The organism is Allobosea sp. P2_A10 (assembly GCF_056405115.1).
The window spans coordinates 110,353-164,983 of the sequence record NZ_JBFUCS010000009.1; the positions used below are offsets into that span (position 1 = coordinate 110,353).

Annotated in this window: 56 protein-coding genes and 1 other RNA gene (1 of these 57 cut by a window edge); 16 read left to right on the plus strand and 41 right to left on the minus strand. The window is 66.7% G+C overall.

Features of this window, described 5'->3' with window-relative positions:
- The 5 genes from AC1DZY_RS14740 to AC1DZY_RS14760 all read right to left on the minus strand — a co-directional run.
- On the minus strand, positions 1–197 hold the 5' portion of the coding sequence (locus AC1DZY_RS14740) for a peptidoglycan D,D-transpeptidase FtsI family protein (RefSeq protein ID WP_476820871.1). It extends 1,570 nt beyond the left edge of the window; only the first 197 of its 1,767 coding nucleotides appear in the window; it begins with the start codon at positions 195–197; its stop codon lies off the left edge, out of view.
- Positions 194–580 carry a cell division protein FtsL gene (ftsL, locus tag AC1DZY_RS14745; RefSeq protein ID WP_476820872.1) on the minus strand — a complete coding sequence of 129 codons (387 nt, stop codon included), beginning with the start codon at positions 578–580 and terminating at the stop codon, positions 194–196. Before ftsL ends, AC1DZY_RS14740 begins: the two co-directional genes overlap by 4 nt.
- 2 nt (positions 581–582) lie before the next feature.
- Positions 583–1,620: a 16S rRNA (cytosine(1402)-N(4))-methyltransferase RsmH gene (rsmH, locus tag AC1DZY_RS14750; protein WP_476820873.1), complete on the minus strand. Its 1,038-nt coding sequence runs from the start codon at positions 1,618–1,620 to the stop codon at positions 583–585.
- Positions 1,617–2,099 (minus strand): division/cell wall cluster transcriptional repressor MraZ, encoded by a 483-nt coding sequence (mraZ, locus tag AC1DZY_RS14755; RefSeq protein WP_476820874.1) that lies wholly within the window; start codon positions 2,097–2,099, stop codon positions 1,617–1,619. Before mraZ ends, rsmH begins: the two co-directional genes overlap by 4 nt.
- 349 nt (positions 2,100–2,448) lie before the next feature.
- A complete protein-coding gene (locus tag AC1DZY_RS14760; RefSeq protein ID WP_476820875.1) occupies positions 2,449–2,922 on the minus strand; it encodes a MarR family winged helix-turn-helix transcriptional regulator in 474 nt (157 codons plus the stop codon).
- 183 nt (positions 2,923–3,105) lie between these two features.
- Here AC1DZY_RS14760 and AC1DZY_RS14765 point away from each other — a divergent pair, with 183 nt between their 5' ends.
- Positions 3,106–3,528, plus strand: a complete 423-nt coding sequence (locus tag AC1DZY_RS14765) for an organic hydroperoxide resistance protein (RefSeq protein ID WP_476820876.1) — start codon at positions 3,106–3,108, stop codon at positions 3,526–3,528.
- Positions 3,529–3,683: 155 nt separating this feature from the next.
- Here the strand turns inward: AC1DZY_RS14765 and rnpB are convergent.
- Together rnpB and AC1DZY_RS14775 are read right to left on the minus strand one after the other, a co-directional pair.
- Positions 3,684–4,148: RNase P RNA component class A (rnpB, locus tag AC1DZY_RS14770), an RNA gene on the minus strand.
- 45 nt (positions 4,149–4,193) lie between these two features.
- Positions 4,194–4,832, minus strand: a complete 639-nt coding sequence (locus AC1DZY_RS14775; RefSeq protein WP_476820877.1) for a transglycosylase SLT domain-containing protein — start codon at positions 4,830–4,832, stop codon at positions 4,194–4,196.
- Between the two features lie 369 nt (positions 4,833–5,201).
- Between AC1DZY_RS14775 and AC1DZY_RS14780 the strand changes: the two genes are divergently transcribed.
- From AC1DZY_RS14780 to AC1DZY_RS14790, 3 genes are all read left to right on the plus strand, one after another.
- The gene (locus tag AC1DZY_RS14780) at positions 5,202–5,951 is read left to right on the plus strand and encodes a TerB family tellurite resistance protein (protein WP_476820878.1); all 750 of its coding nucleotides are present in this window, start codon (positions 5,202–5,204) and stop codon (positions 5,949–5,951) included.
- Positions 5,948–6,796: a peptidoglycan recognition protein family protein gene (locus AC1DZY_RS14785; RefSeq protein WP_476820879.1), complete on the plus strand. Its 849-nt coding sequence runs from the start codon at positions 5,948–5,950 to the stop codon at positions 6,794–6,796. Before AC1DZY_RS14780 ends, AC1DZY_RS14785 begins: the two co-directional genes overlap by 4 nt.
- An 80-nt stretch (positions 6,797–6,876) precedes the next feature.
- A complete protein-coding gene (locus tag AC1DZY_RS14790) occupies positions 6,877–8,718 on the plus strand; it encodes a patatin-like phospholipase family protein (protein WP_476820880.1) in 1,842 nt (613 codons plus the stop codon).
- Between the two features lie 145 nt (positions 8,719–8,863).
- On the opposite strand, the gene AC1DZY_RS14795 is transcribed toward AC1DZY_RS14790, so the two are convergent.
- Complete coding sequence (locus tag AC1DZY_RS14795; RefSeq protein WP_476820881.1) at positions 8,864–9,229, minus strand: winged helix-turn-helix transcriptional regulator; 366 nt, start codon at positions 9,227–9,229, stop codon at positions 8,864–8,866.
- 122 nt (positions 9,230–9,351) lie between these two features.
- Here AC1DZY_RS14795 and gstA point away from each other — a divergent pair, with 122 nt between their 5' ends.
- Together gstA and AC1DZY_RS14805 are read left to right on the plus strand one after the other, a co-directional pair.
- Positions 9,352–9,963, plus strand: coding sequence for a glutathione transferase GstA (gstA, locus tag AC1DZY_RS14800; protein ID WP_476820882.1), 612 nt, complete (start codon positions 9,352–9,354; stop codon positions 9,961–9,963).
- Between the two features lies 1 nt (position 9,964).
- The gene (locus AC1DZY_RS14805; RefSeq protein ID WP_476820883.1) at positions 9,965–10,348 is read left to right on the plus strand and encodes a nuclear transport factor 2 family protein; all 384 of its coding nucleotides are present in this window, start codon (positions 9,965–9,967) and stop codon (positions 10,346–10,348) included.
- Between the two features lie 191 nt (positions 10,349–10,539).
- Here AC1DZY_RS14805 and AC1DZY_RS14810 read toward each other — a convergent pair whose 3' ends face one another.
- From AC1DZY_RS14810 to AC1DZY_RS14840, 7 genes are all read right to left on the minus strand, one after another.
- Positions 10,540–11,325, minus strand: coding sequence for a fumarylacetoacetate hydrolase family protein (locus AC1DZY_RS14810; protein WP_476820884.1), 786 nt, complete (start codon positions 11,323–11,325; stop codon positions 10,540–10,542).
- Between the two features lie 173 nt (positions 11,326–11,498).
- Positions 11,499–12,068, minus strand: coding sequence for a flavodoxin family protein (locus AC1DZY_RS14815; protein WP_476820885.1), 570 nt, complete (start codon positions 12,066–12,068; stop codon positions 11,499–11,501).
- 139 nt (positions 12,069–12,207) lie between these two features.
- Positions 12,208–12,627 carry an N-acetyltransferase family protein gene (locus AC1DZY_RS14820; RefSeq protein WP_476820886.1) on the minus strand — a complete coding sequence of 140 codons (420 nt, stop codon included), beginning with the start codon at positions 12,625–12,627 and terminating at the stop codon, positions 12,208–12,210.
- Complete coding sequence (gene metH, locus AC1DZY_RS14825) at positions 12,624–16,379, minus strand: methionine synthase (RefSeq protein WP_476820887.1); 3,756 nt, start codon at positions 16,377–16,379, stop codon at positions 12,624–12,626. Before metH ends, AC1DZY_RS14820 begins: the two co-directional genes overlap by 4 nt.
- A gap of 3 nt (positions 16,380–16,382) precedes the next feature.
- The gene (gene metF / locus AC1DZY_RS14830; RefSeq protein WP_476820888.1) at positions 16,383–17,294 is read right to left on the minus strand and encodes a methylenetetrahydrofolate reductase [NAD(P)H]; all 912 of its coding nucleotides are present in this window, start codon (positions 17,292–17,294) and stop codon (positions 16,383–16,385) included.
- Positions 17,294–18,292 (minus strand): ArsR/SmtB family transcription factor, encoded by a 999-nt coding sequence (locus tag AC1DZY_RS14835; protein ID WP_476820958.1) that lies wholly within the window; start codon positions 18,290–18,292, stop codon positions 17,294–17,296. The genes metF and AC1DZY_RS14835 overlap by 1 nt, the downstream gene beginning before the upstream one ends.
- 291 nt (positions 18,293–18,583) lie before the next feature.
- Positions 18,584–20,002: an aminotransferase-like domain-containing protein gene (locus AC1DZY_RS14840; protein WP_476820889.1), complete on the minus strand. Its 1,419-nt coding sequence runs from the start codon at positions 20,000–20,002 to the stop codon at positions 18,584–18,586.
- A gap of 83 nt (positions 20,003–20,085) precedes the next feature.
- Here AC1DZY_RS14840 and AC1DZY_RS14845 point away from each other — a divergent pair, with 83 nt between their 5' ends.
- Positions 20,086–20,949, plus strand: coding sequence for a DMT family transporter (locus AC1DZY_RS14845; RefSeq protein WP_476820890.1), 864 nt, complete (start codon positions 20,086–20,088; stop codon positions 20,947–20,949).
- Positions 20,950–20,959: 10 nt separating this feature from the next.
- Here the strand turns inward: AC1DZY_RS14845 and AC1DZY_RS14850 are convergent, their stop codons facing one another.
- From AC1DZY_RS14850 to AC1DZY_RS14860, 3 genes are all read right to left on the minus strand, one after another.
- Positions 20,960–21,571 carry an MOSC domain-containing protein gene (locus AC1DZY_RS14850; RefSeq protein WP_476820891.1) on the minus strand — a complete coding sequence of 204 codons (612 nt, stop codon included), beginning with the start codon at positions 21,569–21,571 and terminating at the stop codon, positions 20,960–20,962.
- A 48-nt stretch (positions 21,572–21,619) separates the two neighbouring features.
- Positions 21,620–21,823 carry a cold-shock protein gene (locus AC1DZY_RS14855; protein WP_476820959.1) on the minus strand — a complete coding sequence of 68 codons (204 nt, stop codon included), beginning with the start codon at positions 21,821–21,823 and terminating at the stop codon, positions 21,620–21,622.
- A gap of 132 nt (positions 21,824–21,955) precedes the next feature.
- Positions 21,956–24,154 (minus strand): glycoside hydrolase family 3 N-terminal domain-containing protein, encoded by a 2,199-nt coding sequence (locus AC1DZY_RS14860; RefSeq protein WP_476820960.1) that lies wholly within the window; start codon positions 24,152–24,154, stop codon positions 21,956–21,958.
- 120 nt (positions 24,155–24,274) lie between these two features.
- Between AC1DZY_RS14860 and AC1DZY_RS14865 the strand changes: the two genes are divergently transcribed.
- Together AC1DZY_RS14865 and AC1DZY_RS14870 are read left to right on the plus strand one after the other, a co-directional pair.
- Positions 24,275–24,901 carry a DUF6198 family protein gene (locus AC1DZY_RS14865; protein ID WP_476820892.1) on the plus strand — a complete coding sequence of 209 codons (627 nt, stop codon included), beginning with the start codon at positions 24,275–24,277 and terminating at the stop codon, positions 24,899–24,901.
- A 69-nt stretch (positions 24,902–24,970) separates the two neighbouring features.
- Positions 24,971–26,134 carry an alpha-hydroxy acid oxidase gene (locus AC1DZY_RS14870; protein ID WP_476820893.1) on the plus strand — a complete coding sequence of 388 codons (1,164 nt, stop codon included), beginning with the start codon at positions 24,971–24,973 and terminating at the stop codon, positions 26,132–26,134.
- Between the two features lie 3 nt (positions 26,135–26,137).
- On the opposite strand, the gene AC1DZY_RS14875 is transcribed toward AC1DZY_RS14870, so the two are convergent.
- From AC1DZY_RS14875 to ettA, 3 genes are all read right to left on the minus strand, one after another.
- Positions 26,138–26,515 (minus strand): type II toxin-antitoxin system VapC family toxin, encoded by a 378-nt coding sequence (locus AC1DZY_RS14875; protein ID WP_476820894.1) that lies wholly within the window; start codon positions 26,513–26,515, stop codon positions 26,138–26,140.
- Positions 26,512–26,787 carry a type II toxin-antitoxin system Phd/YefM family antitoxin gene (locus tag AC1DZY_RS14880; RefSeq protein ID WP_476820895.1) on the minus strand — a complete coding sequence of 92 codons (276 nt, stop codon included), beginning with the start codon at positions 26,785–26,787 and terminating at the stop codon, positions 26,512–26,514. Before AC1DZY_RS14880 ends, AC1DZY_RS14875 begins: the two co-directional genes overlap by 4 nt.
- A gap of 62 nt (positions 26,788–26,849) precedes the next feature.
- Positions 26,850–28,502 carry an energy-dependent translational throttle protein EttA gene (gene ettA / locus AC1DZY_RS14885; protein ID WP_476820896.1) on the minus strand — a complete coding sequence of 551 codons (1,653 nt, stop codon included), beginning with the start codon at positions 28,500–28,502 and terminating at the stop codon, positions 26,850–26,852.
- A gap of 219 nt (positions 28,503–28,721) precedes the next feature.
- Between ettA and AC1DZY_RS14890 the strand changes: the two genes are divergently transcribed.
- The gene (locus AC1DZY_RS14890) at positions 28,722–29,531 is read left to right on the plus strand and encodes an MBL fold metallo-hydrolase (protein ID WP_476820897.1); all 810 of its coding nucleotides are present in this window, start codon (positions 28,722–28,724) and stop codon (positions 29,529–29,531) included.
- On the opposite strand, the gene AC1DZY_RS14895 is transcribed toward AC1DZY_RS14890, so the two are convergent.
- Positions 29,532–30,542 (minus strand): aldo/keto reductase, encoded by a 1,011-nt coding sequence (locus AC1DZY_RS14895; RefSeq protein WP_476820898.1) that lies wholly within the window; start codon positions 30,540–30,542, stop codon positions 29,532–29,534.
- A 140-nt stretch (positions 30,543–30,682) separates the two neighbouring features.
- Between AC1DZY_RS14895 and fliK the strand changes: the two genes are divergently transcribed.
- The 4 genes from fliK to mog all read left to right on the plus strand — a co-directional run bounded on the left by fliK (position 30,683) and on the right by mog (position 34,256).
- Positions 30,683–32,206 (plus strand): flagellar hook-length control protein FliK, encoded by a 1,524-nt coding sequence (gene fliK, locus AC1DZY_RS14900; protein WP_476820899.1) that lies wholly within the window; start codon positions 30,683–30,685, stop codon positions 32,204–32,206.
- Positions 32,203–32,511 carry an EscU/YscU/HrcU family type III secretion system export apparatus switch protein gene (locus AC1DZY_RS14905; protein ID WP_476820900.1) on the plus strand — a complete coding sequence of 103 codons (309 nt, stop codon included), beginning with the start codon at positions 32,203–32,205 and terminating at the stop codon, positions 32,509–32,511. Before fliK ends, AC1DZY_RS14905 begins: the two co-directional genes overlap by 4 nt.
- Positions 32,508–33,638 (plus strand): GNAT family N-acetyltransferase, encoded by a 1,131-nt coding sequence (locus AC1DZY_RS14910; RefSeq protein WP_476820901.1) that lies wholly within the window; start codon positions 32,508–32,510, stop codon positions 33,636–33,638. Before AC1DZY_RS14905 ends, AC1DZY_RS14910 begins: the two co-directional genes overlap by 4 nt.
- A gap of 72 nt (positions 33,639–33,710) precedes the next feature.
- Positions 33,711–34,256, plus strand: a complete 546-nt coding sequence (gene mog / locus AC1DZY_RS14915) for a molybdopterin adenylyltransferase (protein ID WP_476820902.1) — start codon at positions 33,711–33,713, stop codon at positions 34,254–34,256.
- 3 nt (positions 34,257–34,259) lie between these two features.
- Here the strand turns inward: mog and AC1DZY_RS14920 are convergent, their stop codons facing one another.
- The 15 genes from AC1DZY_RS14920 to AC1DZY_RS14990 all read right to left on the minus strand — a co-directional run bounded on the left by AC1DZY_RS14920 (position 34,260) and on the right by AC1DZY_RS14990 (position 48,405).
- Positions 34,260–34,898: a flavin reductase family protein gene (locus tag AC1DZY_RS14920; RefSeq protein ID WP_476820903.1), complete on the minus strand. Its 639-nt coding sequence runs from the start codon at positions 34,896–34,898 to the stop codon at positions 34,260–34,262.
- Positions 34,899–34,901: 3 nt separating this feature from the next.
- Positions 34,902–35,831 (minus strand): N-carbamoyl-D-amino-acid hydrolase, encoded by a 930-nt coding sequence (locus AC1DZY_RS14925; protein ID WP_476820904.1) that lies wholly within the window; start codon positions 35,829–35,831, stop codon positions 34,902–34,904.
- A gap of 194 nt (positions 35,832–36,025) precedes the next feature.
- On the minus strand, positions 36,026–36,595 hold the full coding sequence (locus AC1DZY_RS14930; protein ID WP_476820905.1) for a glutathione peroxidase: 570 nt from the start codon (positions 36,593–36,595) through the stop codon (positions 36,026–36,028).
- Positions 36,596–36,734: 139 nt separating this feature from the next.
- Positions 36,735–37,118, minus strand: coding sequence for a response regulator (locus tag AC1DZY_RS14935; protein ID WP_068180541.1), 384 nt, complete (start codon positions 37,116–37,118; stop codon positions 36,735–36,737).
- Between the two features lie 10 nt (positions 37,119–37,128).
- A complete protein-coding gene (cheB, locus tag AC1DZY_RS14940) occupies positions 37,129–38,211 on the minus strand; it encodes a chemotaxis-specific protein-glutamate methyltransferase CheB (protein ID WP_476820906.1) in 1,083 nt (360 codons plus the stop codon).
- Positions 38,212–38,216: 5 nt separating this feature from the next.
- Positions 38,217–38,810, minus strand: coding sequence for a chemoreceptor glutamine deamidase CheD (locus tag AC1DZY_RS14945; protein WP_476820907.1), 594 nt, complete (start codon positions 38,808–38,810; stop codon positions 38,217–38,219).
- Positions 38,807–39,652 carry a CheR family methyltransferase gene (locus AC1DZY_RS14950; RefSeq protein ID WP_476820908.1) on the minus strand — a complete coding sequence of 282 codons (846 nt, stop codon included), beginning with the start codon at positions 39,650–39,652 and terminating at the stop codon, positions 38,807–38,809. Before AC1DZY_RS14950 ends, AC1DZY_RS14945 begins: the two co-directional genes overlap by 4 nt.
- Before the next feature lie 24 nt (positions 39,653–39,676).
- Entirely contained in the window at positions 39,677–41,596 is a 1,920-nt protein-coding gene (locus AC1DZY_RS14955) for a methyl-accepting chemotaxis protein (protein ID WP_476820909.1), read from the minus strand.
- A gap of 126 nt (positions 41,597–41,722) precedes the next feature.
- Entirely contained in the window at positions 41,723–42,232 is a 510-nt protein-coding gene (locus tag AC1DZY_RS14960) for a chemotaxis protein CheW (protein WP_476820910.1), read from the minus strand.
- Between the two features lie 4 nt (positions 42,233–42,236).
- Positions 42,237–44,558 carry a chemotaxis protein CheA gene (locus AC1DZY_RS14965; RefSeq protein ID WP_476820911.1) on the minus strand — a complete coding sequence of 774 codons (2,322 nt, stop codon included), beginning with the start codon at positions 44,556–44,558 and terminating at the stop codon, positions 42,237–42,239.
- A 9-nt stretch (positions 44,559–44,567) separates the two neighbouring features.
- Positions 44,568–44,927 (minus strand): response regulator, encoded by a 360-nt coding sequence (locus AC1DZY_RS14970; protein WP_476820912.1) that lies wholly within the window; start codon positions 44,925–44,927, stop codon positions 44,568–44,570.
- Positions 44,928–44,932: 5 nt separating this feature from the next.
- Positions 44,933–45,229 carry an STAS domain-containing protein gene (locus AC1DZY_RS14975; protein WP_476820913.1) on the minus strand — a complete coding sequence of 99 codons (297 nt, stop codon included), beginning with the start codon at positions 45,227–45,229 and terminating at the stop codon, positions 44,933–44,935.
- A gap of 188 nt (positions 45,230–45,417) precedes the next feature.
- A complete protein-coding gene (locus AC1DZY_RS14980; protein WP_476820914.1) occupies positions 45,418–45,885 on the minus strand; it encodes a response regulator in 468 nt (155 codons plus the stop codon).
- Positions 45,886–45,953: 68 nt separating this feature from the next.
- On the minus strand, positions 45,954–47,450 hold the full coding sequence (locus AC1DZY_RS14985) for a methyl-accepting chemotaxis protein (protein WP_476820915.1): 1,497 nt from the start codon (positions 47,448–47,450) through the stop codon (positions 45,954–45,956).
- 49 nt (positions 47,451–47,499) lie between these two features.
- A complete protein-coding gene (locus tag AC1DZY_RS14990) occupies positions 47,500–48,405 on the minus strand; it encodes a DMT family transporter (protein WP_476820916.1) in 906 nt (301 codons plus the stop codon).
- Between the two features lie 269 nt (positions 48,406–48,674).
- On the opposite strand from AC1DZY_RS14990, the gene AC1DZY_RS14995 reads away from it, so the two are divergent.
- Together AC1DZY_RS14995 and mbfA are read left to right on the plus strand one after the other, a co-directional pair.
- Positions 48,675–49,421: a superoxide dismutase gene (locus AC1DZY_RS14995; protein ID WP_476820917.1), complete on the plus strand. Its 747-nt coding sequence runs from the start codon at positions 48,675–48,677 to the stop codon at positions 49,419–49,421.
- A gap of 148 nt (positions 49,422–49,569) precedes the next feature.
- A complete protein-coding gene (mbfA, locus tag AC1DZY_RS15000) occupies positions 49,570–50,562 on the plus strand; it encodes an iron exporter MbfA (protein ID WP_476820918.1) in 993 nt (330 codons plus the stop codon).
- A gap of 9 nt (positions 50,563–50,571) precedes the next feature.
- On the opposite strand, the gene AC1DZY_RS15005 is transcribed toward mbfA, so the two are convergent.
- The 4 genes from AC1DZY_RS15005 to AC1DZY_RS15020 all read right to left on the minus strand — a co-directional run bounded on the left by AC1DZY_RS15005 (position 50,572) and on the right by AC1DZY_RS15020 (position 54,564).
- A complete protein-coding gene (locus AC1DZY_RS15005; RefSeq protein WP_476820919.1) occupies positions 50,572–51,969 on the minus strand; it encodes an AtzE family amidohydrolase in 1,398 nt (465 codons plus the stop codon).
- A 1-nt stretch (position 51,970) separates the two neighbouring features.
- A complete protein-coding gene (locus AC1DZY_RS15010; RefSeq protein ID WP_476820920.1) occupies positions 51,971–52,192 on the minus strand; it encodes a DUF4089 domain-containing protein in 222 nt (73 codons plus the stop codon).
- Positions 52,189–53,799 (minus strand): regulator, encoded by a 1,611-nt coding sequence (locus AC1DZY_RS15015; protein WP_476820921.1) that lies wholly within the window; start codon positions 53,797–53,799, stop codon positions 52,189–52,191. The genes AC1DZY_RS15010 and AC1DZY_RS15015 overlap by 4 nt, the downstream gene beginning before the upstream one ends.
- Positions 53,800–53,877: 78 nt before the next feature.
- Positions 53,878–54,564, minus strand: coding sequence for a cysteine hydrolase family protein (locus AC1DZY_RS15020; protein WP_476820922.1), 687 nt, complete (start codon positions 54,562–54,564; stop codon positions 53,878–53,880).
- Positions 54,565–54,631: the final 67 nt, after the last annotated feature.

The window sequence follows — 54,631 nt, forward strand, 5'->3', positions numbered from 1 at the left end:
GGCAGCGTCCCGAGCATGACGAGCCGGCCGGTGATGGCGATGAACAGACCGGAGAAGGCGAGGATGACGAGGCCGACGCGCGGCTGGCTCTTCTCGCCGCTCATCCGGAAGATGTCGCGCAGCAGCGCGAAGCGCCGGCGCGGCGCGGCGGCCTCCGCGACAGGCGTGCTGTCGGCGGCAGCGTGGGTCTCGCTCATGGCCGGCCTCCGGGCGTGGTGCCGCTCGCCTTGCGGTCTTTCGGGGTTTCCGTCGGCAGGCCGAGACCGAGATCCTCGAGCTTGCGGCCGATGGCGTCGACCTTGGGACCGCGATTGGGGATGTCGGAGGCGCGCACCACCTGCGTCACCGCGAAGGGCTGCAGGTCGAGATGGCGGTCGGCCAGCGTCTGCAGCCGGTCGGGCCGGTTGAGGAACTGCCATTCGGCCTTGAGCACGGCGATGGCGTCGCGCTCGCGCTGCGCCTTGGCCTTGAGCTTCTGAAGCTGCTCGGCCTCCAGCGTGGTCTCGTATTTGATCGTGTAGGCGTAGACCGCCGAGGAGACGAGCGCGCCGATCGCCAGCACATGAAGCAGCTTGATCATGCTCAGGGCCTCCGTCTGGCTTGCGGCTCGGGCACGGTCGCGAGCGCGGTCAGATCCGGTTCGGCGGGACGCGCCGCGGTTTCGGTGCGTTCGGCTGCGCGCAGTTTTGCCGAGCGCGCGCGGGGATTGGCCCGCATTTCGGCCTCCGACGGCGCGATCGGCCCGCGGCTCACGAGTGTGAAGGTCGGCTCGGCAACACTGACGGCCGGCGCGTGGCGCGAGCCGGCGGGCGTGCGCCCCGAGCGCGCCGCCATGAACTGCTTGACGATGCGGTCTTCGAGCGAATGGAAGGTCACGACGACCAGTCGGCCGCCGGGCTTCAGCGCCACTTCGGCCGCATGCAGCGCCCGCACCAGCTCGCCGAGCTCGTCATTGACCGCGATGCGCAGCGCCTGGAACGTCCGCGTCGCCGGATGCGCCCCGCCCGGCTCGCCGCGCACGATGCCGGCGACGAGATCGGCCAGCTGCTTGGTCGTCTCCAGCGGAGCCTTGCGGCGGGCTTCGATGATGGCGCGGGCGACCGCACGGGACCGGCGCTCCTCGCCGTAATGGTAGATGATGTTGGCGAGCAGGCCTTCCTCGGCCTCGTTGACGAGGCTGGCGGCGCTTGGACCATCGGCCCCCATGCGCATGTCGAGCGGCCCGTCGAAGCGAAACGAGAAGCCGCGCTGCGCTTGGTCGATCTGCATCGACGAGACGCCGATATCGAGCACGACGCCGTCGAGCGGCGTCATCTGGAAGCGCTCGGCCTCTTCGGCGAGCTCGCCGAAGCACGCCTGCGCCAGCGTCAGCCGGCCAGCCATCGCCGAGACCAGATCGGCCCCGCCTGCAATCGCGCTCGGGTCACGGTCGAGCGCGAGCAGGGTCGCGTCGGGCGCGGCATCGAGTATGGCGCGAGCATAGCCGCCCGCCCCGAAGGTGCCGTCGAGGTAGCGCCCGCCCGGCTGCGGCGCGAGCGCCTGCAGGACTTCGTCCAGCAGGACCGGAACATGCCGGGCGTCTCCGTCGACCATTGCGTCAGGCCTCGGCCCTCGCTTCATTGCGTCGCGCCCCCCGACGCCGCCGGAGCCAGAGACTGAGAGCCGAGCGCGCGCTTGACGTCGCGCAGGCGCGTCCGCGCCGTCTCCAGATGCGCCTCGAAACGCGCCGGCTCCCAGATCTGGAACTTGTGGCCATGACCCACGAAGGTCACGCTGTCGCCGATGCCGGCATGCGCCTTCAGGGCGTCGCTGAGCATGATGCGCCCCTCCGGATCGACCTTCAGCACCTCTGACGCGCCGTTCAGCGCCGTCGAGAGCAGCTCCCATTCGTCCGAAAAGGGCGAGAACCGCGCCAGGATATCGTCGATCGTCGCGCGCAGCGCGTGTCCGCCGGCATCCAGCGCCGGCAGATCCAGCGTGCGGTGAACGTAGAGCCCCTCGTAGCCGTCCCTGGCGAGGACCGAGCGGAAGCTTGCGGGAATGGAGACGCGACCCTTGGCGTCGAGCCGGTTGGTGAAGTTCGAGACGAAGCGGTCCATCAACGCCGCCTCCCGGCCTGCTCTCCACACACCAATCCGGCCTCGACATGGCCGAAAACGAGACCTCCCGTCGAAGCAGGCAAAGCGCCGTCATCGACCGAAATCCGTGCGGCACACGGACCCTGATCTGACTATCGCCTGCCGGTTTCGACGGGATGATTTGGGATAGCATGGGTTCCCATGGGCGTCAATGGAATCGCGCGCGTCAACACCCTGACGCAAGCTCTCGCCTGCATCACACGCTGTTAAGGTTAAGTATCCGTAAGCATGCGCGGATTCGCGCTGCGAAGGCGTCTGCGCCGTCGCATGGGCCTCGCCGGATCGCTATCCGTGCGAGAAAATAATTCTGCTAGCGCTCGGCTGCCGGCCCGGCCGCCGTCAGCAGCGCCTCGCGCAACACCTGCAGTTGGTCCTTGAGTGGCCCGCCTGCCTCGAGCGCAGTCCCGATCGCGCCGCCCATCTGCTCGGGCACGCAACGCCCCTTATCGCGCAGGCCGTCACCCTGCGGCGTGAGATGGATCTGCACCTGGCGCTCGTCTTCGCGGCTGCGCTGGCGGCGGATCAGGCCGGCCGCCTCCAGCCGCTTGAGCAGCGGCGTCAGCGTGCCGGAATCAAGCATCAGTCGCTCGCCAAGCGCCTTGACGGTCAGCCCGTCACATTCCCACAGCACCAGCATGACCAGATATTGCGGATAGGTCAGGCCGAGTTCGGCCAGTACCACCCGGTACATCCGATTGAAGGCATGCCCCGCGAGATAGACGGCAAAGCAGAGCTGGTCGTCGAGCCGGGGCACGGGCCGCTCCGCATCCATCATGTCGATCATGGCCGCTCCAGACCCCGCCCGCCGCGCATCCCGTCACCTCAACCGGAATAGACCGGGAGGCGCAATCAACTCCGCGTGAGCCATTAATTCATCGTTGACAATTCAATTGTGCACTATCTAAATTGAGGACGCAAGGATGAAGGATCGGTCGCAATGGCCGGCCGGTTTCAAAGGAGACATCCCATGAAAATTCTCTACACCGCCCATGGTTCCGCCACCGGCGGCCGCGAAGGCAAGGCCGCCACCGATACGGGCAATGTCGATCTCGTTCTCAACACCCCGAAGGAACTCGGCGGCGGCGGCGGCGAGGGCACCAATCCCGAGCAGCTTTTCTCGATCGGCTATTCCGCCTGCTTCCTCGGCGCGCTGAAATTCGTCGCCGGCAAGGAGAAGGTGACGATCCCGGCGGACGCCAAGGTCTCCGCCGATGTCGGCATCGGCCCGCGCGATGATGGCGAGGGCTTCGGCATCGCCGTGAAGCTCACCATTTCCGTGCCGGGCGTCGACAAGGCCGTGGTCGAGGACCTCGTCCAGAAGGCCCACATCGTGTGCCCCTATTCGCATGCGACCAAGGGCAATATCGACGTCGACCTTAAGGTCGCGTGATCGAGCAGCTCGGCTGAATTCTGGCGTCGGCCGCATTGGCCGCAATTTGCTCCGGTGAGTCGGCTGGAGCGATGCGTGAGAACCGGAGCGGAGCGGACTGATGTCCGTGAGCACCGGAAGCGCAGCGCATCGCTTCAGGCGGCCGCCGGGGTAGAATTGCCAGCCGGCCTGTAAGCCGGGTTCTGGATGGCCGGAGGATCGCTCCCCCGACGTGACGGCCATTCCTCTGGGACGCGCATCGCTGCGCGCCTCGAGCAACCAACCCGGACGACCAGGCCCGGAAAAGGCCCCTTCCCGCTTGCGCGAAAAGCATCGTCCCTATTCGGTTTTGCTCCCGGTGGGGCTTGCCATGCCGTCCCCGTTGCCGGGTCCGCGGTGCGCTCTTACCGCACCTTTTCACCCTTACCTGCCTCTGCAGCTTGCGCTGCTACGGCACGGCAAGCCCGAGGGCCTGTCGCGCCGAAGCCCCGAAGGGCGAAGGCGGGCGGTTCGATCTCTGTGGCGCTTTCCCTGGGGTTGCCCCCGCCGGACGTTATCCGGCACCGTTTTTCCGTGGAGCCCGGACTTTCCTCCCCCAGAAGAACCTGAATCCTTGCGGGAGCGGCCGTCCGGCCGACTGGCGCGTGGGCTAGTGCGCGCTCGCACGGCCTGCGTCAAGCCACCTCTCAGCTGCGGGCGTTGATCGTCCGGACCTTGGCGCAGTAGGTCCGGTTGGCGCCGCTCATGCGATCGGTCATATGGCCGCTCTGATACTTCATCACGGTGCGGCAGGTATCGCCGCCGGCGAGCCTGTAGGCCTGCGCCAGATATTTCATGCCGAAGCGGGCATTGGTCTCGGCATCGAGCAGGCCGCCGGCGCCGCCGGAATAGCCCATGCCGCGCGCAGTCTGGTGGCGGATCTGCATGAGCCCGAGATTGCCGGCATGGGCAGCGCGGGGATTGTAGCGGCTCTCGATCCGCACGACCGCATCGGCCAGAGCGAAGGGCACGCCATTGGCGGCGGCGTGGCGGGCGACGATCGCCTTGAGACCGTCCGACCCGGCGGGAGCCGCTAAAGCACGGCTTGCGTGACCGGCGCTCTTGTCGCCCTCGACCGGCGCGGCGCTCATCGCCTTCGGCGCGGCCTCGGCTTTCGACGGGCCCTCGCCGGCCTGCTCGGCCGCCTTCTGCCGCGCGATCTCGGCATCCTTCACGATGAAGGCCAGCGCATCTTTTTCGTCGTTGATGGATTCGGCATGGACCGAGTGAATTCCGGCGAGGCAAATCGCGAGCGCGGCAACGCCGCCGCTGGTGGTATATCGCATGGTCGACTGGACCCTTCATTCCGAAACATGGCTGAGGGGTCGAGGCAAATGACCAGTAAATAAGGCCATAATCTGACACACCCGTAAAACAAAACTATGCTTGATTACCCTCAACAGGAAATTGAACGCTATTTATCGATTGAGTAGTCATCATGTATTCAGGCAACGCCTACCCAACGCCAGGTTGCATTGACGCAGCGCCGGCACGCCGCCAAATCATTGCCCCATTGCCGTCGCATTTGCCGGTCGCAGTGCGGTTTGGTCGTCGCAAAACGCCACGCGGGCCAAAACCGCGCTCGCTGACCTGTCCGGCGCAGTCATTTCCAGCTAGTCTCGTCCTCGAACGCCGCGCCGGGAGTCGTCGCAAACATGGTTTCGTCATTCTGGGGAGCGCTGGGCGGCGGCGGGCTTGGCCTGGCGCTCGGCGGCCCGCTCGGCGCGCTGATCGGCGCGCTTGCCGGCCATGTGCTGGTCGACCGCGAAGGCGCGCTGTTTGGGCCGCCGCCGCGCGAACTGATCTTCACCACGGGGCTGGTGGCGCTCGCCGCCAAGATGGCGCGCTCGGACGGCGTCGTGACCCGCGACGAGGTCGCGGCCTTCCGGCGCATCATCACCGTACCGGCGGACCAACAGGCGCATATCGAGAGCCTGTTCGATCTCGCCAAGCAGACCAGCGCCGGCTTCGAGGCCTATGCGACGCAGATCGCGGAGGCGTTCCGCGACGAGCCGGCCCTGCTTGAGGATGTGCTCGACGGCCTTTTCCTGATCGCGGCGGCCGATGGCGCGATCCACGAGGCGGAACACGCCTATCTGCGCGATGTCGCCGCCATCTTCGGCATTGCCGAAAGCGGCTTTGCCCGCATCGAATCGCGCCATATGCGCCGGCCCGACGACCCTTATCTCGTGCTCGGCGCGAGCCGCGACATGGACGACGCGACGCTGAAGCGCCACTATCGCCGCCTCGTCGCGGAGAACCACCCCGACCGCCAGATCGCGCGCGGTCTGCCGGAGGAAGCGGTAGCGATCGCGACCCGGCGTCTGGCCGCCATCAACGCCGCCTGGGACGTGATCGAGAAGGAGCGCGGGCTCGCGCTCAGCCTGTCGCGCGAACCGGCATGAGCGACGACACGATGGCCGACCGGGTGGGCGAGGCAACCTCCGCAAGCTCGCCGGCGCAGCCCGACAGCCGTTTCGCCGCGAAGATCTTCCCCTCGCCCAACCACGGCGCACGCAGGATCGGCGGCGCCGAGCCAATGGACGGCGCTCCGCTGCGCCGACCCGACATGCTGATCCTGCATTACACCGGCATGAGCGATGCGGGCGCGGCGCTGCAATGGCTGTGCAACCCGGTTTCGCAGGTCTCGTCGCATTATTTCGTCTTCGAGAACGGCCATACGCTGCAACTCGTGCCCGAAGCGCGGCGCGCCTGGCATGCAGGCAGCTCGCACTGGGCCGGCGAGACCGACATCAATTCCTGCTCGATCGGCATCGAGATCGCCAATCCCGGCCATCCCGGCGGCCTGCCCGAGTTTCCGCCTGAACAGATCGCCGCCACGCTGAACCTGTGCCGCGACATCTGCGAACGCTGGTCGATCCCGCCCGAACGCGTGCTCGCCCATTCCGACATCGCGCCCGGCCGCAAGATCGATCCCGGCGAGAAATTCCCGTGGGCGCATTTTGCCGAAGGCGGTGTCGGCGTCTGGACGAGGCCCGCCCCGATCGGCGGAGGGCGCTTCCTGGCGCGCGGCGATGGCGGCCAGCCGGTCGAGGCGCTGCAGGCGATGTTTGCGATGCTCGGCTATGGCGTCGCGGTCGATGGCGTCTTTGACGAAAAGCTGGAGGCAATCGTCGCCGCATTCCAGCGCCACTGGCGGCCGGGAAAGGTCGACGGCGTCGCCGACGCGTCGACGATCACGACACTGCGTGACCTGTTGGCAGCGACGCAAGGCGCGCGGGTGGCGTAGCCCTGCTGCAACCAGCAGATTGCAAGAGCCGATGACGTTCGGTAATGCTTGCGTCTGTGTCGAAGCGTAGGCGTGCGTGGATGGCCCTGGATCACGATCGCAATTCTCCCGAGAGAAGCATTGCGCTGTGCCTGTCGGGGGGCGGCCTGCGGGCGACCTTCTTTCATCTCGGTGTGATCACCGCATTGCGCGAGGCAGGCCTGCTAGGCAATGTGAGGGAGGTATTCTCGGTTTCGGGCGGCAGCATCACGGCAGGTCATCTGGCGCTCAACTGGTCGAAATATACCGGCTCCGACAAGGATTTCCGCATCGCCTGCGACGAGCTTCGCGCGATCGGCGACTGGGATATCCGCAACCGCGTCATTCGCCGCTGGGTGCTCGGCGGTTTCCTGCTGCTGCCCTACTGGGCGAAGCTCGGCCGCACGGAATTGCTGCAGGGCCAGTACGAAAGGCTCTTCGGGCGCAAGACGCTTCGTCAGTGCGAGGAGGGCAACCCCGACGCGCCGAAGTTCCATATCCTGGCCACGAGCTTCAACACCGGCGACCTGTGCAGCTTCAGCGAAGACGTTTTCTCGATCCACAACGAAGGCACGAATGACGACGGCGATCCGACCTGGGCGCGGCCAACGAACTACGCGGCCGACAATGTCAGGTTGAGTCTGGCGGTGGCGGCGTCGAGCGCCTTTCCGCCGCTGTTTCCGCCGATTCGCCTGACCTGGGACAGGATTGGCGCGTCGTCCGACGGGGCTTTCAACGCGATCGCCCTGACGGATGGCGGCGTCTACGACAATCTCGGCTTCGACAAATTCGTTGCGCTCGAAGGCGACGCCCCCCGCGAAGCGATCGACACGGTCGTGGTCAGCGACGCCGGCGGCGCCTTCAACGCCTCGATCCGCAACGATTTCTCCGGCGTCTTCGCCCGCAATGTCCGCGCCACCGACGTGCTGATGCGCCGCACGGCCAAGGCGACGCTCGCCCGGATGCGCGAGATGCGGAGCCGGCGCGACGTTCTCTATGTGCCGATCGGCCAGATCGTAGACGCGTCCGACGCCCTGGTGACCACGCAGACGCGGCTGCAGAACATCCGCACCGACCTCGACCGGTTCTCGAAGGCGGAAATCGCGCTCCTGGTGGATCATGGCCGCAACGTCATGGACGCCACGATGGAGCAAACGGGGCTGGCGTCGCGGCCGGCTACTATACTCCCACGGGGGTCTGGGGATGAGGCCGAAGCGTCCGAGGAACTGGCCCGGCAGGGCGGCGTAACGCGCGCCCGGCTTTTCGACGAACGGGACTGGGCGTCCTACGTCCTGCTGGCGGTCGCGGCGACCATCGCGATCCTGCTCATGTCGTTCGCGAGAGGCACTTACGATTGGTATGCCGTTTATCGGGACGAGAAGGAGCAGTTCGCAGTCAACCGCACGAAAACTCTGGAAAAGGACAGGGAGATCGTCAGGTTGGAGGCCGAGCTCGATGGGTACCGTCAGCAGCCCGTCGATATCTCCCAGACGATACGCCCGCCGACGCCTTCCGGGACCGGTGCCACCGGACCTCAACCGGACGGCGGCGACTTGCCTTCGCGCCCCGGCCGCCCCCGTCCTCCCGAGCCGCAGAGCGTCGATCGCACGAAATACATCGTATGGACCCAGTTCGCAGGAGCGCTGACGCGCGAGCAGATGAAACTGTTCGGTTCCCAGTTGATCGGGCTAAAATGGAACGCGCCGGGCGCGGCCGAGGGCGGCGAGCGGACGCCGAACGCAGCCAGGCTGAACGAGGTTCGCTACCGCTCGCCCGACGAGAGGGACGCAGCCCAGCAACTTGCGGACGACATTAACGCCCTCAAGATCGTTCCGACCACGGTCGTGACCAAGCAACTCGGCATCCTTCCGCGGAACTCGCTCGAAATCTGGATCAGCAAGTGACCCCGCGCCCTTCCGCCACCTTGCCGTGAAGGAACCCGCGAAGGACCTGCGATTCTGGCGTTGTCCAAGCCAAGGATGCGATCGACGCTTTCGGCTATAAGCGGCCCGCCTCGATCCGATCGAGGCGCTCAGGCGGGAATAGGTCTCAGGCGGCCTCCGCCGTCTCGCCCATCCGTTCCTTCAGCCTCAGGCCGACGGCGACGATCGCCTGGATCGCCGGCATCAGCTCCTGGCCGAGATCGGTCAGCTCGTACTCGGCCGAGGGTGGCGAACTCGCCACGACGCGTCGCTCCAGCACGCCCTTCTGTTCGAGATCGCGCAGGCGTTCGCTCAGCATCTTGGCCGAGATCAGCGGCATGTCGCGGCGCAGTTCGCCGAAGCGGCGCGGTCCGGCGCTGAGATACCAGATCAGGTTCGGCGTCCAGGCCTTGCCGAGAACGCGCATGCAGGTGCCGACCGCGCAGGTCGGCGGCGGCGTCACGGCCCGGTTCTTCCGCAGTTTGAGCACCATGCGAGCCTCCCGAACCGGTTACCTTATGGATACCGGAAAACACCGTAACCGGACGTTACCGAGTATACAAAAGTTATCTCTCCGCTTACCCCTGTCGCACCGCCAACACGGAAACGACGGCCATGAAGCTCTACTACTCTCCGGGAGCCTGCTCCCTTTCGCCCCACATCGCCCTGATCGAGGCCGGCCTGCCCTTCACGCTGGACAAGATCGACAACAAGGCCAAGAAAACCGAGAACGGCGCCGATTTCTACGCGGTCAATCCGCGCGGCTATGTGCCCGCGCTGGAACTCGATAACGGCGAGGTGCTGACCGAGGGCGCCGCGATCGTCCAGTACATCGCCGACCTGAAGCCTGAGGCCGAACTCGCGCCAAAGCCCGCGACGCTGGCCCGCGCCCGGCTGCAGGAAGAGCTCAATTTCCTTGCCTCGGAGCTGCACAAGGGCTTCTTCCCCCTGTTCAATCCGGCCAGCAGCGAGGACGAGAAAGCCCCGGCCCGGAAGGCGCTCAGCCGGCGCTTCGACAATGTCGAGGCGAAGCTGGCCGACGGTCGTCCCTATCTGCTGGGCGAGCGCTTCAGCGTCGCCGACGGCTATCTCTTCACCATCACCAACTGGGCCGGGCATGTCGGCTTCCCGCTCGACCCTTGGCCGAAACTGCAGGCTTTCATGGCAAAGATGGCGACGCGCGCCAGCGTCCAGCAGGCGATGCGCGCCGAAGGCCTGATCCAGTAGGATGGACCCGCGCTTCGCCGAGATCGTCGAAAGCCTCGGGCTCTATTTCGACGGGCTGCACCACAGCGATGCGGCCCTTCTGGGCCGTGTCTTTCACCCGCAGGCGATCTATGCCTGCGCCAGCGAGGGCAGCCTGACCCATCTGACCATGGACGCCTATCTGCCCATCGTAGCCGCCCGCGCCTCTCCCGCGAGCCGGGGCGAGGCCCGCCACGACGCGATCCTGTCGATCGCGTTCGCGGGGCCGGTGACTGCGCTGGCACGGGTCGCATGCGCCATCGGCGAGAAGCGCTTCACCGACATCCTGAGTTTCGTGAAGCTCGACGGGCAATGGCGCATCATCGCCAAGGTCTTCCATTTCGACATCGCCGCGCCGTCGCCCTGACGGCGAACCCCAGAGCGTGCTGTTTTGTCCCGGAAGCACGCCGTCATCCTGGGCGCACGCAGGGCGTCCCGGGATCCATCGTAGGGCGCTGCGCCTTACGATGGATCCCGGATCTGCGCGGCTTCGCCGCTTGTCCAGGATGACGCGGTGCTTCCGTGTGAAAAGAGCACGGTCTGGAATCGAACCTGTCGTCAGACGATCTTGATCGACAAATCCGGCAGGCCCTCGAGCTTGCACAGGATCACGTCGCCCTTGACCACCGGCCCGACATTTTCAGGCGTGCCGGAATAGATGATGTCGCCGGCCTTGAGCTCGAAGGCTTCCGACAGCTTCGAGATCTGCTCGGCGACCGACCAGATCATGTGCTGCAGGCTGGCGTTCTGCTTGGTCACGCCATTCACCGCGAGCGAGATCGCGCCTTTGGTGAAATGCTGGACGGTCCCGACCGGGTGGATCGGGCCGACCGGCGCGGAGCGGTCGAAGCTCTTGCCGATCTCCCAGGGCTTCTTCTCGTCGCCGAGCGCGCGCTGGAGATCGCGCCGCGTCATGTCCAGCCCAAGCGCATAGCCGAAGACGTGGTCGAGCGCCTTGTCCATCGGGATGTTGCGCCCGCCCGATTTCAGCGCCGCCACGAGTTCGACTTCGTAATGATAGTTCTTGGTCAGCGAGGGATAGGCGTGGTCGGCGACTTCGCCTGGCATCACGATCTGGATCGCGTCGGTCGGCTTCTGGAAGAAGAACGGCGGCTCGCGCGTCGGATCCGAGCCCATCTCGCGGGCATGGGCGGCATAGTTGCGGCCGATGCAGTAGATCCGGCGGACCGGGAACACCTCCTGCGAACCGACGATCGGGATGGTGGTCTGGGCGACGGTGAAGGGCGTCTTCACGGCGGCCACGGGTTGGGCCTGGGCGGTGCTGGCGGCAAGCGTGGCGGCGGCTCCACCGGTGCCCAGCATGGTGCGGCGTGTGATCTTCATGGCAAATCTCCCTTGAGGACCGGCCCTCGCTCGGGGCCGCTTTCGTCCGGCTTCGACGCCATTGCGCCGTGCCGGATCAGGAGATTAGTCAACAACCATAAACCGGACGAAACAAGGGCCGCGACGCGGTCTGCGTCGCGGCCCTTGCGGCAAAACACCTGTGCCCGGGCTGATCAGCCCTTCACGCTCTTGACCGTCTCGGCGACGTTCTTGCCGAAGGCCTCGGCCGTGGCGAGGTCGCCGGGATACATGTCGTCGACGCCGCCATCCGAGGGCGAGGCCGTCATCAGGCCGCCGAAGGAACCGACATAGTTGAGGTCGTTGCGGGTCGCGGCCTTGCTGTTGGACGGCATGATGCCGGTGCCGGTCCAGAGCATGCCGTGCTGCAAGGCGAGCGTGATCAGGGTGTGCAGCGTCGAGAACTTGTCGCCGTTCATCGTCGCCGAATTGGTGAAACCGGCCGCGATCTTGCCCTTCCAAGCCTGGGTGTACCAGGGCTTGCTGGTGGCATCGGCGAACTTTTTGAACTGCCAGGAGACGTTGCCCATATAGGTCGGCGAGCCAAAGACGATGCCGTCGGCGGCCGCCAGCGTAGCCCAGGCCGCCTCGGGAACATTGCCCTCGGCATCCACGGCGATGAGTTCCACGGTTGCGCCGGTCGAGGCCGCGCCCTTCTGGACGTGCTCGGCCACCTTCTTGGTGTGGCCGTAGCCGGAATGGAAGACGATGGCGATGCTGGTCATGGTTGCCTCTGTCGGAACGATTGCGTTGCGTGGCGACAACATGTTGCAGCGCGGCGAGGGCTTCAATGCCCGCGCCATTGCGGTTGCGCAGGATCGGTCTGGCGCTGCGGCAATGAAGCGCCCGCAGCGACTTTGCGCGTCAGCCCAGCGGCTTGATGAAGACGATCAGCCCGTCGAGGCCGCGTCCCATGTCGCGCCAGCCATGGGCGAGGTAGAAGCGCTCGGCGCGCGTGCCGGCGGCCGTCGTCAGGCTGGCCTGCCGGTGGCCGGCAGCGATCAACCGCCCCAGCGCAGCATCGAGCAGCGCCCGGCCATGCCCGCGCCCCTCGAAAACGCGATCGATGAACAGCGCCCAGATATAGCCGGACTGATGGTTGGCGCAGGTGAAGCCCGCGACCTCGCCGGCCTCCTCGCTGACGAGGAAGACCGCCTGCTCCATATACCAGGCAACCTCTTCCGCACTGACCTTCGACGGGTCGGAGAGAACGTTCTCGGTGACGGCGTTCCTGATCGCGTGGATGCGCGCCAAATCGGAAGGCTTGGCCGCGCGAATGCTCACTCGGCCGCTTCCAGCCGATAGGCCGACGGCTCGTAGTTCAGGATCGGCGAAAGCCAGCGCTCGACTTCGTGGATCGCCATGCCCTTGCGCGCCGCATAATCCTCGACCTGGTCGCGCTCGACCTTGGCCACGCCGAAATAATAGGCGTCCGGATGCGAGAGATACATGCCCGAGACCGACGACCCCGGCCACATCGCAAAGCTCTCCGTCAGCTTGACGCCGACGCGGCGCTCGGCCTGCAGCAACTCGAACAAAGTCGCCTTCTCGGTATGGTCGGGCTGGGCCGGATAGCCCGGAGCGGGCCTTATGCCGCGATACTCCTCGCGGATCAGCTCCTCATTGGGCAGGTTCTCGTCTGGCGCATAGCCCCAGAACTCGGTGCGGGCCTTCTGGTGCATGCGCTCGGCGAAGGCCTCGGCGATGCGGTCGGCCAGCGCCTTGACCATGATTGAACGGTAATCGTCATTGTCGCGGGCGAAGCGCTCGGAGATGCGCTCCTCCTCCGCGCCGGAGGTGACGACGAAGGCCCCGACATAATCGGGCCGCTCGATGCCCTCGGGCGCAAAGAAATCCGACAGACACATATTGGGCTTGCCGTCGCGCTTCGAGAGCTGCTGGCGCAGTCCGTGGAAGGTCGCAAGTGTCTCCTGCCGGCTCTCGCCGGTGTAGAGCCGGATATCGTCTCCGACCGCATTGGCCGGCCAGAAGCCGACGACGGCCTTGGGGTTGAACCAGCGCTCCTCGACGATGCGCTTCAGCATCACTTGGGCATCCTCGAAGAGCGCGCGCGCCGCCTCGCCCTGCTTCTCATCGTCGAGAATGGCCGGATAACGCCCCTTCATCTCCCAGGTCTGGAAGAACGGAGTCCAGTCGATAAGCGGCACGAGATCGGCGACGTCATAGGTCCGGAAGACGCGCGTGCCGAGGAAGCTCGGCTTGGGCGGCATGTAGTTCGACCAGTCGGCCTTGAAGGCGTTGGCGCGCGCCTTAGCCAGCGGCAGGCGCTGCTTGTCGGCCTCCGAGCGGCGATGCGCGGCGGCGACCTTGGCGTATTCCGCCTGGATGCCCTCGATATAGGCCGGCTTCTGGTCCTGCGAGAGCAGGCTGGACACCACGCCCACCGCGCGCGAGGCGTCGGTGACATAGATCGTCTGGCCCTTGTTGTAGGCGGGATCGATCTTCACCGCCGTATGCACGCGGCTCGTCGTCGCGCCGCCGATCAGCAGGGGGATGTCGAAGCCCTCGCTCTCCATCTCGGAGGCGACGGTGACCATCTCGTCGAGCGAGGGCGTGATCAGCCCCGACAGCCCGATGATGTCGACCTTCTCCTTGCGCGCGGTGTCGAGGATCTTCTGCGTCGGCACCATGACGCCGAGATCGATGACCTCGTAATTGTTGCACTGGAGCACGACGCCGACGATGTTCTTGCCGATGTCGTGGACATCGCCCTTCACCGTCGCCATCAGCACCTTGCCGGCGGCCGAGCGCTCGCCGCCCCCGTTCAGGCGCTTCTCCTCATCCATGAAGGGCATCAGATAGGCCACCGCCTGCTTCATCACGCGGGCCGACTTCACCACCTGCGGCAGGAACATCTTGCCCGCGCCGAACAGGTCTCCGACCACGTTCATGCCGGCCATCAGCGGGCCCTCGATCACGTGAAGCGGCTTCTCGGCCTTCGCCCGCGCCTCCTCGGTGTCGAGGTCGATGAAGGCGGTGATGCCGTTGACCAGCGCGTATTCCAGCCGCTTCTCGACGTCGCTCTCGCGCCAGGCCATGTCCTTGCCGGAGACCGCAACCGAGCCGTCGCCCTTGAAGCGCGGCGCGGCGTCGAGCAACCGCTCGGTCGAATCCTTGCGGCGGTTGAGGACGACATCCTCGCAGAGCTCGCGCAATTCAGGATCGAGCCCGTCATAGGAGCCAAGCTGGCCCGCATTAACGATGCCCATATCCATGCCGACCTTGATGCAGTGGTACAAAAAGACCGAATGCATGGCTTCGCGGACTTTTTCGTTGCCGCGGAAGGAGAAGGACAGGTTCGAGACGCCGCCCGAGATATGGGCGTGCGGCAGGGTCTCGCGGATCGCTTTGGTGGCCTCGATGAAATCGTTGCCGTAATTGTCGTGCTCCTCGATGCCGGTCGCCACCGCGAAGATGTTCGGATCGAAGATGATATCCTCGGGCGGAAAGCCGATCTGCTCCGTCAGCAGCTTGTAGGCGCGCGTGCAGATATCGATCTTGCGCTGGAAGGTATCGGCCTGCCCAGTCTCGTCGAAGGCCATGACGACGACGGCCGCGCCATAGTTGCGGCAGATGCGGGCATGTTCGAGGAAGGCGGCCTCGCCCTCCTTCATCGAGATCGAATTGACGATCGGCTTGCCCTGGATCGTCTTCAGCCCGGCTTCGATGACATGGAATTTTGAGGAATCGACCATGATCGGCACGCGGCTGATATCCGGCTCCGAGGCAATCAGGTTGCAGAATTCGGTCATCGCAGCCTGCGAATCCAGCAGGCCCTCATCCATGTTGATGTCGATGACCTGCGCGCCGTTGGCGACCTGGTCGCGCGCGACGTCGAGCGCGGCGGCGAAATCGCCGTCCTTGACGAGCTTGCGAAAGCGCGCCGAGCCGGTGACGTTGGTGCGTTCGCCGACATTGACGAAGGGGATGGTCTCGTCGAGCGTGAACGGCTCCAGCCCCGCCAGCCTGAGATAGCGCTTGATCTCCGGCACTTTGCGCGGCGCCTTGCCGGCGACGGCCTGCGCGATGGCGCGGATATGGTCGGGCGTCGTACCGCAGCAGCCGCCAACGACATTGACCAGGCCCGCATCGGCGAACTCGGCCAACATGCCGGCCGTCGCCTCCGGGCTTTCGTCATACAGGCCGAACTCGTTGGGCAGGCCGGCATTGGGATAGGCGCAGATCAGCGTGTCGGCGACGCGCGACAGATCCTTGATATGGGCGCGCATCTCGCGCGCACCGAGCGCGCAGTTGAGGCCGACCGTCATCGGGCTGGAATGGCGGATCGCGTTCCAGAACGCTTCGGTGGTCTGGCCCGACAGGGTGCGGCCCGACAGATCGGTGATCGTGCCGGAGATCATCACCGGCAGGCGCAGGCCCTTCTCGCGAAACACGTCCTCGATCGCGACGATCGCGGCCTTGGCGTTCAACGTGTCGAAGATCGTCTCGACCAGCACCAGCTCCGAGCCGCCATCGATCAGGCCGCGCACCTGCTCGGCATAGGACTCGCGGACCTGGTCGAAGGTCACGGCCCGGAAGCCAGGATTATTGACGTCGGGCGAGATCGAGAGCGTGCGATTGGTCGGGCCGACCGCACCCGCGACGAAGCGGCGGCGGCCATCGGCCTTCTGCGCCAGCATCGCGGCTTCACGCGCCAGTTTCGCGGATTCGACGTTCAGCTCATAGGCCAGCGCCTCCATGCCGTAATCGGCCTGGGCGATCTGGGTCGAGGAGAACGTGTTGGTCTCGACGATGTCCGCGCCCGCCATGAAATAGGCGAGGTGAATGTCGCGGATCGCCTCGGGCTGCGTCAGCACGAGCAGGTCGTTGTTGCCCTTGAGGTCATGGTTCCAGCCCTTGAAGCGCTCGGCCCGGAACTCGGCCTCCGAGAGTTTCAGATTCTGGATCTGCGTCCCCATCGCGCCGTCGAGCACGAGGATGCGCTCCGACGCGGACTGGCGCAGAGCGCGTTCGATCTCGGCGCCATCGACGGGGGTGGGCTTGAAATCTGTCATCACTTACTCCGCCGCCGCAGCCTGCGCCGTCACCTTCTCGGGCTTCAGGCCGACGAGATGGCAGATCGCGTAGACCAGATCGGCCTTGTTCATCGTGTAGAAATGCAGGTCGGTCGCGCCCCGGTCGATCAGGTCGAGCGCCTGCTCGGCGCAGACGGCCGCCGCCACCAGCCGGCGCGTCGCCGCGTCGTCCTCCAGCCCCTCGAACCGGTCGGCCAGCCATTGCGGCACGCTCGCGCCGGTCTTGCGGGCGAAATTGGCGGTCTGCCGGAAATTCTGGACCGGGACGATGCCGGGCAGGATCGGGATATCGATCCCGGCTGCGCGCACCTTGTCGAGATATCGGAAATAGACGTCGTTATCGAAGAAGAACTGGGTGATCGCGCGCGTCGCCCCGGCATCGACCTTCTTCTTCAGCGCGTCGATATCGGCGTCGAGCGAGGCGGCCTCGGGATGCTTCTCCGGATAGGCCGAGACCGTCACCTCGAAATCGCCGACGCGCCTGATGCCCGCGACGAGATCCGAGGTCTGGTGGTAGCCCTTCGGGTGCGGCTCATAGGCAGTACCGAGCCCGCCGGCCGGATCGCCGCGCAGCGCCACGATATGGCGCACGCCGGCATCCCAGTAGGCGCGGATGACCTCATCGACCTCGTCGGTCGTGGCCGACACGCAGGTCAGATGCGCGGCGGGCTTCAGTCCGGTCTCGTCGACCATGCGCTTGACGGTCGCATGCGTGCGCTCGCGCGTGGAACCGCCGGCGCCATAGGTCACCGAGACGAAACCGGGGCCCAGCGGCTCGAGCCGGCGCACGCTCTCCCAGAGCGCGATCTCCATCTCGTCGGTCTTCGGCGGGAAGAACTCGAAGGACACCTTCGGGCGGCGCGAGCCGTGCCGGCTGGGGCGAAACGCATTCATCAGGCCACCTCTAGATTGTCTTGACGCATGGCCGGATCGACCTGAACGCGACGATCGCGCCCACGCCAGAGCATGACGGTCAGTTCACCCGACGCGCCGCTCACGGCCTTGATTTCTTCCGCCAGATCGCAGGACAGCCTGGCTTCGCCAAACCAGCCCTCGATCTGCGCCCGCGTGAAGCCAAGCCGACGATGCGCGTGCTCGGTCCGCAGGAATTCCATGTCATGGGGCGCGAAATCGACGACGATCAACTGCCCGCCCGGGCTCAGCATCGCAGCTGCCTCCCGCACCGCGCGGCCCGGATCATCGAGGAAATGCAGCACCTGATGGATGATGACGAGGTCAAAGGAGCCGCGCGCGAAGGGCAGTGCGTAGATATCGCCCTGGCGCAGTTCGACGCGCGACAGCCCTGCCTTTTCGAGATTGGCCCGCGCCACTGCGAGCATGGCATGGTTGGCATCGACGCCGACGGCGCGGCCGAACTTCGGGGCAATCTTCTCCAGCATGCGGCCGGTGCCGGTGCCGAGATCGAGCACGGCATTGCGATGCCCGGCTCCGACGGCAGCTTCCACGGCGGCCTCGACCGCTTCGTCTGGAACATGCAGCGAGCGCAGCCGGTCCCAGTCGCGTGCAACGCTGGCGAAATAGCCCTGTGCCACATCGGCGCGGGCCGAGCGCACGGCGGCGAGCCGCTCGCGGTCGGCCGCGAGCACACCGTCGGACGGATCGAGCCAGGCGGCGAGCGATGCGGCGAACGCCCCGCCCGCTCCGGTCTCGTCGAGGCGGAAGAAGGCCCAGGCCCCCTCGCGCGAGCGGCGCACCAGTCCGGCCTCGGCCAGAAGCTTGAGATGGCGGGAAATGCGCGGCTGCGACTGGCCGAGAATATCGGTCAGGTCCGACACCGACAACTCGCCTTCCGACAGCAGCGCCAGAATCCGCAGCCGCGTCTCCTCGCCGGCGGCGCGAAGCCCGGCAAGCAGGACGTCGGAGGAGACCATGGTCGGCTGGCGCAAGCGCTCAAACTCCGCAGGACAGAAAAAGATATAAAGATATCTTTATGTGGAATGCGCCAACGGCGCAAGTCCAATCTGCTTTTGACGGCCGGGGCGCTTTGGCTTTTTGCATCCTGATCGCTTTAACGCCGTCATCCCGGGCGCAGCGAAGCGGAGACCCGGGATCCATTCCAGACCAGTGGCAGGAGAGGTTCAGGAATGGATCCCGGATCGGCGCGGCTTCGCCGCTTGTCCGGGATGACCAGAGCGGGGGGATTCAAGCAGGTGCGAGGTGATCTACAGCTTTGCCATCGCGCGTTCGAGCGCGCGGAACAGGCGCGGATCGCCCGATTGCGCGACGTTGAAGCGCATGAACCCGCTTGCCGACTGCGACAGGCTGTAGACGTTGCCTGGCGCCAGCACGATGTCCTCGGCGAGCAGCCGCCGCGCGATCACGGCCGCATCGACGCCCTCGGGCAGCGCGCACCACAAGAACATACCGCCGCGCGGTTGCGTCCAGGGCACGATGCCGATGTCTGCTAGCCGCGCGGAGGTTTCGCTCATGGCGCGGGCGAGGCGGGCGCGCAGGCTGTCCATATATTTGCGATAGCCGCCGTCCCTCAGCACGCCGAGAACGAGTTCGGCCGAGAGGCGGCCGGTGCCGAACGAGGCCGCGATCTTGAGGTCGATCAGCCCCTCGATCCAGTCCCGCTTCGCCGCGATATAGCCGCAGCGCACCGAGGCCGAGAGCGATTTGGAAAAGCTGCCGATCTGCACGACGCGCTCCAGCCCGTCGAAGGCGGCCAGGCGCGGCGCCGGCTCAAGCTCGAAATCGGCGAAGATGTCGTCCTCGACGATGGTCAAGCCGGCCTGCTCGGCCAGCTTGAGCACACGATGCGCGACGACCGGCGACAGGGTCGCGCCGGTTGGATTGTGAAGGGCGGAATTGGTGATGTAGAGGCGCGGGCGTTCCTCGGCCAGAACGTGCTCGAACAGCGCCGTATCGGGGCCGTTGCGGGTATAGGGCACGCTGACGATGCGGACGCGATGCGCCCTCAGCAGGGCGTGAAAGTTGAAATAGCAGGGATCGTCGACGAGCACTGTGTCGCCGGGCTCGACCAGGAAGCGGCAGACGAGGTCGAGCGCCTGCGTGCCGGATTCCGTCAGCAGGATCTGGTCGGGCGCGGCATCGACGCCATGGACCGCCATGCGCCGCGACAATGCCTGCCGCAACGGCGCCAGGCCGAGTGGCGTGCCGTAATCAGCCAGCGTCTCGACCGGCGCGCGCGACAGCGTTCGCAGCGCCCGCCGCAGGGCATCTTCAGGCAGCCAGTCGGCCGGCAGCCAGCCACAACCGGGCATGAGTGCGCCGTTGGCCGCCGCAAGCGATTGACGCGAGACCCAGAACGGATCGACCGCGCGCTCCAGCCTGGGGCCGAGATCGGCCAGCGACAGGGGCGGCGCATGGCCCGCGACATAGAAGCCCGAGCCGCGACGCGCCTGGATCACGCCCTCGGCAGCCAGACGGTCATAGGCCTCGACCACCGTCGATTTGGAGACGCGCATGGTCGCCGCGAAACCACGGATCGACGGCAGGCGCGCGCCTGGCGCCAGTGTCCGACCCGAGATGCGCTGCCTGACATGCGACATGACGCGCCCGACCAGCGTGCCGCCATCGGTGGTCTCAGCGTCGAACTGTATCGCTTCCACGACCATGACAGTTTGTCTCAACTGTATTGCAGTGTCTCTGGATAAGCGAAGGCGAACAGCCGATCCAGCACGAAAGCGGAGCGGCGAGTATGAGCAGGACGACCATCGGCTGGATCAACGGCCTCGTCGGCGTGCTGATCTTCAGCGGCTCGCTGCCGGCCACGCGCGCGGCGGTCGCCGATTTCGACCCGGTCTTCCTCACCGTCGCCCGCGCCGCCATCGCGGGCGTGGCGGCGCTCGGGCTTCTGTTGGCGTTCCGACAGAAGCGGCCCGCGCGGGCTGACATCGCGCCTTTGCTGATCGTCGCGCTCAGCGTCGTCGTCGGCTTCCCGCTCCTGACGGCGCTCGCCCTGCAGCACGTCACCTCGGCGCATTCCATCGTCTTCGTCGGCCTTTTGCCACTGGCGACGGCCGCCTTCGGCGTGCTGCGCGGTGGCGAGCGGCCACGCACCGCCTTCTGGCTGTTCTCCTGTCTCGGCAGCTTGCTCGTCGCCGGTTTCGCGATGACGCAGGGCTTTGCCGCAGCGCCGGTCGGCGACCTGCTGATGCTGGCTGCGATCATCATCTGCGGTCTCGGCTATGCCGAGGGCGCCGTGCTGTCGAAGCGGCTCGGCGGTTGGCAGGTCATCTGCTGGGCGCTCGTGCTCGCCTTGCCCGCCATGGCCGCGCTGGCCGTGGCGTCGATGCCCTCCTCCTTCGCCGGCACAGGGCGCGCGGCCTGGCTCGGCCTCGCTTATGTCTCGCTGTTCAGCATGCTGATTGGCTTCGTCTTCTGGTATCGCGGGCTCGCATTGGGCGGCATCGCCGCCGTCGGACAAAGCCAGCTGCTGCAGCCCTTCTTCGGGCTGGCGCTGGCGGCGCTCGTCCTGAACGAGACTGTTGGCTGGCGACTGTTTGCCGTCTCGGCCGCCGTCGCCTGCTGCGTCGCCGGAGCCCGGCGGTTTTCGCGGTAGGCGTACGGCCTCATGCCTCGGGCCGGGGCACGGCTGGGTCGATGACCACGACCGCATCGCCAGCCATCACCACGCCGGCGAGATCGACCGAGAGCAAGAGCCCACGCAGGCGCGCCGCCGCCCTGACGAAGGCGAATTCGAGATCGGCCTGGCCGACCGCTGCCGCCAGCGCCCGCCCCGCCTGCCGGCACGGAAAATTATAGCCCTCGACCCGCAGCACGGCGCTCCCGTCGAAGCGCCCCTTGCCGCCCCAGGCGCCGCCGATCGCGAGCCGGCTGCCGGGCGCGATATGCGAAAAACCCGACAGACCCTCGACCAGCAGGTTGCCGCCGAGCCATTCCGGCCTGAGTTCGGGAATGCCGAGCAACCCCGCGATCTCGGCGAGTTCGGCCGGGCACAGGGCCGTGAGCTGCCGGTCGTTGCGCAGCGTCGCGCCGCGTGGGAGCCAGGGCTCGCGGGCGCCGGCCGCCCTCGTCGCGCCGCTGTGCAGATCGCCCTGGATGCCGGAATGGTCGAGATGCAGCGCCAAAGCTGCCGTCGTCACGAAATGATGCGGACGAGAGGCTGGCCGGCTCGCCACGAACACGCCCGCGACGACGCCGGGCGCAAAGCTGTTCGTCATCGCAGCAGCCAAAGTGCGATCGCCATGCCGGTATCCAGGTCGAAAGGCTCAGAGCAACTGCAGCGAACCCGCCGCCGTCTTGCCGCGTTCGGTTTTCAGTTCGAACGAGACTTTCTGTCCTTCCGTCAGTGTCATCAAGCCGGCTTCCTTTACGGCAGTGATGTGCACGAACACGTCCTTGCCGCCGTCGCCGGGTTGAATGAAACCAAAGCCCTTCTCAGTATTGAACCATTTTACGGTTCCGGTCGCCATCGCCGCATCCTTTGAAGCCAAAGCGTCTTTGCCGACCAGCGGATGAGCGTCCGAAGGCCGCGCCTTCAAAGGATTGACTGAAAATTCAGCCTTGTCGAGACCAAACGGAAGGCAGCGAATCACGCTTGCCGATCAAGACTTGGTCAGCCGCAGAACCGTCTTCAGGGAGGCCAGCGACGAGCCCCCGAGATAGAGTTCGACCTCGCCGGGCTCGACAAGATAGCGTCCCTCGTCGTCATGGAAGCCGAGCCGGCTGGCATCGAGCGAAAGCCGCACGGTTTTCGTCTCGCCCGCCTTGAGCGCGACCTTGGCGAATGCCTTCAATTCGCGCAGCGGCCGCGACCGGCTCGCCACGGGCTGGCGGATATAAAGCTGCACCACCTCCTGCCCGTCACGCGGACCGGCATTGGTCACGTCGACGGAGATGTCGGCCGTCCCATTGAGCGGCATTGAGGGCTTGTTCGCGCGGGCATTGGCATAGCTGAAACGGCTGTAGGACAGTCCGTGACCGAAGGGGTAGAGCGGCTCGTTCTTCTCATCGATATAGATGGATTCGTAACGCTGCCGCACCATCTGCGGCCGCCCGGTCGGAAGCTGGTTGTAATAGACCGGGATCTGCCCGACCGAGCGCGGGAAGCTCATCGGCGTCCGGCCCGAAGGATTGACCTTGCCGGTCAGCACGTCGGCGATCGCGGTGCGTCCCTCCGTGCCGCCATGGAAGGTCTGGACGATCGCGGCCACGTTCTGGTCGGCCCAGGTCAGCACCAGCGGCCGCCCGGTCGCCAGCACCAACACCACCGGCTTGCCCGTGGCCACCAGCCCCTCCAGCAATTCCTGCTGCACGCCGGGCAGGCCGAGATTGGTGCGCGAGGCGCCCTCGCCCATGAACTCGCAATCCTCGCCGAGCATCGCCACGATTAGGTCGCTGGCGGCGGCGGCGCGCAGGGCGGCGGCCTTGTCGGAGAATTCGGTGCCGCAGGCCTTGCTGAAGGCAGGCTCATAGGCAAGCGCGACGTCGGCGGGCAGCCGCTCCTTCAGCGCCTCCGGCAGTGCCTGGATGACACGACGACCCAGCCCCGCCGGATCGGTCCAGACCCGCTCATCCTCCGGCCGCGCCATCGCGCCGATCACGGCGATCGACTTCACTCCCGCCGCGATCGGCAGCGTGTCGTTGGCGTTCCTGAGCAGGATCACGCCTTCCTGCGCCGCGCGCAGCGCTGCATCGCGTGCCCCTTGCGTCTGCATCAGGGCCGGCGCGGCGGCGACGTCGACATCGGGGCGCTCGAACAGGCCGAGATGGAATTTCACCCGCAGCACCCGCCGCACGGCCTCGTCGAGCGCCTTCATCGGCACCCGGCCCGCCGTCACCTCATTGCCGAGATGCTTGAGGTAGACATCGCCCATCATGTCCATGTCGATGCCCGCCAGCAGCGCCTTGCGTGCGGCCTCGGCGTCGTCTTTCGCGATGCCGTGCAGGCGCAGTTCGGTGATCGAACCGAAATCGGAGGTGACGAAGCCCTTGAAGCCCCATTTGGTCCGCAGCAGATCGGTCAGCATGCCGCGATGGGCGGTGGCTGGCAGCCCGTTCAGTGCGTTGAACGCCGCCATCGCCGTCATCGAACCCGCGTCGAACGCCGCCTTGAACGGCGGCAGATGCAGGTCGTAAAGCTGGCTCGTCGGAATCCAGGTCGAATTGTAGTCGCGGCCGGCCTCTGCCGCGCCATAACCGACGAAATGCTTGACCGTCGTCGCGACACCGCCGCGCTGGTATCCGCGCGTCCGCGCAGCAGCCACGACCGAGGCGTAGTAAGGGTCCTCGCCCGCCCCTTCGAGCACGCGCCCCCAGCGCGGATCGCGCGACATGTCGACCATCGGCGCGAAGGTCCATTGCACGCCGGCCGCCCGCGCCTCGCGGCCGGTCCAATAGGCGGCCTCCTCGATCAGCGCGGGGTTCCAGGTCGAGGCCTGCCCGAGCGGCAGCGGGAAATAGGTCGAGAAGCCATGCACGGCGTCGAGCCCGATGATCACCGGGATCTTCAGCCGCGATTCCCGCGCGGCATGCTGCACCGCCTGGACCTCGGCCGGCACGACGAAGTTCATCACGCCGCCCATGCGGCCGGTCTTGATCTGGTTGATGTCGAAGCCGTCGCCGCGTCCCGACAGGTGCAGCTGCCCGACCTTCTCGGCGAGCGTCATCCTCGCCAGCAGCGCCTCGATGCGCCGTTCGATCGCGGCGGCCTCGCGCCCGGTCTTCCAGGCGACGGGCTCCTGTGCGATGGCGGGCAGGGCAAGGCAGAGGGTCAGCAGCGCAGCCGCAAGCCGCAGGATCATCAAGGCGTCTTTCTTCGGTGGTTCGACACAAGTCGGCCCTACAGGATCGCCCTGCATGGCTCAACCGTTGCATGGACGAGGTCGTCCCGGCGATCAAAACCCCGATGGAATGAACCAAAGATGAGCGACGCCGCCAGCGCTGCCGAATTGGGCGAGCGTCACCGCCTCTGGGAAGACGTCTTCGCCATGCTGCTGGGCACGCTGCTCGTCTCCATCGGCATCGTGCTCTATACCAAGGCGACCTTGCTCACGAGCGGGGCCGCGGGCCTCGCGCTGCTGCTGCAATTCGCCACCGGCATCAATTTCGGCATCCTGTTCTTCGCGATCAACCTGCCCTTCTACTGGCTGGCGATCAGGCGCATGGGCTGGCGCTTTGCGCTTCGCACCTTCATCGCGGTCGGGCTCGTCTCGGTCTTCACCTGGGCGACGCCGGGCTGGATCAGGATCGAGGCGGTCGATCCCGTCTATGCCGCGCTCGCCGGCGGCAGCCTGATGGGGCTGGGCCTGCTCGCGCTCTTTCGCCACCGCACCGGACTGGGCGGCGTCAACATCCTCGCGCTCTACCTGCAGGAGAACCACGGCATCCGCGCCGGCTGGTTCCAGCTCGGCGTCGATGCGCTGATCCTGCTGGGGGCGCTGTTCCTGCTGCCGCCCGACAAGGTGCTGGTCTCGCTGCTCGGCGCGGCCGTGCTCAACCTGATCCTGGCGGTCAATCACAAGCCCGGGCGCTATATGGGCGTGTCGTAACGCCCGGTTGCCTCCCGCGACATTCCATGCGACCTCCGCCTCCAGAGCCAAGCGCGGAGGCGAAACACCATGGCCCAGCCCCTGACCATCGAAGACCTGCGGGTCATGGCCAAGCGCCGCGTGCCGCGCATGTTCTACGACTATGCCGATTCAGGCGCCTGGACTGAGAGCACCTACCGCGCCAACGAGACCGATTTCCAGAAGATCAAGCTGCGCCAGCGCGTCGCCGTCGACATGACCGACCGCACGCTGGAATCGACCATGATCGGCGAGAAGGTCGCGATGCCGGTCGCGATCGCCCCCACCGGCATGACCGGCATGCAGCACGCCGACGGCGAGATCCTGGCGGCCCGCGCCGCCCACAAGGCCGGCGTGCCGTTCACGCTCTCGACGATGAGCATCTGCTCGCTCGAGGACATCGCCAACCATGTCGGCCAGCCCTTCTGGTTCCAGCTCTACGTGATGAAGGACCGCGATTTCATCGCCCGCCTGATCGGGCGCGCAAGGAAGGCCGGCGTCACCGCGCTCGTCCTGACGCTCGACCTGCAGATCCTCGGCCAGCGCCACAAGGACATCCGCAACGGCCTCTCCGCCCCGCCCAAGCCGACGCTCGCCAACCTGATCAATCTCGCGACCAAGCCGCGCTGGTGCCTCGGCATGCTCGACACACCGCGGCGCTCCTTCGGCAACATCGTCGGCCACGTCACCGGCGTCGCCGACATGTCGTCGCTCTCGACCTGGACTTCGTCGCAGTTCGACCCGAAGCTGAACTGGGACGACGTCAAGTGGATCAAGGATCTCTGGGGCGGCAAGCTGATCCTGAAGGGCATCCTCGACGAGGAGGACGCCGAGATGGCCGTCCGATGCGGGGCGGACGCGATCATCGTCTCCAACCATGGCGGCCGTCAGCTCGACGGCGCGATGTCCTCGATCGAGGCCCTGCCGGGGATCGTCGCGGCTGTGGGCGGGCGCACCGAGATCCTCTTCGACGGCGGCATCCGCTCGGGCCAGGACGTGATCAAGGCGCTGGCCCTGGGCGCACAGGGCACCTTCATCGGCCGCGCCTTCCTCTACGGGCTGGGGGCCATGGGCGAGGCCGGCGTAACCCTCTGCCTCGACATCATCAGGAAAGAGCTCGACATCACCATGGCGCTGTGTGGATTGCGCGATGTGAAGGATGTCGACGGGCGGATTTTGGTGGATGGAAACCGGCAGCGGCGGGTGGGGCGATAGCATTCACGCCTTCAGCGTGGCGACACCATAGTCGAGCAACCGCGTATCGCACGTGACCAATGTGAGGTCACGCACGAGTGCCTGGGCGACCATCATCCGGTCAAAAGGATCGCGGTGAATAATTGGCAGGCTCGCGGCGCGGATCGCATCGGACAGTTCTATCGGAAGGAACGTCAATCCCGCTGCCTCGACCCGTTTCCAGTCGTCGATCGGAAGTTTGAGCTTCCCGATGGACCGCTTGATCTCAAGCTCCCATACGGTGGCGACACTGACGAAGACCGCTTCGGCCTCTGCGATCGTATCGCGCAATGGGTCTCGTAGCTTGTGACTGTCCATCCCAAGCCACCACAAGACGACATGGCTGTCGAGCAGATACCTCATCGCTTCAAAACATCGCCGGATTCGTCTGCGTAGACCTCGAAATGGTCGGTCAGATCGTTCTCCGGCTTCCACCAATCGGGATCGATCTCTTCGATCAGACCGGCCCACAGCCCCGGTTGCCGCTTCGGCTTGGTCGCTTCTGCCGGTTCGACCTGAACCAGCTTGACCGCCGGCACGCCGTTGCGTGCAATCACGACCTCTTCGCCCTTCAGCGCCTGCTCGATCAGGCGGGACAGCTGCGTCTTGGCCTCGTGAACATTGACGACGGTCATGCCTAAACCTCCGTGTTAGCTAGCCTAGCTAACACGGATCGCTTCGATCGAACAGGTCACGCTCAGCGCGAGAACTTCTTGTACTGAATCCGCTTCGGGATGGTCGAATCGATCCCGAGCCGGCGCTTCTTGTCTTCCTCGTATTCGGCGAAGTTGCCCTCGAACCATTCGACATGGCTTTCGCCCTCGAAGGCGAGGATATGGGTCGCGATCCGGTCCAGAAACCAGCGATCATGGCTGATGATGACGGCGCAGCCGGCGTAATCCTCCAGCGCCTCCTCCAGCGCCCGCAGCGTATCGACGTCGAGGTCGTTGGTCGGCTCGTCGAGCAGGAGGACGTTGGAGCCCGCCTTCAGCATCTTGGCGAGGTGGACGCGGTTGCGCTCGCCGCCCGAGAGCGAGCCGACCTTCTTCTGCTGGTCGCCGCCCTTGAAATTGAAGGTCGAGCAGTAGGCGCGCGAATTGATCTCGCGCTTGCCGAGATAGAGGATGTCGTTGCCGCCCGAGATCTCCTCCCAGACGTTCTTCTTGTCGTCGAGCGAGTCGCGGCTCTGGTCGACATAACCGAGCGTGACGCTCTCGCCGATCTTGATCGTGCCCGAATCCGGCTGGTCCTGCCCGGTAATCATCCTGAACAGCGTGGTCTTGCCGGCGCCGTTGGGGCCGATCACGCCGACGATGCCGCCCGGCGGCAGCTTGAAGGACAAGCCGTCGATCAGCAGCTTGTCCTGAAAACCTTTCGACAGATCCTCGAAATCGACGACGTTGTTGCCCAGCCGTTCGGCGATCGGGATGATGATCTGCGCGGTGTCTGGCCCCTTGTTGTTGGCCTTCTGGACGAGCTCGTCATAGCGCTGGATGCGCGCCTTGCTTTTGGCCTGGCGGGCCTTGGGCGAGGCCAGGACCCATTCCTGCTCGCGCTCCAGCGTCTTCTGGCGCGAGACGTCCTCGCGGCCTTCCTGGGCCAGGCGCTTCTGCTTCTGCACCGACCAGGCCGAGTAGTTGCCCTCATAGGGAATGCCCTGGCCGCGATCGAGCTCGAGGATCCAGCTGGTGACGTTGTCGAGGAAGTAGCGATCATGGGTGACGATCAGGATCGCGCCCGGATAGGTCCGCAGATGACCTTCGAGCCAGGCGGTGGTCTCGGCGTCGAGATGGTTGGTCGGCTCGTCGAGCAGCAAGAGCTCCGGCTGCTCCAGCAGGAGCTTGCACAGTGCGACGCGGCGGCGCTCGCCGCCCGATAGCTTGGAGACCTCCCAGTCGTCGGGCGGGCAGCGCAGCGCATCCATCGCCTGGTCGACCTTGGAATCGAGATCCCACAGGCCCTTGGCCTCGATCTCGTCCTGCAGCTTGGTCATCTCGTCGGCGGTCTCGTCGGAATAGTTCATCGCGAGATCGTTGTAGCGATCCATGATCGCCTTCTGCGGCGCGACGCCGAGCATGACGTTGTCGCGGACGTTCAGGGTCTCGTCGAGCTTGGGCTCCTGGGGCAGGTAGCCGACGCGCGCGCCCTCGGCGACCCAGGCCTCGCCGGTCCACTCCTTGTCGAAGCCGGCCATGATCTTGAGCAGCGTGGATTTACCCGCGCCGTTGACGCCGAGCACGCCGATCTTGGCGTCGGGATAGAAGGAAAGATGGATGTCCTTGAGGATCTGCTTGCCGCCCGGGTAGGTCTTCGACAGGCCGCGCATATGGTAGATGAACTGACGGGACATGGGGCGTGCGGGCTCCGCTTGCGGACAGGCGTTCAGAGTGTCGGGAATGCTGGCGCGTATGTAGCGAGGCGGCTCGCAAGCCGCAACCGCTGCAGCGCGATCAGCCCCACGGAGTCACGAAACCTGCGGAGTCACGAAAGCGGGATGTTTGCGCCGAAGGCTTCCCCCGGCCCGGCTTTTGCCTAAGCTTTGACCGTCGGACAGATACGGGAGCCTTCGATGAGCGTTTCGAAAATCCTGATGCGATACGTCTTTGGCCTCGTGGCGATCGTGGTCGCGGCAGCGCTCCCCGCCCGCGCCCAATCCGACGAGCCCGGCTGCCGGCCCGAAATGGCCTTGCTCAGGCTGCCGATCCAGCGCGCGACACTGGCCAAGGACGAGGTCCGGCTGACCTTCGTCGGCCATGCCACCTTCGTCATCGAGACGCCCGGCGGCATCCGCGCCGCGACCGACTATAACGACTATGTCCGCCCGCAAGCGACGCCCGATATCGCCACGATGAACAAGGCGCATTCGACGCATTTCTCGCGCAGCCCCGACCCCGCGATCAAGCAGGTCCTGCCCGGCTGGGACCCGAGCGGAGTCGGCGCGGCGAAACATGACATCACGCTGGGCGACATGCGCGTGCGCAACGTGCCGACCAATATCCGCTCCTATAGCGGCTCGACCGATTTCGACGGCAATTCGATGTTCGTCTTCGAGATCGGCGATCTCTGCATCGCCCATCTCGGCCATCTCCATCACCCGCTCGAGCCCGGCCATCTGCGCGCGCTCGGCCGCGTCGACGTCGTGCTGTTCCCGGTCGATGGCAGCTACACGCTCGACCAGAGCGGCATGATTGAGGTGCTGAAGTCGCTGCAGGCCAAGGTGATGGTGCCCATGCATTTCTTTGGCGGCTCCAGCCTGGAGCGCTTCCTCGGCCGGGCCGACGGACTCTGGAAAACCGAGCGCAAGGCCGAGCCGACGATGGTGCTGACGAAGTCGGCCCTGCCCGCCCAGCCGACGATCATCGTGCTGCCGGGGAATTGATCAACCCGTCAGCGCCCGCCGCGCCTCGAGCGGATAGGCCGGATCGCTGTAGCCCGGCGTCGAGGGATGTCCAGGCGGGACGAGCCCGTCGACCAGCGCCTCGTCCTCGGCCGTGAACGCGACATCGAGCGCCGCAAGATAGGCCTGCCACTGCTCCAGCGTGCGCGGCCCGGCTATGGCCGAGGTCAGGAAGGCGTTGTTCAGCACCCAGCGCACCGCGAACTGGATCGCCGTCATGCCGCGCTTTTGCGCATGGGCCTTGATCGTCTGGGCGATGTCGAGGCTTTCGGGGCGCCATTCCGTCTGCATGATCCGGGTGTCGCCGCGCGCCGCGCGCGTGCCCTGCTGCGGTGCATGGCCCGGCTCGTATTTCCCGGTCAGCACGCCGCGCGCCAGCGGCGAATAGGAGGCGACGCCAAGCCCGTAATAGCCGCAGGCCGGCAGATGCTCGACCTCGGGCATCCGGTTCATCGCGTTGTAGTAGGGCTGGCTGACGATCGGCCGGTCGATGCCGAGATCGTCGCAGAGCCGGCAGATCTCGGCGAGCCGCCAGGAGCGGTAGTTCGAGACGCCGAAATACCGGATCTTGCCCTGGCGCACGAGGTCGCCGATGGCGCGCACCGTTTCCGCCAGCGGCGTCGCATGGTCCTCCTTGTGGAGATAATAGATGTCGATGAAGTCTGTGCCGAGCCTGCGCAGGCTGTCCTCGCAGGCCTGCATCAGCCATTTCCGCGAGAGTCCAGCACGGTTGGGCCCGCTGCCCATCGCGTTGGCGACCTTGGTCGCGAGCACCCAGTCATGGCGGTGGGCGGCGATGGCGCGCCCGGTGACCTCCTCCGAACCGCCCTGGCTGTAGGCGTCGGCTGTGTCGATGAAATTGATCCCCGCGTCGTAGGCATGGTCGATGATGGCCCGAGAATCGACCTCGCTCGTCGCCCCGCCGAACATCATGGTGCCCAGGCAGAGCGGCGAGACCTTGAGGCCGGAACGGCCGAGCTGACGATAATCCATGTACCTGCTCCCTGTGACGCGCAGGCAAACTGCCCGAGCCGCAGCCTACGCGCCAGCGCGCGCAGCGCAGGGCCGTCCGCGCAAGGAAATGCTTAATCTTTCGTGTCAGGGTCGGCGCGTCGTCCCCATGGCCTGACCCGATGAACCTCGCCGCGCTCGTTCAGAGCCAGACCCTCGCCACGCTGCTGCAGGCGCTGAGCCCGACGACGGGACTCGCCGCCGGCGCGACGGTCGAGGCGCGCCTGCTCTCGCTCGATGGCGACGGCACGGCGACGGCGCAGATCGGCGACGCAAAGATCACGCTCGTGCTGGCCGGCCCCGAGGCGAGGCAGGCCGCCCTGACCCCGGGTGCGACGCTGCTGCTCAAGCTCGACGCGCCCGAGCAGCAAGGCGCGCCCTTGCGCGCAACGCTGGTCGACATTCGGCCGGCTCCTGCATCGGCGACAACGCAACCGCAGCTGGCGCCGCGAACGGCCGCAACCGCGACACCGGACGGCCAACCCGTTCCGCGCGCTGCGCAGGCGCCCGCTGGCGCCGACACGCCGTCGCAGGCGCCCTCGCCACGCGGGTCGAACCCGACGACTGGAACACCGCTTCCGCTGGACATCTCGGCACGTCCTCAAATCGTCGCGGCCGCCGCAGCGACAAGACAGGCCGATGCCCCGCAGGCGACGCAGGCCGGCGTTCCCGCCACGGCTTCGCCGCGCGTGGCCGCCGGGCCGCTGCTTGGCCCGGCGCTCGCCCGTCAGGATGGACTTGCGCCGCTCTTCGCCAATCTGCGCAGCCTGAGCGAAGGGGCCGTGGCGCTGATCGTGCCAAAGCCGCTGCTTCAGGCCGCCGACAGGGTTCTGGCGCAAGCCGTCCCCGCCGAACGCCCGCTGACGCCGGACGCCCTGAAGGAAGCAGTCCAGCGCTCGGGCCTGTTTCTGGAGGCGCGACAGGCGGCAGGCCAGCCGGCGACGCCCCAAGCCGATCTCAAGGCCGGCCTCGTTGCCCTGCGCGATGCGCTGGAGCCGCTGGTCACGGCGCTGAGCCTGCGCCCGACCGGCAAGCAAGCAACGCCGGATGAGCGTTCCAGCGACCAGCAGGCGGCTCTGCCCCGGCCCACGCCGCCGCGCCGCGATGGCCCTCTCGCGCTTCAGCCAATCGCCGAGCCGACGCTCGCGGCCGGCGAGAAGCCCCTCACGGTGGCGCAAACCCTGCTGGAGCAGACAGACGCCGCGCTCGACCGGATCACGCTGTCGCAATACGCCTCGCTGCCGCTGGACGCCCAGGGAGGCGATGCGGCCCAACCCCAGCGCTGGCTCACTGAAATCCCCCTCGCCTTCCATTCCGGCACGGCGGTGTTGCCGCTGCAGGTCGAGAAGGAGCCGCCACGGCGCGATGCCAATGGCGTTCAGGGGCCGCTCTGGCGCGTCCGCTTCGCGCTCGATGTCGAGCCTATCGGGCCGCTGCAGGGTGTCGTGACGCTGCAGGGCCGCAGTGTCGGCGTTTCGCTCTGGGCCGAGCGTGAGGAGACCAGCCGCCTGCTGCGCGGGGCGACACCGGGGCTGGAGGCAGCGCTGACGGACGCGCATTTCGAACAGGGTACGATCGATATCCACACCGGCCAGCCGCGCGTGGCGCAGGCAACCGCCGGACAGTTCCTGGACAGAATGTCATGACGGCGCCTGTGCCTCGCCAGATCGCCGTCGCGCTCGAATATGACGGGCAGGGCGCGCCACGCGTCACCGCCAAGGGCCGGGGCGAACTGGCCCAGCGCATCGTCGAGACCGGCCGCGAGCACGGTGTCGCGATCGAGGAGAACGCGGTGCTGGCACAGGCGCTTTCCGCCGTCGAGCTCGACGACCAGATACCCGAGGAGCTCTACCGGGCGACCGCGCAGGTCATCGCCTTCGTGCTCTCGCTGCGCGGCGAAATGCGTCCCAGCGCCGCCGCCGACCCCAGACAAGACGGCCGCGCGCCTTGAGCACCGGCATCGTCGTCAGGCGCATCCGCTCGGCGGACTACGGCGCGTTTGGAGATAATTTCGACGAGTTGAGCAGGCGCGCGCTCGCGCCCAATCCGCATATGGCGCCCGCCGCCGTCGAGGCCGCCGGCTTGCTGATCCCGCCGGACAAGATCGTCATCCTGGCCGCCTGGCGAAGCGAGGCGCTGGGCTCGGAGCGTCTGCTCGGCATCTGGGCTTTCGCGCGCCGGCGCGACTGGCGAAGCGGCTTTGCCGCCGCACTCGTCTCACCCCTGCTACCGCTCTATGAGGTCTCCTCCGTTCCGGTGGTCGACCGCGACCATCTCGACGACGTCCTCCAGGCGATGCTGCGCCATATTTTGGCGGCGGCCGACCTTCCCAAAACCCTGCTGCTGCCACTTCTTCCGCAGGAAGGGGCGCTCTACGGGGCGCTGACCGAGGCCTGCCGCATCTCCGGCAGTCGGCTCGCCACCTATGAAAGCTGGCAACGGCCGATGCTGTTGCCGCAGCTCGGCGACGGCGCCGAGAGCTATCTCAGGCGTTCGCTGGGCTCAGCCTACAAGAAGCGCATGCAGCAATACCGCGCCATCTCGAAAGCCGGCGCGATCATGTTCCATCGCCGGCGCGGCGAGCCGGCGCGGGCGGGCTTTGAGGAATTCATGGCGCTGGAGGCCGCCGGCTGGAAAGGCAAGGCCGGCACCGCGATCGCCTCGCGCCCGGCCGACGCCGCCTATTTCGGCAGGCTCGTCTCGGCCTTCGCGGCGAGGGACACCCTGCAGCTCGACGCACTCCTGCTCGACGACAAGCCGATCGCCATGGGCGTCCTGATCGAGAGCGCCGGTACGCGCCATTTCCTCAAGATCGCCTATGACGAGAGCCAGAGCCGCCATTCACCCGGCCGCGCGCTGACCGTCGCGATGATCCAGGCCGATTTCGCCGGAACGCCCGCCAATATCTTCGATAGCGGCGCAGGCGACGGCGTCGACGCCGGCACCTATGTCTGGGGCGAACGTCGCACGATGGGTAACAGCATCGTCAGCCTCGGCGCCGCGGCGCCGGCAGCCCCCCATCTCGCGGCCTCGACCCGGCAGCGTCTGCGCCGCCTGCGCGATCGAAACAAGGGCTGATCCCGCGTTTCGGGGTAGCCGCCGGGCGTCCGATCGGCCACATCTGCAGCCTTGACCACAGCAGGACGCGTCATGAGCCAGCCCATCCGGATCGGCATCGTCACGGTCTCCGACCGCGCCTCGGCCGGCATTTATGCCGATGAGGGCGGCCCGGCGATCGAGGCCTATTTCACCAGGGCGCTGACCTCGTCCTGGACGCCGGTCGCCCGGGTGATCCCCGACGACCGCAAGCTGATCGCGCAGACGCTGATCGCGCTCGCCGATCAGGAGGGCTGCTGCCTGATCGTCACCACCGGCGGCACGGGCCCTGCCCCGCGCGACGTCACGCCCGAGGCGACGCAGGACGTGATCGAGAAGCCGATGCCGGGCTTCGGCGAGCTGATGCGCCAGGTCAGCCTCGCCAAGGTGCCGACCGCGATCCTGTCGCGCCAGACCGCCGGCATCCGTGGCAAATCGCTGATCGTCAACCTGCCCGGCCGTCCCCGCGCCATCGCCGAGTGCCTGGACGCCGTTATGCCGGCGATCCCCTATTGCATCGACCTGATCGAGGGGCCGTATCTGGAGACCGATCCGGCTGTGATCGCGGCCTTCAGGCCCGGCCAGAAGCCGAAGGCCTAACGGTCAACCCCGCGTCGCCAACCACTCCGCATAGGTGCCGCGCCGCAGGTCGAAGCGATCGTTCTGGCGCGCATAGCCATCGCCGAACATGCGGCCGACCGGCTTGTAGTCGCTCATGCTGACGCGCAGCGTGGCGGGATCGACCAGCCCCTCGCGGGCGTGGATGCGCACGACCTCGCCGATCAGCAATTCCCGCGTCGCGCTGAAGGCGAGGCTGAGGTTGCGGCGGCACTCCAGCGCGAACGGCGCCTGCGCGATGCGCGGCACGTCGATCGTAACGCCCGGCAGCAGCGACAGGCCTGCCGCATCGATCTCGCTGACCTCCGGCGGGAAATCGATCGCACAGATGTTCATCGCCCCGGCCAGCCCCTCGTCGACCAGATTGACGACGAATTCGYCGGCGGCCGCGATGTTGCGGGTGGTGTCCTTGAGCGTATTGCCGGGCTTGTGCTGCAGACCGAGCACGATCAGCGCCGGCTCCTCCGAGAATACGTTGAAGAACGAGAACGGTGCGGCATTGACCACGCCGTCTCCCGAGACGCAGGTCACGAGCGCGATCGGGCGCGGCGTTACACTGGCGCAGAGCAGCTTGTAGCGTTCGTGCGGGTCGAGATCGGCGAAAGCGGCGGTGAAGGCGCTCATCGTTCATTCAGGCTCGACGACCCCGACCTGCCCGGTGATCGGGGCATAGTGCTCGATGCGGCGGTGACGCTTGAAGTCGAAAATCGTCTCCTTGCCGAATTTGGTGTCGTCGAGATCGCAGGGATGGACGATGACGCCGTCCTCCTCACCGTCGAGCACCGCGACGATCTCGCCATCGGGATTGGCGATCATCGTGCCGCCCATCAGATGGTGGCCGTCCTCATCGCCGGCCTTGGCGACGGCCACGACCCAGGTCGAGTTCTGGTAGGCGCCCGCCGCCAGCGAGAGCTTGTGATGGAACATGCGCCGGTCTGCCGCCTCGTCGCTGCGCTGCGAATTGACCGAGGGTGTATTGAAGCCGAGCACGACAAGTTCGACGCCCTGCAACCCCATCACGCGGTAGGTCTCGGGCCAGCGCCGGTCGTTGCAGATGCACATGCCAATCAAGCCGCCCATCGTCCGCCAGACCGGGAAACCGAGATCGCCGGGCTCGAAATAGCGCTTTTCGAGATGCTGGTGCGTGCGCTGCGGATCGTATTCGACATGGCCCGGCAAATGGATCTTGCGGTACTTGCCGACGATCTCACCGCTCTTGTCGACCAGAAGCGACGAATTGAAATGCCGCCCCTCCGGCGTCAGCTCGGCATAGCCGAAGCTCATGCCCATCTTGTAATGGCGCGCCAGATCGAAGAGCGGCTGCACGGCTGGATTGGGCATCGCCGCCTCGAACCAGTGGTCGGCCTCGGCGCGGTCCTCATGGTGCCAGCGCGGGAAGAAGGTGGTGAACGCCAGCTCCGGATAGACGATCAGATCGGCGGCTTGAGCCTTGGCGAGGTCCATCAGCTTGATCATGCGCGCGATCACGCTCTCGCGCGTCTCGGCTTTCTGGATCGGCCCGAGCTGGGCGGCGGCGATGGTCAGGATACGGGACATGGGGCCTCGATCGGACTGATGTGGCAGGCAGGGCGCTGCGCGATGCAGGACGCTGCGTGAAGATTGCGTCGCAAACGCGATGATGCGCCAGCTTCCAGGAATTCACACTCGCGCGAAGCAGCGCCCGCGCCAAGATGGCGCGATGTTGCGGCGGCATTGCGAAAATCGCGCCACGCAAGTTAGGCGGTGCAGGCTCACCCGACCTGCAGTTCCTGGCCGATGGCGCGAACCAGTTGCGGCCCGATCGGGTCCGCCGTCGTCGAAAAGCCGCCGACGAGCCCGCCATCGCGGCCGATCAGGTATTTGTGGAAGTTCCATTGCGGCGTTTCGGCCGGGCGCAGCGCCGCCGCCCAGCGATAGAAAGGGTGCGCTTCCGCGCCGCGAATGACGGTCTTGTCGGCAAAGGCATAGGTCGCGCCGTAATTCTGGCGCGCCGCATCGGCGATCGCCTGCCCCTCCAGCGGCTCCTGCCCGCCAAAATCATTGCTCGGCACCGCGATCAGCATCAGACCCCGGCCGGCATAGCGCTGCCAGAGCAGTTCCAGCGTCGCGAACTGGCCGGCAAAGCCGCAATTCGTGGCGGTGTTGACGATCAGGATCGGGCGGCCGCGATAGGCCGATAGCGCCAGCGTCCCGCCATCGGGCCGGTCGAAGGCGAAACCATAGGCGTTTGGCGCACCTTGCGCCGCCGCGCTGCCGACGAGATCGGGCGCGGCGATCGCGCAACCGAGCAGGCCAAGGACGTTTCGACGCGACCATGTCATGGCGAGGCCCATCCTGTTCGTTGCCGGCGACCTACCATCTTCTACGCGCTTGGTCCCGAAACGGATGCGCCCCGCGGCCTGATGGCCCGGGGCGCTCCAGCAACCGGAATGAAAGCAATCGTTCAGCTGGCCGCCTGCCTCAGCAGGCCAGAACCTTCTTCACGCGGACTTCGAGGTCGCGCAGCTCGTAGGGCTTCACGACATAGTGGTCGGCCCCGTTGGTCGTCGCCTCATCCATCTTGTCGACCGAGCGTTCCGAGGTCGCCATGATGATCTTGATCTGGTTCAGCTCGGGGACCGAGCGGATGGCGCGCAGCAGGTCGATGCCGCTCATGCCGTCCATGTTCCAGTCGAGCAGCAGCAGATCGTAACGCTTGCCCTGCATCTTCATCAGGGCCTCGCGCGCATTCTCCGCCTCGTCGATGTCCTGAAACTCGATCTGCTTCAGAAAATAGGTCGCCAGTCCGCGCATGCTCTTCTGGTCATCGACCACGAGGATCCGGTAGTCGCTTCTCGCTTTCATCACGCTCTCCTCACGCGGTGCGCAGATGGGGACGTTCGCCGATCAGGTTGCCGACAGCAGCCCCGATCTGGTCGAGCGCTACAACCCTGTCGGCGGCTCCGATCTCGAACGCCGCTTTAGGCATCCCGTTTACCACACAGGTTTCCCCACTTTGGATTAACGTCTCGGCCCCGGCTTTGCGCATGGCTAACAAACCGTCAGCGCCGTCGCGGCCCATTCCGGTCAAAAGCACGCCAACGGAGTGTGCGCCGAAGCTCTTCGCCACGGAATGGAACATCACGTCGACCGAGGGGCTGTGGCCGCTGACCAGCGGCCCCTCGCGCAGGACGCAGACGATCTCGCCACGCCGCTCCTCGATTTCGAGGTGCTTCGGCCCACCCGGCGCGACCACGGCCATGCCGGGCTTCAGCCGGTCGCCATCGGCGGCTTCCTTGCAGTCGAGCCCTGTCGCGGTCGCAAGTCGCGCGGCGAATTTCGCCGTGTAGCCCGGCGGCATGTGCTGCACGACGACGATCGGGATGCGCAGATGAGCAAGGTCGCGCATCACCACCTGCACCGCGGGCACGCCGCCAGTCGAGGCGCCGATCGCGATCAGCGAGGTCCGTCCGCCGCTGCGAGAGGGCTCGCGCGCCATGACCGGGCGGACCGGCGCTGTCTCGCGGCGCGCGGCGAACATGCGCCGGCTGGCCGAGGCCCGCGACAGCGCCGCCACGAGGTGCTTCATGAAGCCCTCCAGCGTATGCGTCGTGCCGTCGGGCTTCTCGATGAAGTCGATCGCACCGAGTTCGAGCGCCTGGATCGTGTTGTCGGCGCCCGGCCCGCCAAAGGCCGAGACGATCAGCACCGGCAGCGGGTCCTGCTTAAGCACGCGCGCGAGCAGCTTGAGGCCGTGCCGTCCCGGCAGTTCGAGATCGAGCGTCAGGATGTCGGGGCGCAACTCCTGGATCGCGTCCCAGCCTTCTTCGGCGGAGCCGGCGACGCCGATCACCTTGAAGCCCGGCGCGGAGTCGATGATCTGCGTCATCAACTTCTGCATCAGGATGGAATCGTCGACGACGAGGACTTTGATCGGGCCGGCGGAGGAGGTCATCATGCTCATCACCAGATTTCGACGTCACAGGCCACGGGCTGGGTCTTGAGGCGGTTGAGATAGGCCATTTCCTGCTGATGCTCGGGATCGCGCGCCGTCGACTGGACATGCTGGACCCAGGCCCGCCCGGTCGAGGGCTGGTAGTGGATGCGTCGCGAGCGCGTGCCCCCGACATCCTTCGAGACCACGGGAATGCCTTCGACCTTGAGAAACTCGGTGACGAAGGCGATGTTGCCGTCGCCGATCGCCAGCATCGTCGCGCCCGAGAGCACGCGCGCGCCGCCAAAAACTTTGGCCTCGAGGTTGCCGCGCTTGGCGCCGCGCTTGAGCAGGCCGTTGATCAGCACTTCCATCGCCGTGTCGCCATAGCGCTCGCCGGCATTGGCGTCGGCGCCGCCGCTGGCCTTGGGCAACAGGAAATGGTTCAGCCCGCCGACGCTGGCGACGGGGTCGCGCATGCACACGGAGATGCAGGAGCCCAGCACGGTGGCGACGATCTCGTCCTTGGCGGAGGTGATCTCATGCTCGCCCGGCGCGACGGTGATGATCGTCGCCTCGAAGCGCGGGTCGAAATAGCGGCGAGAGGACCGGGCGACACTCATGGAGTTCTCTCATAGATGGTGCGGCCGATCAGCCGGAGCTTCGGATGGGGTTGCGGCAGAGATTCCGAGTGACCGAGATAGAGAAATCCGCCGGGCGCGAGCAGCGTCACGAAGCGGTCGAGGATCGACGCCTTGGTCTGGGTGTCGAAATAGATGAAGACGTTGCGGCAGAAAATCACGTCGAACGGCCCGCCCATCGGCCATTTCTCGATCAGGTTCAGGCGCTTGAACGCCAGCAGCCGGCGCAGCTCCTCGGAGATGCGGACCTCGCCGCGCCCGACGCTCTCATGGCGCAGCAGCGATTTCACGTCCGACGGCAGCCGCTCGAACAGCTCGGCCGGATAGACGCCGGCATCGGCCTTTTCGAGGATGTCGGTATCGATGTCGGTCGCGAGGATCTTGAGATCGACATCGCTGCGCGAGCCCAGCACATCGCGCGCGATCGCGGCGATGGTGTAAGGCTCCTCGCCGGAGGACGAGGCCGAGGACCAGATCCGGATGCGCCCGCGTCTGGCGCTGCGCTCGCTGATCAGCCTGGGCAGCACGTCCTTGCGCAGATGGTCGAAATGGTGGCGCTCGCGGAAGAAGGCGGTGTGATTGGTGGTGACCGCGTTGATCAGCTCCGGGATCTCGCTCGCGGCGCCCGGCGTCTTCAGGAAGGCGCAGTATTCCGCGACCGAATTCAGCCCGAGCGCCTTGACGCGCCGCGCCAGTCGGCCGCGCGTCATCGCCTCCTTGTGCTCGCGGATGACGATGCCCGCCTGCTCGTAGACGAGCTTGGCGATGAAGCCCATGTCGTCGCGCGTCAGGGTCGCGTCCGCGAGGGCCTGGGGAGCGGGCATGGCGTTTGATCTCGACATCGACACTTAGAACTCCGCCCACTCATCAGCACGCCCGCCGCCGGCGATACGCCGGCGCGGCGTCGCGACCGGCTCTGGCCGACGCGTTTCCATGCGGCGCGACGGCGCCGCGCGATTCTGTTCGACAGGCGCCGGAGCCGCATGGCGCTGCAGCCTTGCAGGCTCGGCAGCGGAGGACATCCGCGCGGCATCGGTCCGAAAGAAGGTCACGAGTTTCCGCAGCGTCGCGATCTCGTTCATCAGTTCGCCGGCCGAGGTCGCGCTCTGCTCGGCCAGCGCCGAATTCGCCTGCGTGGTCTCGTCCATATGGGCGACGGTCTGGGCCATTTCCTCGATGCCATGCGCCTGCTCGGCGGCGGCCGACGAGATCTCGACGACAGTCGCGGAGACCTTGCCAGCGGCTGCGACGATGCGGTCGAGCGCCTCGCCGGTCGAACGCACGAAGCGCACGCCTTCGCCGACCTGCTCGTTGGAGGATGCGATCAGCCCCTTGATGTCCTTAGCGGCCTGGCTCGAACGTTGCGCGAGCGAGCGCACCTCAGACGCCACGACGGCGAAGCCCTTGCCGGCGTCGCCGGCGCGGGCCGCTTCCACCGCCGCGTTCAGCGCCAGCAGATTGGTCTGGAAGGCGATCTCGTCGATGACGCCGACGATCTCGGAGATGCGCGAGGACGAGTTCTCGATCCGCTCGATCGCGCCGACCGTCTGCGTGACCACGGCCTTGCCGTCATTGGCGACGCCCATCGCTTCGTCGGCGAGTGCGGTCGCCTGGCGCGAGCGTGCCGCGCTCTGCTTGACCGAGGCTGCGAGTTGTTCGGTCGTCGCCGCCGTCTCCTCGAGGTTCACCGCAGTCTGTTCGGTGCGGGTGGCGAGATCGCCCGCACCCTGGTTGATCTCGTTGGCGGCGCGCGCGACATGGCCGGCGGTCGTCTGGATCGTCGCGACCGTGCCGGCCAGATGCTCCATCGTGCCGTTGAGGCTCTGCTGCAATTCGGCGAAGCGCCCGCGATAATCGCCCTGCATGCGATGGGTCAGGTCGCCCTCGGCGAGGCTGCCGAGAACCCGCGCAAGTTCGCCGACCGCGCCTTCGACCACATGGTTGATGCCGTTCATGCCCTCGGCGATCCGGGCCAGCGCCTCGGGTTTGCCGGCGAGCGGCACGCGCCGCGAGAAATCGCCCTCGACGGCGGCCGCGACCATCTCCGCGACTTCCGCCGAGGCCGCGAGTTCATCGGTCAGTTCGAGCCATTCGACGGCGGTGCCGAGCCGGCTGCCATCGCCATGCAGCACCGGCGTCAGCGACAGCGAAACGGTGCGGCGGCCGAGCGGGAAGCGGATGGCCGCTTGCGGCGACGCGTCGGCGCGCCCGAGACCGGGCTCGCGCTGCACGGCCTCCATTACCCTGCCGAGCATGTCCTTGGCCGAGCAGCCCGGGAAAGCGGCGCGGAAATCCTCCTGCGCCTCGGTGAAGAACTTCAGCAGCGAGCTGTTGACGTAGACGACGCGGCCTTCCGCGTCGCAGACCATGACATTGGTGCGGCAGCCGTCGAGCGCGGCGCGGATGCGCATGGCCTCGACGCCGGATTCGTGGACGGCCTTGAGTGCACGGGCGAGATCGCCGATCTCGTCGGTACGGGTCAAGCCGGGGATCGTGGCCTGCGCGCCCTCGGCGATCCTGGACGCAGCGTCGCGCATGGCCGCAACCGGGCGCTGGACACGATACGCCGCGAATGCGCCGATCAGCGCGACGCCGGACAGCGAAACAACGCTCAGGGTCAACATCTGCGGAGCGGCGGCCGTCATGGCGTCGCCCGCGATCCGCCAGGCGCTGGCAGCGACCACGCCGCCACCAGCGAGCGCTCCCCCGACGAACATCAGCGGCAGCCTGACCGACAGTCTGGAGAGGGAACCGGGGAAGCTGGCCATGTGTTCTTGTCGTTTCTTTCTTGGCTTACGGTTCTTTGACGTTCGGCTCTTCCTGACGCTGAAAACGCAACCCTTCCTGAAAACCGGCGAGAACGCGCCGCAGGAGCTTCAGAAGTCGACTTGAACTCAGTTCGGGCGAACGGTCTTGGCCATCGCGCCTTCGGTGCCGCCGTCGCGGATCACGGCCGCGAGGTCGAGCAGCGCCACGATGTCGGTGTCGAGCAGGACGAGGCCTTCGATCAGGCCGTGCTCGTCGCGCTCCAGATCGGGCGCGGGCCGAACCGCGCTGACCGGCACGTCGACGATGTCCGAAACCGAATCGACCAGCAGGCCGGCGACCTTGTCCTCGATGTCGACGACGACGATGACATGCGTCGCGGTCGCGTCGGTCAGCCCGAGCCCGATCGAGGTGCGCAGGTCGTAGACCGCCAGGATCACGCCGCGCAGGTTCAGCACGCCGCGCACATGCGGGGCGGCATGGGGCAGCGGAGTCGTCGCCTGCCAGCCCTTGATCTCGCGCACCATGCCGACATCGATGCCGAAGGTGCGGTCGCCAACCTTGAAGGTCACGATCCGGCGCACGGCCGATTCCGGCTGCGCCGACGAGAAGTGCTTTTCGCCGAGTTGAAGGGTCATGAGATCATCCAGCCATTTTCAGTGCGGGAACGGGAGGGCGGACGCTGGAAGCTGCAAGGCGCAGCATCGAGTCGACGTCGAGGATCAGGGCGACGAGACCGTCGCCGAGAATGGTGGCGGCGGACGCGCCGTTGACTGTGCCGTAGTTGCCTTCGAGGCTCTTCACGACGACCTGCTGCTGGCCGACGATCTCGTCGACCGCGATGCCGACATTGTCGCCACGTTCGGTCTCGGCGATGATGATGATGTTCTCGTTGCGCGTTCCAAGCGAGCCCATGACCGCGCCCAGGCGGTAGAGCGGCGTGACTTCGCCGCGCCAGCGCAGGACTTCCTGGCCGAAGGTCAGGTGCTCGATCGGCGTCGAGGCGAGATGCTGCGTCTCGATCACGCTTGCGATCGGGATGACGTAGCGATCGTCGCCGCAGCGGATGACCATGCCTTCGAGCACGGCCAGCGTCAGCGGCAGGGCGAGCGTGAACTTGCAGCCGCGGCCGGGCTCGGAATCGACCGAGATGCGGCCGCCAAGCGATTCGACGTTCCGGCGCACCACGTCCATGCCGACGCCGCGGCCTGAAACGTCGCTGATCACCTCGGCGGTCGAGAGGCCGGCGGCGAAGATCAGCTGGTCGATCTCTTCGGGAGCGAGCTTTTCGTCCTGGCCGACGAGGCCGCGCGACTTGGCCTTGGCGAGCAGCTTGTCGCGGCCGATGCCACGCCCGTCATCGGTAACGGAGATGACGATGCGGCCGGCGCGATGCTCTGCGACCAGCTTGATCGTGCCTTCGACGCTCTTGCCGGCGGCGGCGCGTTCGTCGGGCGTCTCCAACCCATGATCCATCGAATTGCGGATCATGTGGGTCAGCGGATCGGCCAGTTCCTCGATGATGGTCTTGTCGACCTCGGTGTTCTCGCCCTCGAGGACGAGCTTCACTTCCTTGCCGAGCGTCTGCGCCAGCTCGCGCACCAGGCGCGGCATGCGCTGGAACACAGCCTTCACGGGCTGGGCGCGGACCGCCATGACGTGGTCCTGCAATTCGCGGGTCTGGCGCGACAGAGTCAGGATGCCTTCCGCCGTCTTGGCGTGAACATCGTAGGGCAGCGAGCGGACGCATTCGACCAGCATCGACTGGGTGATGACGATCTCGCCGACGAGGTTCATCAGCTTGTCGATGCGGTCGAGGTCGACGCGCACGCTGACGGCCTGGCGCTGGCGCGCGGCGGCGGCATCATTGACGGGCGCGGCGCGGACCGCGGGCTTGGGCGGAGCGGGAGCCTCGACGACGGCATGGACCGGAGCCGCGACCGGCGCAGGCGCTGCGGCAGGCTGGATGTCGGGCTGCGCGACGGGGGCGGGAGCCGCACCGAGCTTGGCCAGGATCGCCGACAGATCGGCGGCGACACCGGCTGAAACCTCCGGCGCGGGCGCATCGGCCGGGGCCGGTGTCACATCGTCGTTGGCAGGCGTGGCGGCCAGCGTCTCGATCTCGAACTCTTCGGCGGCCAGCGTGAAGTCGAAGCGGCTGCAGACCTCCTCGATCGACAGCTCCGTGCGCATGTTCACGACGAAACGCATGTAGCAGTCGGTGACGTCGATCGCCTCCAGCGCCGGCACATGGCTCATGTCGCAGGTCACCGAGACGATGTCGTCGGCCGGCAACGAAGCCAGCACGACGCGCGGCTCGATCACGCGACGGAAGAGGTCGGTCTCGGGGCTGATCCGCAGGCAGATGTTGGCGCCAGCCTTGGCAGCGACCTTCGCCGGGACAACCGGTTCGTCGTCCCAGCCGGGATCGACAGCCGCGGGAGCTGCGACGGGGGCAGTCTTGGCCTCGACCATGGCGAGCAGGTTGCCGAGCGCGGCGATCCCGGGAGGCGCATCATTGGCGGCGGCTGCGGCAGGGACAGCAGGCGCAGCCGGCGCAACGGGAGCCGCAGCGGCCGGCTTGGGCGCCTGGCCGACCTGTTCGAGCGCCTCCAGCAGATCGGGGCGCGGCCGGGCCGGCTCATCGTTGCGGGCGGCCGAGACGAGATCGGCGACGGCGTCCGAGCAGCGCAGGAACAGCGCGAAGGGTGCGTCCTCGATCGCCACGCGGCCCGAGCGAAGATGGTCGAGCGACGCCTCGAAGACATGCGCGAAGGCAACGAGCTCGGTACAGCCGAAAGCCCCTGCCCCGCCCTTGATCGAATGGATCGCCCGGAAGGCGGCGTTGACGTCCTCGGAATCGGTCGAGCCCTCGTCGAGGGCCTGAAGCTTGAGTTCCAGGGCGCCGAGGAGTTCCTCGCACTCCTGGAAGAAGGTCTGCTTGAGTTCCGCCAACGGATCCATTTGGCCGCCTCAGTTCTGGTAGCGGGCGACGAGGCCGAGCAGGGTGTTTGGCTCGAACGGCTTGACCATCCAGGCGCTGGCGCCGGCGCGCCGGCCCTCGGCCTTGATCTCGGCGCCGTTCTCCGTGGTCAGCACGATGATCGGCGTATTCTGCCCGGCAGGCCGCGCCCGGCAGGCGCGGGTGAACTGGATTCCGTCCATCAGCGGCATGTTGAGGTCGGTGATCACCAGATCGGGCTTGAACTGGTCGAAGGTGGTCAGGCCCTCCTCGCCGTTTTCGGCGGCGGCGACCTCATGCCCGGCATTTCGCAGGGTCATGCAGAGCAGGCTCAGCAGGGTCTTGGTATCGTCGATGGCCAGAATTCGCATCGATGTCACTCCACAACGAGGGCGCTTTGAGCGGGATCGAAACCGATCGCCTGCAGGGATTTGCGGCATTCCTCGGAAGCCGCCTTGAGGGTGACCGAGAGCCCGCGCGCCTTGGCGCTGCCGGCTGCCGAATGCAGAAGCTGGATCCAGAGGCTCGGCAGGGGGCCGGCCTCCGCGCATTCGACGGCGATGCTTTCCTTCTGCTCCAGCGCCACGAGGAGCTGGTTGCGGAAAGCTGCGGCCTCGGAGCGGCCCAGGAAGGCTGGTAGGGAGACTGTGATGACCACGGCGGCGCGACCCATGAATGTGCCGCAGAGCATCGCGCCGTATTGGTAAAAATTTCGCTAACCGGAACGAATTGCGTCAACCTTTTAGGCGTTTGCAAGGCATGTTGTGGCGCAAGAGACAAAGCCGCGACCACTTTGCCGGGCCGGCTCGCGACTGGCGCGGATTGGGAGCGGCGGCCGGCGGTGCGGGCCGGCTTCCGCAGTCAGAACATGCTGTTGCTGATCGCGCGCGGCACGAGCGAAATCGCGCCGCTCTGCTCGCGGTATTTGCGCGGGATGTTGATGATCCCCGACAGATGCGTCCAGAGGTTGTTGGGCGAGATCGGCTTGGTGATGATCTCGTGCGCGCCGAGCTTGGCGGCATGGATCACCGAGCGCCGGTCGGGTCGCTCCATCATCACCAGCACCGGCGCCTTGGCGAAGGGCGAGGTCTTGAAGGAGCGGATCGAGGCCAGGCATTTCAGGCTGCCGCCATCGGGCATGTCCCAGTCGAGGATGACGATGTTGGGCTGCTTCTGGATGAACATCGTCGCCGCCGACGACAGGTCCGACGCCTCGAAAATGCGGTTGAGCTGGGCCTGGTAGAGCATGGTGCGCACGATGCGCCGGTAATGCGGGCTGGAATCGATCAGCAGCACCGAGAGGTTCGGGAATGACGGCGCGATATGCATGACGCTGGCTCGACCACTCTACTCAACGCGACAAGGCCGGTGCCACAGGCGGCGGCCGATACTGTCCTTCAGACGTTCAGGCCGAATCGGAACCCGCCCCAGTGCCGGCCCTTGACCCGGATCGGGGCCGACAGATCCTCCATCACCAGAAACTGGCCGCCGCCCATGTCGCGACGATAGGTCTGCAGCAGGAACGGCTTCTGGTTGCGCGCGGCCGCGAGGCCCGTCCGATCGTTGAAGATGCGGCGGTTGCGGCAGTTGGCGTTGTTCCAAACCGGGTCGCGGCCCTGCGGATGGCTGTATTTCTGGTTGTGAGTCGGCAGGAAGCCGTTGCGGTCGACCGCTGCGCAAAACACGATGCGGCGGTTGGAAGCCAGCAGCTTCTCCTGGATCGGCGGCAGGATGCGGTCGGTCAGCGCCACGAAGCGCGTCATGTGCTGCACCGGGTCCGAGCCCGCGACGGGCCGGTAGGCCTCGTCGAACAGATCGGCCATGGTGAGTTCGCCACGCGCCAGCGCCTGTTCGAACAGCGCGCCGATCGCCTGCGCCGTCTCCATCGCGGTCTCGATCAGCTCCGACTGCGCCGTGCGCACGCCCGAGGCCGCGATCGAGCCGAGGATCGCCTCGCTGATCGAGACCAGCGATTGCGTACGCTGGGCTGCACGGTCGAGATTCTCGCTCGACTGGGCGACGCCGGCGACCAACGCCTTGAGATCGTCGCCGACCTTGGCGAAGGCGATGGCGTTTTCGCGGGTGGGGTCGGAGATCGCGTCGATGTCGCCGATCAGGCCGACGACCGAGCGCCCGAAGCTGTCGAGTTCGCCGACATGCTGGGCGATGCCCTGGCTGCCATCGGAGGCGCGCCGCGCCGTCTCGGCATTCTCCTGGCTCTTGCGCGCCAGCTGGTCGACAGTCTTGACCAGCGCGTCGAGCTGCTTGGCGCTGAGCGTCGTCGCCTCGCGGGTCTGTTCGGCGAGATGCTTGACGGCGGCTGCGATGACGGCGAAGCCCCGCCCGGCCGTGCCGCTGCGTGCCGCCTCGACGCCGGCATTGACCGAAAGCAGCTGGATTTCGCGGGTGATCGACTGGATCGCGTCGCTGGAAACCCGGACCTTGTGTGCGTCGGCGACGGCCTCGGCCAGCGCCTGCGAAATCGATTGCGCGCCCTGCGACAGCGCCTCGATGTCGGATTGGGCGGCATTGAGACCGACCCGGACAGCCCCGGTGACGCGCTCGAGCCCGCTGCGGACGACGGAGGCCGTCGCTTGTGCGCCCTCGGCGGCCTGCTGGATCGAACGGTTGGCGCGCGAAACCTGCTCGACGGCGCTGACGACGCGGTGGAGGCCGTCAGTCTGACCGTCGAGCTGCCCGGTGACATCGCCGATGCGCCCGGAAATATCAGTGATCTCCGCGCCGAGCTTGCCGAAGCGCTCCGCGATCTCGCGCACCGCCCGGGCCGCGCCGGCATCATGCGGCGCGTCCTCATTGGCCGGCGGCGGAGCCTTCAGGGCCTGTGCTTGCATGGCGATGTCGGGTCCACGGTCGGAGACGGTCGCATCGACCATACCGAAAACGCGGTAAACCCCCGGTTAATGCCCGGTTTTGCGCCTGAATTCAGCCTTGTCGCGAGGCTTGCGGTACGCCCTTGCGCGCCGGCAGAAGGATCGTGCCCGACGCCGCCATCACGAGCACGAGGCCGAGCCAGTCGCTGGCGCTCGGCCGCTCGCCGAGCAGCACGACCGAGCCGAGCACGCCGACGGCGGGAACCATCAAAGTGCCGATACTGGCGACGCCCGCAGGCAGGCGCGCAATGACGGTAAACCACAGGAAATAGGCCAGCGCCTGTGCGCCGAGGATATGGTAGGTCAGCGCGGCGGCCGTGCGCGGCGCCAGCAGCTTGGGAACGGGCAGCCCCTCGAAGGCCAGCATTCCAAGCGCGGCCACCGCGCCGCCGATCAGGAGCTGCCAGGAAGCCACGACCAGCGCCGGTGCGGAAACGGGCCAGCGTTTGGTCACGATGGTGCCCAGCGCCCAGCTGACGCTTGCGATCAGCGCAAGCCACAGGCCCGGCCCGAGTCCACCGGCGCGGATCAGCGGCAGGCCGAGCGCGACGAGGCCGGCAGCGCCTAGCCCCAGTCCAAGAAGCTTTCTGCCGTCGATCTCCTCGCCGAGCCAGAGCCGGGCCAGCAGCGTCGCCCAGATCGGCATGGTGAAGGTCAGGATCGCGGCACGCGAGGTCGGAGCCATCAACTGCGCGAATGCCAGGAGCACGTTGAAGGCGGCGACCGTGAGAAATCCGGCCAGCAAAAGCCGGAGCCACTGCTCCCTCGGTACCTGGAGGGGTTGGCGTCGCGCCAGCGCCACGCAGGCCAGCACGAGCCCGGCAAAGGTCATTCCGCCGGCGCGCAGGGTCCAGGGCGCGATCTCGCCGAGCGAGATTTTGACGGCTGGCCAGTTGAAGCCCCAGAGCAGACCGAGAAGCGGGACGAGGAGCAAGGCGCGGGCGTTCGACTGAGGCATGGCGCGACTATGGCAGACGCGCCGCCGCGTCCGTCATGCGAACTCGCCGGCCGGGCCTGCGGCAGAGGCAAGGGAAACGCAGCGTTCCGCCGGTTCGACGGGATGGAATCGCCGGGGTCGGAGGCGATGCCGACAGCCGCATCCAAGTTTGCATTCCGTCAGCGCAGCATCACGAAAAAGTCACGGCCGGAGCGCATCCGGGTAAGGTCAGCCCGGTTACCCTAACGGCAATGCCGACCGCGACGAACCGGCGGCTCATGGAGGATCACATGCACAACGCGACTTCGTTCAACCGCCGCTCGCTCATCGGCTTTGGCGCCGCCACGCTCGCCGTCGCCGCCGCCCCGAAAGTCTGGGCCCAGGCGGCGGCGCCGGCCCCTGCAGCCGGCCCGTTTTCGCTGCCCAAGCGCGCCTATGAGGCTGCCGCGCTCGAGCCCAATATCGACGCCATGACCATGGACATCCACTACACCCGCCATCACGCCGCCTTCGTCGCCGGCCTGAACGCCGTCGCCAAGGACCATGGCGTCGTCGGCTCGACCCCGATCAACAAGCTGATCGGCGACCTGATGTCGGTACCCGAAGCCGTGCGCACCGCCGTCCGCAACGCAGGCGGCGGCCATGCCAACCACTCCATGTTCTGGGAGGTCATGGGCCCCGGCGCCGGCGGCGCTCCGACCGGGGCGGTCGGCGGCGCGATCACCAAGGACCTTGGTGGGTTCGACAAGTTCAAGACTGATTTCGAGGCTGCCGGCCTGCGCGTCTTCGGCTCGGGCTGGGTCTTCGTCACCGTCGACAAGGACGGCAAGCTCGCTCTGGTTTCCAAGCCCGGACAGGACAGCCCGCTGATGGACAAGCACATGGTCCTGTTCGGCAACGACGTCTGGGAGCACGCCTATTACCTGAAGTACCAGAACCGCCGGGCCGACTACCTCAAGGGCTGGTGGAACACGGTCAACTGGGCCAAGGTCAACGAGCGCTACGCCGCCGCCAAGGCCGGCACGCTGACGATCTGAGAGATCGAAGTCTTTCCAGAATACGATGATGCCCGGCCGGAATGCCGGGCATTTTTCATGCGCGCGGCCCCGCGCCATCGACACATTCGCTCTTGCCTCTGATCGATCAGAGTCCTAATTTAGAATTATTCTAAATTAGGACTCTGACATGCTCTCCCGCTTCTCCCTGTCCGGCTTCTCCGGCAGGCGCCGCTTCGACGATCTCTCGGAGAAGGAGATTCTGGCGCTCGCCATCTCGTCGGAGGAGGAAGACGGCCGCATCTACGCGACCTATGCGCAGATCCTGCGGCCGGATTACGCCGCATCGGCAGCGATCTTCGACGGCATGGCGCATGAGGAAGATGGCCACCGCCAGCGCCTGCTCGAACTCTATCGCAAACGCTTCGGCGACGTGATCCTGCCGGTTCGGCGCGAACATGTTGCCGATTTTTATGCCCGCAAGCCGGTCTGGCTGGTCGAGAACCTCGGCCTGGACCGCATCCGTGAGGAAGCCGCGGACATGGAACGGCAGGCGCGCGACTTCTATGTCGCAGCCGCCGGCCGCTCCAGCGACATCGATACGCGAAAGCTGCTGGGAGAACTCGCGGCGGCGGAGGCCGGGCACGAGAGCCAGGCGCGAAACCTGACGGCCAGCCATCTCGGCGGCGAGGCGCGCGCGAGCGAGGACACCGCCGCCAAGCGCCAGTTCGTGCTGACCTGGGTCCAGCCCGGCCTTGCCGGCCTGATGGACGGCTCGGTCTCGACGCTGGCGCCGATCTTCGCCACCGCCTTCGCCACGCAAAACCCGCACACGACGTTTCTGATCGGGCTCTCCGCCTCGGTGGGAGCCGGCATCTCGATGGGCTTCACCGAAGCCGCCCATGACGACGGCAAGCTCTCGGGTCGCGGTGCGCCATGGAAGCGCGGCCTCGCCTCGGGCGTGATGACGGCGCTCGGCGGGCTGGGCCATGCCCTGCCTTACCTCATCCCGCATTTCTGGACGGCCACCGCCATCGCGCTCGTCGTCGTCTTCGTCGAACTCTGGGCGATCGTCTGGATCCAGAACCGCTTCATGGAGACCCCTTTCCTGCGCGCGGCCTTCCAGATCGTGCTCGGCGGCGGCCTCGTGCTGGCGGCAGGAATTCTGATCGGGGGTGCGTGACCGCGTCCGTTACGAGAAGCCCGCCGGCGCCCTCGCCTCGCACACACCCGCCTGCTGCAGGACGAACGCGGCGCGCAGGCAAAGATCCTCGCGCCAGGGCGCGGCGATCACCTGCACGCCGATCGGCAGGCCTTCGCCGAACACCGGCACGGCCGCGACCGGCAGACCGACGCAAGAGATCGGCTGGGTGAACAGCCCGAGATTGGGCCGCAGCGGCACGGTCTGGCCGCGCAGGCTCAGCGTCTTCTGATTGGCATCGGGCGCGCTGCACGGCGTCGCCGGCGCGATGATCAGGTCGACACCGGCGAAGACCTTCATCATCTCGTCGTGGAACCAGCGCCGCGCCCGCTGGGCCTGGATGTACCAGGCGGCGGGCTGCATCGCCCCCGCCAGAAAGCGGTCGCGCGTCTCGGGGTCGAAATCCTCCACCCGCGCCCGCAGCCGGTCGAGATGGAACGCCGAACTCTCGGCATTGGTGATCAGGAAGGCCGCCGCGCGCGCAATGCCGGCCCCGGCGAGATCGAGCACCTGCGTCACGCCGAGCGCGGCCGCGACGGCGGCCACCGCCGCTTGCGCCTCCGGCATGCCGTCGGTCGAGAAATAGCCGCCCGCGATCGCGATCCGCAAACCCGATACACCCTGCTTCAGCGAGGGCAGCACGGGCTCCGGCGCGCGCTGCGCGCAGGCAGGATCATGCGGGTCGCCGCCCTGCATCAGGTCATAGGCCAGGGCAAGGTCGGTGACATCCCGCGCGAACGGGCCGAGATGGTCGAGCGAGTCGCAGAACGGGAAGCTGCGCGTGCGCGGCAACCGGCCATAGGTCGGTTTCAGGCCGAAGATGCCGCACAGCGACGCCGGCACCCGGATCGAGCCATTGGTGTCCGAGCCCAGCGAGAGGGGTGCAAGGCCCGCCGCCGTCGCGGAACCGGAGCCCGAGGACGAGCCGCCCGCCATCCGCGAGGTATCGTGGGGATTGAAGCAGGTGCCGTCATGAAAGTTCACGCCGGTGAAGTCATAGGCGTATTCGCCCATGTTCAGCCCGCCGAGCAGGACCGCGCCTGCGGCGCTCAGCCGCTCGACCAACTCTGCATCGCGCGGCGACGGCGCGCGGTCGCGGTTGATTTTCGAGCCGGCCCGCGTCGGCAGGCCCGCGATGTCGAACAGGTTCTTCACCGCGAAGGGCACGCCGGCCAGGGGACCGAGCGGCTTGCCGGCGGCGCGCGCCGCGTCCATTGCATCGGCCTGCGCCCGGGCGCGCTCGGCCGTGACGTCGGTGAAGGCGTTGACGCTTGGGTTCAGCCGCGCGATCCGGTCGAGGAAGGCGTCGGTCACGGCCGCGGCCGTCACCTCCCCGTCCCTGATTTGCGCCGCGATGCGATGGGCCGGCGCGAAGGCGTCGATGCTCACGTCACGCTTCTCCGCCGCCAGTCGCTCCGGGCCGGAAGACCGGCGCCATCTCGAAACCGCCATCGTCGAGCGGGGCGTTCTGGACCACCACCGCCATCAGATGCGCGACATCGAGGAATTGCAGCACCGCCGGGCGTTGCGCCTCCGTGACGGTCAGCCCGAGGGCGGGCGCCATCGCGTCGCAATGCCGCCCGGCCTCGAACGCGGATTTGGCTTCGCTCATTCGGCCGGCTCCAGCTTGCCATGCGGTTCTGTGGTCATGATCTTGGCCTCGGCCACGCCGGCAAGCGAGGTCGCGCAGAGATAGAGGAAGCCTGCCACCATCGCATAGGCCAGGCTGATCGAGGGCGTGACGCCGAGGCCCCGGCCGATGCCGATCGCCTCGCCATGCATCAGGCCGAAATAGGTCAGCACCGCGCCTGCCGCCGCAAAGGCCGCCGCATGCAGAAACTGCTTCTCGATCACGAAGACGGCGATGGCTCCCAGCACCAGCCCCGACAGGATCGCGCCGCCGCCCATCAGTTCGAGTCCGTGATAGAGCACGCCCATATTGGCCATCTTGTCGATGCCCACAGCCGCCGCATTGGTGCCGGCTGCGCCCAGCGCCCCGTCGATCAGCACCTTGGCCCAGGCGGCCAAATGCGGCGTCAGCGCCAGTACGATCGCCGGCGCATGGCTTGTCGGCGTGGTCTGGAAGGCCTGCGCGCCGATCAGCATGCCTATATAGAGCAGGATCGGCGAGATCGCGACGATCGGCACCAGCGCGAGCAGCAGCGCGATGACGCCGAACCAGCACAGGGCCACGACGATCAGTCCCGTCGCGGCGGAATAGCCGATGCGCCCGCCCATCGCCTTCCAGCCGGGATGGCCGATATAGACCGCGTTGATGAAGGGGTTGCCCATCAGGCAGCCGATCAGCGAGACGACGCCGTCGGCCGTCAGCACGCGGGTGGTCGGATAATGGTCGCCGGCAGCCTCGGCGCTCTCGACATTGTCCATCGCCTCGACGAGGTCGTAGATCCCGAACGGGATCGCGGTGACCAGGATGACGCCGAGATAGCTGAACCCTGAGAAGACATGGTCGACCGCCGGCAGCGGTAAGGCGAAACCGAAATTCGAGAAAGCCGCGCCGAGCTTGGCCAGCGACAGCCCGCCGACATCGAGCCCGAGCAGCGCCGAGCCCCAGGCGATGACCATGCCGAAGGCGATGGCGACGAGGCCGGCCGGTATGCCCCTTGGGTAGCGCACACCGCCAAACCAGCTCACCAGGATGATGGCAAGGCAGACGAGCCCGATCGCCGGCGTCAGGAAGATTTCCAGGGCCGGCCGCATCGAGATGAAGGCGATCGAGACGCCGGCGAGCGTGCCCAGCAGCGCCGCGCGCGGCGTGATCTTGCGAATATAGGGCGCGATAAAGCCGCCGATCATCAGGATGAAGCTCTGGAAGAACACCCAGACGAGCCCGGCCTCCCAGCCCTTGATCGGATCGCCGGTCATCGAGGCGATCGGCAGCATGATCACGAAGGTGACGACAAACATATGCGGTACGCTGATGCCCGACGGCAGCGCGCAGACATCGTCGCGGCCGGTCTCCTTGGCGAGCTTGTACGCCAGCCAGGCATAGTAGCCGGTCGAGAGCGCCATCATCAGCCCGAGCGCCGGCAGGATACGCCCGAAGACGATCTGCGACGGCATCTTCAGCACGAATTGCAACAACCCGGTCAGGACCAGCAGGTTGACCAGAATGTTGGTGCCGAAGCCGAACAGGGCGTTCCAGTCGCCCGGCGTCCAGAGTTTCGGTGAGGCTGCCGTCGTGGTGGTGGTCGCCATATCCCCCTCCTCTTCCAAACTCAGCCCTCGTCCTGAGGAGCCTTCGGCTCGCTCCTCAGGATGAGGGCTCGGATAAAGTCATGCTGCCTGCTCCCGCGCGCCCAGCACCGAAAGCACATCCCCCGTCGTGGAAACCCATCCGAAAATCCCGCCCTGGGCCGCGATCATGCGCAGGCCGACCTCGTGGAATTCCGGGAAATAGGAGGCGCAGGCGTCGCCGAGAACGAGGCAGCGATAGCCCCGGTCATTGGCCTCGCGCACCGTGGTGTGGACGCAGACCTCGGTGGTCACGCCGGTAACGAGCAGCGTCTCGATCGAGCGATTGCGCAGCATCAGGTCGAGATCGGTCTGGTAGAACGCGCCCTTGCCGGGCTTGTCGATCACCGGCTCGTCGGGCAGCGGCGCGAGCGCCGGCACGATGTCGTGGCCGGCCTCGCCGCGGATCAGGATGCGCCCCATCGGCCCGGCTGCACCGATGCGTTTGGCCGGATCGCCGCGATTGACCTTGGCGGGCGGTGCGTCCGCGAGGTCGGGCCGATGGCCTTCGCGGGTATGGATCACCAGCATCCCCGCCTTGCGCGCCCCGGCCAGGATCGCCTGGCAGGGCCCGACCGCCGCCATCAGCAGCGACACGTCGTTGCCGAGCGCGGCACCGAAACCGCCTGGCTCGAGGAAGTCGCGCTGCATGTCGATGATGACGAGCGCGGTGCGCGCCAGATCGACGCTAAGCGGAAAAGGCTGGGCTGGAATCTCGGTGCGGCTCAACGCAAACGCCCCCGGTCGCTGGCGAACGGAACGGGCTTTGCAAGGGCTATGCCTGACGGTGAGTCAG

Coding starts and splice junctions, on each gene's coding strand:
- AC1DZY_RS14930 (WP_476820905.1), bottom strand. CDS start 36,595: ATGACATGGTCGCGTCGAAACGTCCTTGGCCTGCTCGGTTGCGCGATC.
- AC1DZY_RS14785 (WP_476820879.1), top strand. CDS start 5,948: ATGAGCGACGACACGATGGCCGACCGGGTGGGCGAGGCAACCTCCGCA.
- AC1DZY_RS14895 (WP_476820898.1), bottom strand. CDS start 30,542: ATGGATTATCGTCAGCTCGGCCGTTCCGGCCTCAAGGTCTCGCCGCTC.
- AC1DZY_RS14780 (WP_476820878.1), top strand. CDS start 5,202: ATGGTTTCGTCATTCTGGGGAGCGCTGGGCGGCGGCGGGCTTGGCCTG.
- AC1DZY_RS14795 (WP_476820881.1), bottom strand. CDS start 9,229: ATGGTGCTCAAACTGCGGAAGAACCGGGCCGTGACGCCGCCGCCGACC.
- AC1DZY_RS14840 (WP_476820889.1), bottom strand. CDS start 20,002: ATGGTCGTGGAAGCGATACAGTTCGACGCTGAGACCACCGATGGCGGC.
- AC1DZY_RS14865 (WP_476820892.1), top strand. CDS start 24,275: ATGAGCGACGCCGCCAGCGCTGCCGAATTGGGCGAGCGTCACCGCCTC.
- cheB (WP_476820906.1), bottom strand. CDS start 38,211: ATGATGACCTCCTCCGCCGGCCCGATCAAAGTCCTCGTCGTCGACGAT.
- fliK (WP_476820899.1), top strand. CDS start 30,683: ATGAACCTCGCCGCGCTCGTTCAGAGCCAGACCCTCGCCACGCTGCTG.
- AC1DZY_RS14965 (WP_476820911.1), bottom strand. CDS start 44,558: ATGGATCCGTTGGCGGAACTCAAGCAGACCTTCTTCCAGGAGTGCGAG.
- AC1DZY_RS14760 (WP_476820875.1), bottom strand. CDS start 2,922: ATGATCGACATGATGGATGCGGAGCGGCCCGTGCCCCGGCTCGACGAC.
- rsmH (WP_476820873.1), bottom strand. CDS start 1,620: ATGAAGCGAGGGCCGAGGCCTGACGCAATGGTCGACGGAGACGCCCGG.
- metH (WP_476820887.1), bottom strand. CDS start 16,379: ATGACAGATTTCAAGCCCACCCCCGTCGATGGCGCCGAGATCGAACGC.
- ettA (WP_476820896.1), bottom strand. CDS start 28,502: ATGTCCCGTCAGTTCATCTACCATATGCGCGGCCTGTCGAAGACCTAC.
- AC1DZY_RS14980 (WP_476820914.1), bottom strand. CDS start 45,885: ATGCATATCGCGCCGTCATTCCCGAACCTCTCGGTGCTGCTGATCGAT.
- AC1DZY_RS15015 (WP_476820921.1), bottom strand. CDS start 53,799: ATGGCGACCACCACCACGACGGCAGCCTCACCGAAACTCTGGACGCCG.
- AC1DZY_RS14890 (WP_476820897.1), top strand. CDS start 28,722: ATGAGCGTTTCGAAAATCCTGATGCGATACGTCTTTGGCCTCGTGGCG.
- AC1DZY_RS14880 (WP_476820895.1), bottom strand. CDS start 26,787: ATGACCGTCGTCAATGTTCACGAGGCCAAGACGCAGCTGTCCCGCCTG.
- AC1DZY_RS14845 (WP_476820890.1), top strand. CDS start 20,086: ATGAGCAGGACGACCATCGGCTGGATCAACGGCCTCGTCGGCGTGCTG.
- AC1DZY_RS14995 (WP_476820917.1), top strand. CDS start 48,675: ATGCACAACGCGACTTCGTTCAACCGCCGCTCGCTCATCGGCTTTGGC.
- AC1DZY_RS14835 (WP_476820958.1), bottom strand. CDS start 18,292: ATGGTCTCCTCCGACGTCCTGCTTGCCGGGCTTCGCGCCGCCGGCGAG.
- AC1DZY_RS14815 (WP_476820885.1), bottom strand. CDS start 12,068: ATGACCAGCATCGCCATCGTCTTCCATTCCGGCTACGGCCACACCAAG.
- ftsL (WP_476820872.1), bottom strand. CDS start 580: ATGATCAAGCTGCTTCATGTGCTGGCGATCGGCGCGCTCGTCTCCTCG.
- AC1DZY_RS14765 (WP_476820876.1), top strand. CDS start 3,106: ATGAAAATTCTCTACACCGCCCATGGTTCCGCCACCGGCGGCCGCGAA.
- AC1DZY_RS14945 (WP_476820907.1), bottom strand. CDS start 38,810: ATGAGTGTCGCCCGGTCCTCTCGCCGCTATTTCGACCCGCGCTTCGAG.
- AC1DZY_RS14875 (WP_476820894.1), bottom strand. CDS start 26,515: ATGAGGTATCTGCTCGACAGCCATGTCGTCTTGTGGTGGCTTGGGATG.
- AC1DZY_RS14970 (WP_476820912.1), bottom strand. CDS start 44,927: ATGCGAATTCTGGCCATCGACGATACCAAGACCCTGCTGAGCCTGCTC.
- AC1DZY_RS14990 (WP_476820916.1), bottom strand. CDS start 48,405: ATGCCTCAGTCGAACGCCCGCGCCTTGCTCCTCGTCCCGCTTCTCGGT.
- AC1DZY_RS14805 (WP_476820883.1), top strand. CDS start 9,965: ATGGACCCGCGCTTCGCCGAGATCGTCGAAAGCCTCGGGCTCTATTTC.
- AC1DZY_RS14810 (WP_476820884.1), bottom strand. CDS start 11,325: ATGAAGATCACACGCCGCACCATGCTGGGCACCGGTGGAGCCGCCGCC.
- AC1DZY_RS15010 (WP_476820920.1), bottom strand. CDS start 52,192: ATGAGCGAAGCCAAATCCGCGTTCGAGGCCGGGCGGCATTGCGACGCG.
- AC1DZY_RS14960 (WP_476820910.1), bottom strand. CDS start 42,232: ATGACCCTTCAACTCGGCGAAAAGCACTTCTCGTCGGCGCAGCCGGAA.
- AC1DZY_RS14975 (WP_476820913.1), bottom strand. CDS start 45,229: ATGGGTCGCGCCGCCGTGGTCATCACAGTCTCCCTACCAGCCTTCCTG.
- AC1DZY_RS14955 (WP_476820909.1), bottom strand. CDS start 41,596: ATGGCCAGCTTCCCCGGTTCCCTCTCCAGACTGTCGGTCAGGCTGCCG.
- AC1DZY_RS14855 (WP_476820959.1), bottom strand. CDS start 21,823: ATGGCGACCGGAACCGTAAAATGGTTCAATACTGAGAAGGGCTTTGGT.
- AC1DZY_RS14850 (WP_476820891.1), bottom strand. CDS start 21,571: ATGACGAACAGCTTTGCGCCCGGCGTCGTCGCGGGCGTGTTCGTGGCG.
- gstA (WP_476820882.1), top strand. CDS start 9,352: ATGAAGCTCTACTACTCTCCGGGAGCCTGCTCCCTTTCGCCCCACATC.
- AC1DZY_RS14790 (WP_476820880.1), top strand. CDS start 6,877: ATGGCCCTGGATCACGATCGCAATTCTCCCGAGAGAAGCATTGCGCTG.
- AC1DZY_RS14870 (WP_476820893.1), top strand. CDS start 24,971: ATGGCCCAGCCCCTGACCATCGAAGACCTGCGGGTCATGGCCAAGCGC.
- mog (WP_476820902.1), top strand. CDS start 33,711: ATGAGCCAGCCCATCCGGATCGGCATCGTCACGGTCTCCGACCGCGCC.
- AC1DZY_RS14905 (WP_476820900.1), top strand. CDS start 32,203: ATGACGGCGCCTGTGCCTCGCCAGATCGCCGTCGCGCTCGAATATGAC.
- AC1DZY_RS14985 (WP_476820915.1), bottom strand. CDS start 47,450: ATGGTCGATGCGACCGTCTCCGACCGTGGACCCGACATCGCCATGCAA.
- AC1DZY_RS14860 (WP_476820960.1), bottom strand. CDS start 24,154: ATGATCCTGCGGCTTGCGGCTGCGCTGCTGACCCTCTGCCTTGCCCTG.
- AC1DZY_RS14950 (WP_476820908.1), bottom strand. CDS start 39,652: ATGCCCGCTCCCCAGGCCCTCGCGGACGCGACCCTGACGCGCGACGAC.
- mraZ (WP_476820874.1), bottom strand. CDS start 2,099: ATGGACCGCTTCGTCTCGAACTTCACCAACCGGCTCGACGCCAAGGGT.
- AC1DZY_RS14775 (WP_476820877.1), bottom strand. CDS start 4,832: ATGCGATATACCACCAGCGGCGGCGTTGCCGCGCTCGCGATTTGCCTC.
- AC1DZY_RS14935 (WP_068180541.1), bottom strand. CDS start 37,118: ATGAAAGCGAGAAGCGACTACCGGATCCTCGTGGTCGATGACCAGAAG.
- AC1DZY_RS14925 (WP_476820904.1), bottom strand. CDS start 35,831: ATGTCCCGTATCCTGACCATCGCCGCCGCCCAGCTCGGGCCGATCCAG.
- mbfA (WP_476820918.1), top strand. CDS start 49,570: ATGCTCTCCCGCTTCTCCCTGTCCGGCTTCTCCGGCAGGCGCCGCTTC.
- metF (WP_476820888.1), bottom strand. CDS start 17,294: ATGAATGCGTTTCGCCCCAGCCGGCACGGCTCGCGCCGCCCGAAGGTG.